A 41,891-nucleotide genomic window follows, 5' to 3' on the forward strand; every position below is an offset into this window, starting at 1 on the left:
CGAAGGTTCGACTGTCATCGGCCAGGTAATCATCAGCCCGGGTGCCAGTGTGTGGACCAACGCCGTCTTGCGGGGCGACAACGAATCCATCTTCGTCGGCGCGAACAGCAATGTGCAAGAGGGCGCCGTTCTTCATGTCGACCCGGGCTTTCCGTTAGTCGTCGAGGAGAACGTCAGCATCGGACATCAGGCGATGCTGCATGGTTGCAAGATCGGAGCCGGCAGCCTCATCGGAATTCAAGCCGTGGTGCTGAACGGTGCCGTGATCGGGAAAAACTCCCTCGTCGGTGCCGGCGCGCTTGTCACCGAGGGCAAGGTGTTTCCGGACAACGTGTTGATCATCGGCTCACCCGCGAAGGTGGCGAGGGAACTAAACGCACGCGAAGTCGCCAACCTGGCGGCGAATGCAGCCACCTATGCAGCAAAGGGCAAGGAATACAAGCACGCGCTCAACCGGATCGGGTAGTTCCTGTTCAGTGATGCGCAGCTAGCCGCGCGCCCCTTGAAAACACCCTTAAGAATCGGCTTCAGACCGAATCCAGGAGACACAGATGAGACCATCAACGACGATTGCCTATGCGCCGGGAAACCGGTCTTCCGGCGACACCCAACAGGTCGATCAATCTCGCGCCACCGCGCAGGCAGCGCTTTCTGCCGGTGGCATTGCGGCAAGGCTTGATCGCCTGCCGCCCACCCGGGCCGTCTGGATGATGGTCGTCATGCTCAGCCTGGGATACTTCTTCGAGATCTACGACCTGATGTACACCGGCTACATTGCGCCGGGACTCATCAAGAGCGGCGTCCTATCCCAGACGACCCATGGAATATTCGGAACGACGGGTGTCGCAAGTTTTATTGCCGCGCTGTTTAGTGGACTGTTCATCGGGACACTCGTTTGCGGATTCCTTGCCGACCGGTTCGGACGACGAGCCATCTTTACCTATGCGCTGCTGGCCTACGTCGCCGCGAATACGGTCATGGCGTTCCAGGACGACGCGCTCGGCCTCAATATCTGGCGCTTCATCGCCGGTCTTGGCCTGGGCGTCGAACTGATCACTATCGGCACGTACATTTCCGAACTCGTCCCGAAGCATATTCGGGGGCGTGCCTTCGCAACGGGCCAGGCCATCGGCTTTTCCGCCGTTCCCCTTGTTGCTTTTCTCTCCTACCTCCTCGTTCCACAGTCGTTTCTTGGCCTTGACGGATGGCGTTGGGTCGTCCTGCTGGGCGCACACGGCGGCATCCTTGTGTGGTGGGTCCGGCTACGGTTGCCGGAGAGTCCCCGTTGGCTTGCACAAAAAGGACGGCTGGAAGAAGCGGATGCGATCCTGAGAAAACTGGAAGCACAAGTCGAGCGTGAGTATGGCCGCCCGCTTCCGCCACCGTCGGAACCTGATCCCGTCGCACCACGGACAACGTTCCGCGACATGTGGACCAAGCCTTTCGGCAAGCGCACCGTCATGCTGGTGATATTTCATGTCTGTCAAACGATCGGATACTACGGTTTCGCGAGCTGGGTCCCTACCTTGCTGATCAAACAGGGAATTACCGTCACGCACAGCCTGATGTATTCGAGCATTATCGCAATCGCCGCACCCGTCGGACCGTTGCTCGGTCTGCTGATCGCGGACCGGTTCGAACGCAAGACGGTAATTGTCGTGATGAGCCTGATCAACATTGTCTGCGGGCTCCTGTTCAGCCAGTTTCGCGACACCATCTTCCTCGTCGCGATGGGCGTCTGTCTGACGTTGGCGGGAAATATCATCTCCTTTACCTATCACGCGTATCAAACCGAGCTTTTCCCGACAAGCATTCGCGCGCGAGCCGTAGGCTTCGTCTACTCGTGGAGCCGCCTTTCTGCAATATTTTCCGCCTTCATCATTGCAGACATCCTGAAGCACTTTGGCACAAGCGGCGTATTTGCCTTCATTGCCGGGGCCATGACGGTCGTCATGCTCTGCATAGGAATCATGGGGCCACGTACTCGAAACGTAGGACTCGAGCAGCTTTCTCGTTGAACAGAGATTCAATCCAACAAATCAAATCAAGTGCAATAAACAATCAGGACGAGAGGAGACGAATATGAAAAAGGTATTGGCTGCCGGCTTGGCAAGCTCGACGCTCTTGAGCGTGGCAGCATATGCTCAAAGCACGGTCACGCTCTACGGCGTCATCGATGAGGGGATCAACTACACCAGCAATGTCGCCACGTCCAGTGGCGGCAAGCGACTCTTCAATCTATCAAGCGGTGTGCTGCAGGGCAGCCGATGGGGCATCAAGGGCACCGAGGACCTCGGGAGTGGTCTCAAGGCGATCTTTACGCTAGAAAGCGGCTTCGACGTCAATAATGGCCGCCTCGGTCAAGGTGGACTGCTCTTCGGACGCCAGGCCTACGTCGGCCTCGCCGACAGCAAGCTGGGAACGGTAACGCTTGGCCGGCAATACGATTCGGTCGTCGACTACGCATCGCCGATGGCCATCAGTCACCAATGGGCCGGCTATATCGGCGCCCACCCTGGCGACATCGACAACTTCAACAACGGTCAGCGAACCAATAACGCAGTCAAGTACACCAGCCCGAATATCGGGGGCGTCACGTTCGGTGGGCTGTACAGCTTTGGCGGCGTCGCCGGCAATGTCACGCAGAACCAGGTGTGGTCGGTGGGCGTTGGATATGCCGGCGGTCCGCTTACGCTCGGAGTCGGTTACCTGAATGTACGGAATGCCAACGTCGGATTCTTCGGAGACAGTTCGGCAACCCCCTTGACTGCCGCGACAGCAAACGCAACTACACCCGTGATCAGCGGATTCATGTCGGCACACACCTATCAGGTCGCAGGAGCGGGCGCCGCCTATACGATCGGGGCCGCAACCGTCGGTGCGACGTATTCGTACACGCGATTTGCCGGGCTGGGCGACACGATCTCGTCGGGCCCGAATCCGAACCACTACTCGGGGTCGACCAACTTCAACAACGTGGAAGTGAACTTCCGCTATCAGCTCGGCCCAGCGCTGCTGCTTGGCGTTGCCTACGACTACACCAAGGGTGGAAGCACCGCCACGTCGACGGGCTCGAATCCCGGCGCCACCTACCATCAGGGCTCGATCGGCGCGGACTATTTCCTCTCCAAGCGAACGGACGTCTATTTCATCGGGGTCTTTCAGAAAGCGTCGGGCACCGACTCCACCAACAAGCCGGCAGTGGCTTCGATCAACGGCCTGACCGCGTCCAGCAGCAGTCATCAGGCTGCGCTGCGCATCGGCATTCGCCACAAATTCTGACTGCGCGCAGAGACCGGCCAGGCGTATTACCGCAAATCCACCGCGGTGAAGGCATAGGTTGTTCCGGGTCATGGCAGGCCGCCGCGAGGCGGCCTGCCATGACCCGGCAGACAAGCAGTCAGCGCTCGCCCGCCGCCGATTGTCGGAACGACGCACCATACGCGCTGTCCGGCAGGCGATCGCGCCCGCCCAGACGCGAACGGAACGTACCGCTCGGCGGCGTCGTTCGATAAAGGCCTCGCTTCTTCAATGCCGGCACGATCCACTCGGCAAAATCATCCAGCGTGCCCGGGCTCACCAGCGGATTGAGCATGTAACCGCTCGTCGTCGACTCGCGCGCATGTTCCGCGATCTGGTCCGCGACTTCGTCCGGCGAGCCGACGAGAATCAGGTCGGTGCCGCGCGTGACGCTCGCGAACTTGCGTCGCACGTCGCCGGCCGTCAGCGGTCGGCCGCTGCCGTCGGGCCGCATCACGTAAGACGTCAGCCCGTCGGTTTGCGTCGTCAGCGGCTCGTCGTCCGCATAGCGGTCGATGTCGATGCCGGTGTCGCCCGCATAGCTGACGAGCTGCGCCTGCTGGTGATAGTGCTGCTGCAGCGCATGGTACTTCTCCTTCGCGTCGCTCGACGAGCGCGCCGTCACGATCCGCAGCACCGTCAGCGCCTTCACGTCGTCCGCCGCGCGGCCGTTTTCGACTGCCAGCCGCCGAATTTCGTCGAGGCCGGCGCGGATCTCGTGCGGGTTCGACTTCGCGACGAACACCACTTCGGCGTGCTTGGCGGCGAATTCGCGTCCGCGTCCGGACCAGCCGGCTTGAATCAGCACGGGCGAGCGTTGCGGCGACGGTGCGCAGACGTGCGGGCCATGGACACGATAGTGCGTCCCCTCGTGCGCGATCGGCCGCACGCGATCGCCGCGCGCGTAGCGTGGCTCGTGCTTGTCGGCGACAACCGCGTCGTCCGCCCAGCTCCCTTCCCACAGCTTGTACACGACGTCGAGAAACTCCTCCGCGCGTGCATAGCGTTCATCGTGGCCGATCATCCGGTCAAGGCCGAAATTGCGTGCCGCACTCGTCAGGTAGGACGTCACGATGTTCCAGCCGATCCGCCCGTTGCTCAGGTGATCGAGCGTGCTGAAGCGCCGCGCAAGTGCGAACGGATGTTCGTAGGTCGTGCTCGCCGTCACGCCGAACGCGAGCCGCTCGGTCTGCGCGACGAGCGCGGGGATCAGCATCATCGGATCGTTCGCGGGCGACTCCACCGCCCACTGCAGCGCCGCGTCGGCCGAGCCGCCGTAGACATCGTACAGGCCGAGCACGTCCGCAAAGAACAGCATGTCGAGGTCGGCCTGTTCGGCCTTGCGCGCGAGGTCCGACCAGTACGCGAGCGTATTGGCGCGCAGCCGCTCGTCGGCTGGATGGGTCCAGAGGCTCGGCGCGCCGCCGCAACCGACGCTGGCTTGTTCATACAGGGAAAACAACAGGGGGCGAGGATCAGCCATCGTCATGCTCGATGAGAAACAGAAAAATCAGTTGGGTGCGGCCCACACGCCCGACGACGTGTTACGTGCCCGCGCCGCCAGTACACGGTCGTCCGGCTCGCGCGTCAGGTAGCGATTGAGGCGTCTCTCGAGACGGGCGGCGGGAATCGTCAGCATCGCGACCAGCACGACATAGACGATGGCCGCGCCGGCCAGCGGCTCGTAGACACGCAACGTTTCGAAGCGCAATGCGTTGGCCGTCCCCATCACGTCGAACACGGTGACGGTCGACGCGAGAACGGTCGATTTCATCAGCAGGATCGCTTCGCCGGTGAGCGCGGGCAGCGCGAGCCGCCACGCACGCGGACCGACAATGCGACGCAGCACACCGGCCCGCGTCATCCCGTACGCATGGCCTGCCTCGATCTCGCCGGCCGGCACGCCGGCGATCGCGCCGCGCAGGATCGTCGCGACATAGGCGCTCTCGTTCACGCTCAACGCGACGACGGCGTACCAGAACGCGTCCCGCAGCAGTGGCGACGCCCAGCTGTCGCGCATCCATTCGCGCGGAACGATCTGGCCGAATCCGTAATACAGCAGATACAGCTGCACCAGCAGCGGCGTACCGCGAATCACCATGATCCAGCCGCGCGCGGACCAGCGGCATGACGCATGACGCGAACTTGCCGCGAGCGCGAGTGGAATGCCGATCAGCACGCTGGCGATGCCGGACAGCAGCATCAGCGCCAGGGTCGTCGGCACCGCGGCGAGCAGCTTCGGCATCACCGTGTCGAGCAGGAACGGCAGTGAGAAGTTCATGTGGCGGCACGCCTCGTGCCACGATTCGCATGCCGTTCGAGCACGGCGAAAATGCCCGTCGACGTGACGCTCAGCAGCAGGAACAGCGCGGCCGTGACCAGATAGAAGAAGACGTAGTGCCGCGTCGCGCCGGCGGCGAGCTGGCTCGCCTTCAACAGATCCGTAAACGAGCCGAGCACGCTGATGAACGACGCGTCCTTGGTCGCGTTCAGCCACACGTTGCCGACACCGGGCAGCGCGAGCCGAGCCGCGACCGGGAGCCGGATGCGTGTCAGCGTTTGCCACGGGTTCATTCCGTACGCGTGCGCGGCTTCGATCTGCCCGACCGGTACGTTGACCAGCGCCGCGCGGAAGATGTCGGTCAGATAGGCCCCCTGGATGAAGCCGAGCGACAACGCGGCCACGACGAACGGATCGAATGCGAATCCGTCGGAGACCAGGCCGCTGCGGCGCAGGACCGCCTCGACCGCGGGTGCGACCGCATAAAACGCGAGCAGCAGGCACAACAGTTCCGGCAGCGCGCGCACGAGCGTCGTGTAAAGCCGGACCAGCCACACGAGCGGCGTGTGCCGAGACAGCTTGCCGAGCGCGCCGGCGACACCCAGCAGCGTGCCGGCACAGAACGACGCAGCCGCGACGCCAAGCGTCAGCGCGAACGCGCTCGCGAAGATGCGGCCGTAACCGCCGTCGCCGAAAGCGAGCAACGCCAGCACCGAATCATCCGCGGCCATCGGCTCAACGGCCCTTCTCGATCGTGCCCTTCAGGTTCGGATAGCGCGCGGTGATCGCATCCCACGTGCCGTCGTGCTGCAATTGCGCGATCGCGCTCGACAGCCGGCCGCGCAATGCATCGCCTTGCCGCACGCCCGCGCCGATGCCGAGACCCAGCACGGGGTTGTCCGCGCAGGTGGCCTTCACCTCGAAATCCTTCCCGTCGCGCGACGACAGGAAGGCCGTGAACAGGCCCTTCGCTTCCTGCACGTAGTCGACCCGTCCGGAGACCAGATCCGCGAGCGCGTTGTCGAACTTGTCGAAGGCCTTGATCTGCGCGTCCTGCTTGAAGCGCGCATCGAGGAAGGCCGAGAAGTTGGTCCCGGCCTCGACGCCGATCACGCGGCCCTTGAAGCTCGCGGGCACCGCGCAATCGACGCGACGCCTATCGCTTTTCGCGCCGACGAATACCGTCGGCGATTCGTAATACGCGCGGCTGAAATCGATCGCCTTCTGACGTTCGCCGGTAATCGTCATCGACGACCAGATCACGTCGATCTTGCGGTTCTGCAGCGCCGGGATCAGTCCGTCCCACGCAATGTCGGTAAGTTCGCAGCGCACGTTCAGCTTGCCGCACGCCGCATCGAGCACATCGATTTCCCATCCTTTCCATTTGCCGGTTGAATCCTTCGAGAAGAACGGCGGATACGATTCGGCGTCGATGCCGACGCGCAGCGTCGGTTGGGCCGCATGGGCGGCAGGCGCGAGACCGAGCATGAACAGCGCTGCCGCCATGCGGCGGACCGGAGAACGCATCAAACGATTCATTTGGCAGGTTTCTGAAATAACGTCGGAATGACCGGCGCAGCCGGCAGCAGGAGGCGAGACTGTAATGCGCGCCGACGCATGTACCAAATGGTTATTTTTTCGATGATTATCTGAACTCGCGATATAGCGCCCATGTGCGTGCCGGAACCATTCGATCGCATACCTCGCCGTCGAGACCGCCACCCCCAACCGACGAACTCGCCGCAACGCCGCTTCGTCCGACGAGGTCGAAACGCTCCGGCTGATCTAGGGCACGGCAGATGCAGGCGCCCGGCATGATGCCGCGCCTGACGTCGGTGGCGAACGCATGCCTCAAGCCGGGCGGCACGTCCGGATTCTCGGTGCACGGCAGTTCCGCACGCGCACCCTGCCCCGCGATCGGAGCATGGAACCCGCGCGGCACGGTTTGCCGGCCACGTTATCTCTTGACCCGGCCCGCCGCGCGCCCGAAACGGAGCGCTCCGCTGTCTTGCGTCAGGCCGTCCTCATCAACTCTTTCTCGGCATACGGGCTGGCTCGCTTCACACTCGCCAACGCCGGCTTGCCCAAAATGAGGTCGGCTGCTTTCTCGCCAATCATGATGCAGACGGAATTCAGGTTGCCCGAAATGATGTTCGGCATGACAGAAGCGTCGGCCACACGCAGCCCTTCGATGCCGTGAACGCGCAGATGAGGATCAACGACTGAATCGCCGTCGGTGCCGATGCGGCAAGTGCCGGAGGGATGCAGGGCAGCGTGAGCATCCTGCTGGACGAACTTTCTCAGTTCGCCGCGACTCAGCGCTTGCCCGCCCGGAGTAATCCGCTGCGCGATGTACTTGCTCATCGCGGGCTGGCCCATGATGTCGATGGCTTTCTCGCAGCCGTCGACCACCGCTTCGAGATCGTACGGGTCGCTGAAGTATTCCGGGTACACCTGCGGAACGTCCGTCGGATCGTTGCTCGTCAGCTTGACGTAGCCACGCGATCGCGGTCGAATCTGGCCGAGGTTGACGGTGCAGCCGTTACCACCCGGCACGCTGTCGACGCCCTCTTCGATACCGGCGCCCACAACCATGAAATATTGAATATCTGGCGTCAACGCTTCCTTGTCGCCCCACCAGAAAGCACCACCTTCAATCAAATTCGACGCGGCCGGTCCGTTCTTGAACAGCAGGTAATCCAGGCCGGCAAGTGCTTTCCAGTGCGGCTTCTTGTACTTGTCATAGCTATGCGGCCCGTTTAACTGGTAGACGAGCGAAATTTCGATGTGGTCCTGAAGGTTCTGGCCCACCCCGGGAAGGTGTTGCTCGACAGCAATCCCGTGCTTTTTCAGTTCCGCGGACGGCCCTATCCCGGAGAGCATCAACAGCTTCGGGGTGTTGAGCGCCCCCGCCGAGACGATCACCTCGCGATTGGCCCGCATTTGCTCGACTCGTCCGTTGCGCACGCATTCGACGCCGACGGCACGACCGCTCTCGATGAGAATGCGCGTGACGCGCACGCCAGTATGCAACTCCAAATTGGGCCGATTCAGTACCGGATGGATATATGCAACAGCAGCGCTGCTGCGCCGCCCGTCGCGCGCGGTGATTTGGTAGAGACCACAACCGGCGGGATGACCGCTGTTGAAGTCCTCGTTGTATGGCAAGCCGGATTGCTGGCAGGCCTTGAGCCACGCCTTGGTCAGCGGATGAATGTGCGCAATGTCGGACACGCCGAGCGGACCACCGACGCCATGGACCTCGTTACAGAAGCGCTCGTTGTCTTCCGAGCGCTTGAAGTACGGCAGAACGTCATCGTAACCCCATCCGATCGCGCCGGCGTCGCGCCATTGGTCGTAGTCCGACGGAACACCGCGGATGTAAATCATCGCGTTCACGGAACTGCCGCCACCCAGCACGCTAGCCTGGACCATCGTCGGCGTTTCGGTACGCGCTTGCTCCGCAGTCGGGTGCCAGGGGATGCGCTTGAGGAGTGGGCCTTGCGCCGTCTTGTAGTAGGCGCCAGGGATATGAATGTATGGACTGCGGTCCCGCGGTCCTTCCTCGAGGAGCGCGACGCTCACGCTTTTCTCTTCACTGAGGCGCGATGCAATAACGCACCCGGTCGAGCCCCCGCCGACAACGATATAGTCGACCGAATTTCTGTCTCGATTAGTCATTTCTCTACACTCGCTCAAGTAACTTGCCGCACTCTCTGCGCCGGTGCGGATGTCCATCGAGCTCGCACTGACCACGCGCAGAAGTCCATCGATGTCGCCGCCCCTTCCCGCCTTCACGAATCCGCCATGGCGTGGCTCGACCGACTCTCGACGTCGATTGCACCTCGCACAATGCAGTTGAAGTGGAAAGCCAGGCTTGTGAGTTCGTTTCTCGGAAGACGTAGTATCGAAGACCGGTTCGGCAACCCGTCTCCCGGATTTCCGGTGACCCAGCGAAATATCTTCAAGCAACGAGCAGGTTCCCGCAACTTCGCTTCGCCATCATTTATGACGCAAAGTGGCGCGATAAATCGCGTCGCATTGACGCTGCCGAATCACGTCTGAAGCGACAGCACCCACGCCGCGCCAACCCGCTCGCCAACTTCGCGCATTGGATGAGAACGTCGAACTTGTAGATGGATGCCGACAGCTGAGAGCCCGTAGGGGTAAACGTTGGCTATCCCGCAGTTGACACCGGAAATTGGCACACGGAAGATTTTACTTATACGTATAAGTCATCGTTCTGGTGACATGAGACCGTAGCGGCTCTTCTCTGGCGGCGGCAGGATTTCATGACCGACAATCCGGCCACTTGTGACATCGGAAGTTCATAAGGATGCTTAAGCAATGACAACCACAACCTCCCGGGAACTGGGAACCCAAGGAATCTCGAGCCCCACGGCCGGCAACGATTCCAATGGCGAATTGACATTGCGGCGTGCGCTCAGCGTCACGGACCTTGTCGTCTACGGTATGGTCTACATGCTGCCAATCGCGCCGTTCGCTCTATATGGCGTGATTGCGAATGCGAGCGGCGGCATGGTGCCGCTCGTTTATGTTCTAAGTGTCCTGGCGATGGTCTTCACTGCGCGCAGCTATCAGGTGCTCAGCAAGGAGTTCCCGGTCGCGGGGTCCGCATACACCTACGCACTGAACGGCCTGGGAGAATTCGCCGGCTTCTTCGCGGGCTGGATGGTCTTCCTGGACTACATCATCATCCCCGGACTGCTGGCGGTCGTCAGTGGCGCAGCGATGAATAGCCTGTTCCCCGGGATTCCGCGGTGGATCTGGATTATCGGGTTCGTCGGCATGGGGACGGCACTCAATCTTGTCGGCGTTTCCGTCACAGCGAAGGTGAACAAGATCTTCTTGTACGCAATGATGGTGGTCCTCGCCATCTTCGTGGTTGTCGGGATTTGGGCCCTGTCTCACGGCAAGGGACACGGAACGCTGACGATGGTGTCGTTCTTCGATGCCCGCACGTTCACGTGGGCCGGCATCGGCACGGGCATCCTGCTCGGCTCGACGAACTTCCTCGGCTTCGATGCGATTACGACGCTCGGCGAGGAAGTGCGGCATGACCAGCGCCATCTTCTCGGCTTTGCCGGCATGGCGACCCTGGCAATCATCGCAGTCCTCTTCGTTGCACAGACCTGGATCGCGGCCGATCTCGCGCCGGGCGCACATATACTGTCTCCCGACAGCGCGTTCTATGACATCTCGCGCTACGCCGGTGGCAACTGGTTGTTCGGCCTGACGTCCATCAGCACGGCTCTTGCGTTCGGGGTGCCTTGCACGATTGTCTGTCAGATGGGCGTGACGCGAATTATCTATGCGATGGGTCGCGACCGACAACTGCCCCATGCATTCGCTCGACTGAGCAAGAAGAACCGTCAACCATGGGTTGCAAATATTTTCGTGGCGGCAGTCACGCTCGTGCTCGCACTCGAGTTTCAAGACCGATTGGATGACATCGCCCTCTTTCAGAATTTCGGAGCGCTCACGGCGTTCATCCTCGTCAACATCTCGCTGATCGGATACTTCTGGTTCAAGAAGCGCTCGGGCAAGGTGTTCCAACACCTGATCCTGCCCATCATCGCCCTGGCAATCATCTTTGCCCTGATGTCGGCCATGCGTGTTTTGACGCTCAAGATGGGCGCCTGCTGGCTGGTCCTCGGCCTCGTCTACTACGTGGTGATGCGATTCGTTCTGGGTCGCAACGCGGCAATCAAGGTGTGACACATCCCGATCCGACGTGATCGCGAATCGTCGCGTCGTCCAGTCCCTGGTCGGCGCGCCCCTCGAACTCGACTCAGTGGAGTACCGCACTTTCCGACAAGGAAAGGACGGCACTCCACTGACGCACGTGGTAAGCAGACGGATATCTGTGCAATCGAAAAGCAGATTCACGCAACCAGCGCCAAGCGAATCTCGACTCGCGCCGGCTTTTTTTGGCCTACGGCCTGCTTCTCGCCGCTGGGCTCCATGGACGCCGCTAGCGAGGCTCAGGCGAGGTACGGAGATCGGACGATCGCAGCGTTGTCGACTTGATTCGGCGCACGATGCTGTTCGCGTTGCAAGCAGCCGTGTCAAAACAAGATTGATTCACGTCTCGACGTCAGGCAATAGATGACGCGAGACAGTTCCTCCCTTTACTGAACCGGACTCTTGAACATGACCGCGCAACATCAAGCGAACGCCTTGATTCTTCATACCACTGTCGCCAGGTTTTCCAACCTGGTCACTGACCTCGACACGATGACTGCACTCGGATTCGATGGCATCGAACTGGGCGCAAACAAGCTGGAGGCCTACCTCGCCGCGGGCTACAGCACTCGAGACTTGAACGCCCTGCTCAAGGACGTGTACGTTCCCGGGATGGGATTCCTGATCGACATCGAGCGGCAAGGCGAACAAGCATCCGCGATGTTCAAGCGTGCCGAAGAGCTATTCGAACTTGCGACGTTCGCTGGCGCACGAGGCGTCCAGGTGCTGACCGGACCGGTCGACGTGCAGGCTGTCATCGAATGGACGCAGTACGGGAAGACAGACCGTTATACGGGCGTTCTAGGCCTGCCTCACAGGGATCAAATCAACGTCACCGCGAAGAATCTTGCGCAACTGGCCGACATGGCCGCGGAGCGTGGCTTGGTCCTGTATCTCGAGACGCTGTCGTGGGCTCCCGTCAGCGGCATCGACAAGTCGATTCAACTGATCGACGCTGCCGGGCGCGCGAACGTGAAGATCGTGATTGACTACTGGCACTGTTATACGTCCGGCGTGACCCCCGACGAGATTGCAAAGCTGGACGCACGTCTCATCTACGGTGTACACGTATGTGATTCGCTGACGTTCAGCGGCGGAATCCCGAACGAAATCGTGCTACGCGACGTACCGACCGGAGAAGGCGTGCTCGACTTGCAGCAATGGACCGATGCAGTCAAGGCGACCGGTTACCTGGGATGGTGGAGCTGCGAACTGTTCTGCAAGAAGCAGCAGCAGCAAAATGCGGCACACGTAGCAGCTCAGCTCAGGAATACGATGGCGCGCCTGGTCATGTAACCCGGTGCTCCGCGTGGCGCCCCATCCGGCGCCATCCAACGTAGCATCGCTGACCGTATAGCCGCGGGGCGACATCGTTGTACAATTTCCTCATGCTATCTCAGCCCTGCTCGCCCGCGTATGAAGCGTACCGTATCAATGAAAGATGTTGCGATTGCCGCGGGGGTGTCACAGCCCGCTGTTTCATACGCGTACAACAAGCCCTCGGAGATATCCGGCTCTCAGCGCGAACATATTCTCAAGGTCGCGAAGGATTTGGGCTATCCCGGCCCGAACGTCCGAGGCCGCAGCCTGCGCTCAGGACGAGTCGGCGCCATTGGCTTGATGATCATGGATGCGCTCCCCTATGCATTCGCGGACCCGTCGACCATCGGCGTATTGAAAGGCATTGGCGAGTTCGGCGAGTTGTCGAGCGTGGCTTTGTCCCTCTTCCCACTGCAAAAGGATATTGCTGGCGGCAGCGGGGATGCCAGGAGCATGAGCCTCGCCCTTAGAGGTCTCGTGGATGGCCTGATCGTTCACTGCCTGCCCGACGACTATCCCGGAATAGACATCGCTCTCAAGCAAGGCATTCCGATGGTGGTGGTCGATGCGCCCGTCATCGAAGGCGTTCCATTCGTCGGCATCGACGACTTTGGCGCCGGCAAGCTTCAAATGCAGCATCTTCTTGATTTGGGGCATCGCCGTATTGGAATCATTGCCGAACGATTAAGACCTGATGGCCACAAGGGGCTCGTCTCCAGACGCCGGATCCAGGCGTCCACGGAACACGTGGTATCGGAGCGCCTCTCCGGACATCTGGCGGCCGCACAGGCTGCCGCACTTTCGTTCGACGATCTGGTCGTCGTCGAAGCCGGCGGGTTCGACTATGGCGACGGATATTGGGCTGCCGAGCGGCTGCTCGAGAAGAAAGGCATCACCGCAGTTGCCGCGACGTCCGACGTGATGGCTCTCTCGATGCTGGCGATCGCCAGGGAGCGGGGAATATCGGTGCCCAAACAGCTGTCGGTAGTCGGTTTCGATGATATCCCCGAAGCCGTGGGGGCGGGCCTGACGACTATCAGGCAATCGCTTGTCGAGAAAGGGCGCGTTGCAGCCCAAATGCTTCACGAACTTCTGAACGCGGACGGTGCCGGGCCCGCCGAAGCAAAGAAAGTGATTCTGCCGACAGAACTGATCGTTCGCACAAGCACGGGGACGTGCAAGGCCTAGCTCGAATCGCGCGAGCGCATCGCAACCATGGACCAGGGCTGTCGGCACGACAGTTCGCGCGAGACAGCCCCGTCACTTTCCCGCACCGGATCCATCCGTTATGCGACGTCACATCAACCCTCGCCGCCCCAGATGACGTTTTGGTCGCTGGCATTCAAATAGTCTCGTATCTCGACAGGAATCGAGTGGTCTAACGGCAGCAATGCCGTCGCGTCGCGCAGGTGTCTTTTCCGAATCGGCCCGCGGTCGACATAGCTGACCGCGAGCTTGGTTGAAAACGGCTGCCGAAAGGACGACGAAGCCACCCCGGTCAACAATCCATACAGATACCGTATCGGCCGCCGATGCTGAGGTGTGAGCACCGAGAACGTCATCTCGTTCTTCTGGCGGCCCTCGAAGTCGATCATGAATATCCGGTCGCCGAGCAGGAAGCAAAACCCGTGATAGGTAAAGGAGTACCCCACACCACGTTCGCTGCCCTGGAGAGGGAACCGCTCTACCGTGACGTACTCGACGATCGAGTCGCGCTCGTACAGGCACGTAACCGACCTGAGGATCTTCCCTTTGTAGATCGATGAGGTGTGGTATCGATAGTAGACGCCGAGGAAGTCGCGCAGGGCTGCCGTGGAGGATTTGATCAGCGGCAGGAATTCGATGAGGCGCGGCGCCGAGCGAAGATCGAACGGCAAGTCGTGCTCGAGCCCCTCGTAGAACGCACGGAAATCGCCAGGTTTCCTGAATAGGTCTGACGGCTCCATCATGAAGAACTTCGATATCTTGATCAGTACCTTTTGCGAGGGGACGTGATGACCTGCCAGGTACTTGTTGAACTGCTGGCGGTTGATGTTGAGCCTACGGCAGAACCCCGCTACCGAATCAAAGGTAGACACCAGGACCGCCAGGTTTGCGGACAAGTTCGCGCAATCGGTTTCGCGGTTCATATTCAGGTATTTCGTCATGTGCGTTTGCGTAGCAATCTACCCGTCAGATCGGGCAAGCGAGCCGCGGCGTTGACCTCACGCTCCCGCGGCAGAGCATCACTGTGCGTCACGTTTTCATCATTTGCGAAATAGAACCCTCCATCGGCGCTGATGTATCTTTCGGTACTACCCGTATTGTTTAGCGTCTTTGCAACGGACGCGCCCAAACGGAGCGCCTATCGTCGGCCACCATGCGCATGACAAGCCAACCCGATACAGATTCGCGAAGCGACTACCTCGAAACCGTTTCGGAACTGTGCGTTCTCGCACGCTCCTTCGCGAAAGAAGCCGCTGACCGCCGGTTTGACGTAGTACAGAAAGCGGACAGGTCCCCCGTCACGGATTTCGACAAGACGCTGGAGCGCGCGCTCCGCTCACGCATTCGAGACCGGCACCCCGACGACGCCATCGTCGGCGAGGAATACGGTGCGAGTATCGGGTCGTCAACCTCGCGGCGACGCTGGATACTGGATCCCTTGGACGGTACACGCGCATTCGTGACAGGTAGCCCACTATGGGGAACATTGATCGGCGTGCTGCACGATGGCATACCGTGGATTGGCGCGGTCGAGTTGCCGATGCTCGGCGATCGCATCATTGCAGCCACCGATTCGCTTCACAGCCCGAGCGGTTCCGCCCGACCACGCGTAGAGTCGCTATGCGTCGCTCGTCTCTGCACGACCACGCCCGACAAGTTCACGGCTCGCCAAAGCGAATCATATAAGGCGCTCGTTCGCTCGGTTTCGGTTCATCGGTACGGCGGCGACTGCTTCAACTATGTCGCACTCGCACGCGGGCAATGCGATCTCGTGGTGGAAGCCGGGCTTGCGCCACACGACTATCTGCCGATCGTTCCCGTCATCGAAAGCGCGGGTGGCCGCATCACGGATTGGCACGGGCGAGATCTCACCGAGTCATCCGACGGTACGGTCCTGGCCGCTTCTGGCGACGCCCTGCACTTCGACGCACTTCGTCTGCTTGCCTGACCCCACGCTGATCTGCATCCGTTTCATCGAATGATGTTCGACCCCGCACGGTACTGCCGTGCGGGGCTGCGGCGCTGCATTCATTCGAAGCGCCAACGCCAGGCATCTTTACAGATGCTGCTCCGATTGACGCAGTTCAGCGTACTCATCCTGACGCTCGTCCGTGATGTAAGCCGGAATCGGGAAATCCCACCAGCCCGGAACCCACGGGCCTGCCGCGTCGCGATCGGTCGGGATTTCGATGAGGCACGGCTCGTTGCATTCGAGGGCCTGCCTGAGAATCGGCTCGAGGGCATCGTTGCTGTCGACGCGCCACGATTTGAGACCGAACGCTTCGCCCACAGCCTTGAAATCCGGCGAGTACGGCCGACCATCCGGGTAGTTGAACTCAGTGCCGATATGACGGCTGGTTTGCTTGCGCTGCCCGCCCCGAATCGACATGTAACCCGCGTTGTTCTGGATGATGAAAACGACCGGCAGGTTGTTGGTTACACAGATGGCGATTTCTTGCGAGGTCATCAGGAAGTCGCCGTCTCCGAGAATACAGACGACCGGACTCTCCGGTTTGGCCAGCTTCGCACCGATTGCCGCCGGCACTGCCCAACCCATCGACGAGAAGCCGCCCGACGTCAGGTGGGTACGCGGCTCATACACCGGGAACGTCTGCTTCACCGCGCCCTGCGTGTTGCCCGAGCCGACGACGACAATCGTGTCCCGCGGGAAGATCTTGCGGAGCGCGCCCAGCGGGCGTTGCGAGGTGAACGGGAAACGGTCCGAATCGCGCCGCGTGGACAGCTTGGCCTCCCAATCTGCCTTATGCCCATTGACTTCGGCCAGGTATTCCGAGCGCTCGACCTGGTCCGCCTTCAGCGCTTCGACGATATGCGCCAGCGCATGCCTGGCGTCCGACACGATACCCACTGCCACCGGATAGTTCTTGCCGATTTCGTGCGGGTCGATGTCGATATGGATCAGGCGACCCGGCGGAATGGAAAATGTCACGCCCTTTGCATAGCTCGACGACGACCAGTCCGTGAAGCGGCAGCCGACAGCGATGATGACGTCGGCCGTCGACGCAACCGTGTTGCCGCACATCGTGCCGGTCTGGCCGACGCTCCCTGCGAAAAGATCGTGATCTTCCGGGAAGCCACCCTTGCCATTCCAGGTCGTCACGACGGGAATCTTCCACTTTTCTGCAAGCGCGAGCACGTCGGCCGAAGCCTCGCCCGTAATCACGCCGCCGCCGATCACCATGACGGGCCGCTTTGCCGAGCGCAGCACTTCTGCGGCCTTTGCAATGGCCTCGGGGTCCGGGAACACCTTGCCGACCGGAACGCGTTCTTCCAGGCTATGGAGTTGCACTTCAGCTGCTTCCGCTTGCGTGTCCATCGGGATTTCGACGTGGACCGGGCCTGGTCGGCCGGTGACCATCGAACTGAACGCACGATGCATGATGAACGGCAGCTCTTCAACGCGTTGCGCGACCCAGTGGCGCTTCGAAACGGCTTCCGCGATCTTCGGGAAGTCGTTGTCGGTGTAGCGTTCGAGCTCCTGCAGCAGACCGTGGCCCCGCATGTGGGTCGGCGGCCCACCGGTGATGAGCATCACGCTGGTCGAATCGGTGAAGGCCGTCGCCATACCGATCACGGTATTGCTCGCGCCGGCACCAATCGAGGTGACCGCGGCCATCGGCTTGCCCGAAACACGATAGTAGCCATCCGCGAGGTGAACGGCACTCTGCTCGTGGAAAACCTGAATGAAGCGGATCTCCGAGTCCTTCTCCAGGAATGCGTCCGTCAGCGTCCAGATGCCGTGTCCGGGGATACCGGCGACATAGTCGACCCCATAATTCTTTAACGTCTGTGCGACGATTTGACTGCCAGTAAGCTTTGCCATCGTTAGTCCTGCAAAGTTAATGAAACAACATCACGCTCATCGATACGGAACGCGACGTGCTGGTGCGACGTGCCGGTGGTCAGCAAGTCATGGAAATTACTTGGCGCCGCGCACGGCCCATTGAAGCCCCTGCTTCGTCAGGCGACGCACGTTCGGGTCGGAGAGGTTGCCGGTATCGTGGCCGATGGAGTGGTAGAAGACCCGACCATCGCCCCAGTTCTTCACCCAGGCCACGGGGCTCTTGTTGCCCTTGAGCCAGGGGAACGGGTTGCCGTCGAAGGTCGTTTCGGCAAGGACGTGATTGTTCGGGTCGACCTGCATGTAGTACTGCTCCGACCGCACTTCGAAATCCTCGACATTCTTCGAGACGGGATGCTCGCGGTCGATGAAGTTCACCCTATACGGATGCGGAAATCCTTCGCCCGCCGGGTGCTCCACAAACGACCCGCCCAGCACCATGTGATAGCGCAAGCTCGCACGAAACGCGGCGCCGGCACCGTGCCATGCCGCCAGTCCGGTGCCGCTTTCAATCGCTTCGAGCAGGTGATTCTCCTGCGAGGCCGTCAGCGTTTCGGTCGTGACGGCGTTGTTCCAGCCGATCACGATCAGGTCGTAGCCCTTCAGGTCGCGATCGAGCGTAAAGATGTCGGTCGACTCCTCCACTTTCCAATCGAGCTCCTTGAGCAGTTCTCGTGTCCACGCAGCCACCTCGTAGGGGTAATGACCGGGCCAACCGCCGAAGAGATGAAGAACGCGACTCATGCTCAAGCTCCTGTGTGAGGGAATAACTTATACGTATAAGTCGCAATCCTGTTTTATCGAATACTCGTTGTCAAGGGTGGGTAAACCCATGCCTTTCAGGGGGTACGCCAGGCTTACGCGTAACGCCTGCTCGGGTGCGTCACCATTTTTGGGCGTGGGAAGAACGACTTGGCGGTCGCGACCGATGGCGGAAAGCAATGTGACGCAGGCGCAAGGCGCGGCACAACGACTGTCCCGGCCGAGTGCGTGCGACCGGAAAACCGCGTCACCATGCTGCGTCAGTTCGCGTCACAGCGACCGGGAGTGCGAAATTGCCTCGGGTAAGACGCCGTCCGAGAATCCGTCCATCAATTCACTTGATGGTTGTGTTCCAGGAGATTCGTCGTGATTCAGCACCTTAAGAAAAGCAAGCCTGTTGCCGCTCAGGAAGAAATCGCGAAGCAGGTGCGCGATACTGTAGAACGCATTATTGCGGACGTGGCCGCCAATGGCGACATTGCTGTCCGCGAATACTCGAAGCGTTTCGATAAATGGGATCCGGCGTCGTTCCGGCTGAGCGATGAAGAAATTCAGGCCTGTGTGGCCAGCCTGTCCGCGCGCGAAATCGACGACATCAAGTTCGCGCAAGCCCAGGTTCGCCGCTTCGCCGAAGTTCAAAAGTCGGCACTGAAGGACGTCGAAGTCGAAACGCTGCCCGGCGTCATCCTGGGTCACAGGAACATTCCCGTGAACTCGGTCGGCTGCTATATTCCGGGCGGTAAGTACCCGCTGCTCGCGTCTGCACACATGAGCGTGCTGACCGCCAAGGTTGCAGGGGTCAAGCGTGTCGTCGCTGTTGCCCCCCCCTTCGACGGAAAGCCCCATCCCGCCATCATCACGGCGATGCATCTGGCCGGCGCGGACGAAATTTACTGCCTCGGTGGCGTACAAGCAGTTGCAGCGCTCGCGCTCGGCACCGAGCAGTTCGCACCGGTCGACATGATTGTCGGACCGGGTAACGCATACGTCGCGGAAGCGAAGCGTCAGCTCTTCGGCAAGATTGGCATCGACCTGATTGCCGGGCCGACCGAAACACTGGTTATCGCCGACGAAACGTCGGACGTGGAAATTGTTGCCGCGGACATTCTCGGCCAGGCAGAACACGGCGTGAATTCCCCGACGGTCTTCCTGACCAACTCCAAGGAACTCGCAGAAGGCCTGCCGGCCGAGATCGAACGCCAACTCGCCGTCCTCCCCACAGCGGCGGTTGCATCTGTCGCGTGGCGAGACTACGGCGAAATCATCCTGTGCGACACGGTCGACGAACTCGTTGAAGAAGCCGACCGCATCGCATCAGAGCATGTCCAGGTAATGACGCGCGACCCGCTGTACTTCCTGCAGCACATGACCAACTACGGCGCACTCTTCCTTGGCGATCGCACGAACGTGTCGTACGGCGACAAGGTCATCGGCACGAATCACACGCTTCCTACGATGAAATCCGCTCGCTATACGGGGGGCCTGTGGGTCGGCAAGTTCATCAAGACCTGCACATACCAACGTGTGCTCACGGACGAGGCGTCGGCCTTGGTCGGCGAATACTGTTCGCGTCTCTGCGCGATGGAAGGCTTCGCCGGACACAAGGAGCAAGCCGACATCCGCATCCGCCGATTCGGGAAGAAGCCGGCATAACCGAGGCTACGACGCACGGTAGACCCCATGGTGTGGGCGCCCGAGAGGGCGCCCATTTTCAATTCCGTCGATGCATCGGAATTCATGCGCGTGCCACGCGAGCCCTGCCTCCCTGCCCCCATCCGGGTTCGCCGCGCGCCGACGCAGATAGAGCGTCAATGTGCGCCGAATATTCCCTGCTTGCGAAGTTGAGTGAACTTTTATAGCTGCAAATACTACATCGCATACCTATCCAAAAAAATTCATGAGGAGACACATGGATTCGCATATCGCATTCACTTTGCCCCCCTTTCCAGCGCGTCGACTGAACCTCTTGCCCCGCCGATTTCGATAGCGTGCTCGGAATCGACGCTGCGTTGATTTCGACACACCCCCGGCGAACTCGACTCATCCATTGAAGATCTCGTCGCCGCGCAATTTATTGAACACGAAGGCCTGGAAGATGAAAAAAGCTTGTGCTTCGGCATTCTTGACGCTGCTTGCTTCGACGGCGGCCCATGCGCAGAGCAGCGTTACTCTCTACGGTATCCTGGATACCGGGTTGAATTTCACTTCGAATGCGAACGGACATCGGGCGCTCGCGATGGTCAGCGGCGACCCGGCCGAAACGAGTTTCGGCATCAAGGGCACGGAAGATCTCGGTCGTGGTCTATCCGCAATCTTTGTCCTCGAGAATGGCACGAACCTAAACACCGGCGCTCTGGCCGAGAGCGGACGGCTGTTCAAGCGCCAAGCCTTCGTCGGCCTTGCTTCCTCCACGATGGGGACAGTCACCCTCGGCCGCCAGTACGACGCGACGATCGACATGTGGAGCCCGTTTACGGCAGCGGGCAATACGATCGGCGATTTGGCGGCGCATCCCTTCGATAACGACAACGCGGACTACGACTACCGGCTGAACAACTCGGTGAAATACGTGTCGCCAACCATCGCGGGATTTCAGGCGGAAGGCGTCTTCGGGTTCAGCAATTCGCCGGGGTTCGCAAACAACCAGGCATATAGCGTTGGTATTTCCTATGCCGCTGGCCCGCTGTCGGCCGCCGTGGCTTATCTCCACCAGTCGAACAGCAACGCAAGCGATACCGGTGCAATTGCCGAGGGTGTTTTCTCCGCGGAGCGTCAGGAGAATATCGCGGCCGGTGTCAGGTGGATGTTCTCGGGCGGGTCGAATGTCGCCCTTGCTTACTCGCACGTGAGCGTCAACAACCCGACGGCCAATGCCTACGTCGGTGACATCGGCCCACAGTATTGGACGTCGTGGCGCTTCGATAACTTCGAAGTCAACGGTCAATATTTCCTTGACCCCGCACTCTCAATCGTAGGCGCTTACACGTTCACTCGCGGCCGCCTCTCGAGCACCGCAGAGGCCTCCACGATTATCTGGCACCAGGTATCGATGATGTTGAACTACGCATTGAGCAAGCGGACATCGGTGTATCTCCAGGGAGCCTACATGAATGCCCACGGAAAAACCGGAACCGGACTCGATTCTGCTTACATCATTGGCTCTGCCGGAACGTCGTCGACAGGAAACCAGTCGGTATTTCGGCTGGGCATGACGCATCACTTCTGACACCTGACGCCCAGGAACGAAACCACGAACACTCAAAAAACACTGAAAAGTCGCGGCTCGTGGAGGATTTCCGCGGAACCCGGCGGACCACCCAGTTCCCGCAAACCCTTGTCAGACGCGGCGTAGGCAGAATTCAGCGGATCTGGGTGCATCACCCGGACAATCATCACAAATCCTTTAACTTTCCGTGAGGACTTCGACACCGGCCGCTGCCTACTCTGTGCGCATGTTTTCAGGACCTGCTTCCAGGAGCCCATCATGCCCACCCGCAGACATTTGCTGTTCGCCGGCGCCACCGGCCTCGCCGCGCTCGCGGCGCTGTCGTCGGCCGGCCGCCGCGCGCTGGTCGGCCGTGCTTTCGCCGCGCCGCCCGCCGCCCCCGGGTCGGCCGCCACACCGATGGCCACCCCGTTCGAAATCACCCGCACCAACGCCGAATGGCGCCGCCGCCTCACGCCCGCGCAATACACGGTGCTGCGCGACGCCGGCACCGAGCCGCCGTACAGCAGCCCGTTGAATGACGAGCACCGCCGCGGCACGTTCGCGTGCGCCGGCTGCGACCTCGCGCTGTTCTCGTCGAGCACCAAGTTCGACAGCCACACCGGCTGGCCGAGCTTCTGGAAGCCGCTCGACCACGCGGTCGCGACCGAGGCCGATGCGTCGTACGGAATGGCACGCACCGAAGTGCACTGCCGCCGCTGCGGCGGCCATCTCGGCCACGTGTTCGACGACGGCCCGCCGCCCACCGGCCTGCGCTACTGCATGAACGGGCTCGCGCTCGCCTTCCATCCGGCCGCCGCCTGACGGGCCGCCGCCTTCCTGAACGACCGGAGACTGCCCCATGCTGCTCATCGTCCTCGCCTATCTCGGCGGCGTGCTCACGATCCTGAGCCCGTGCATCCTGCCCGTGCTGCCATTCGTGTTTGCGCGCGCCGACCAGCCGTTCGTGCGTACCGGCCTGCCGCTGCTGATCGGCATGGCGCTCACGTTCGCCGTCGTCGCAACGCTTGCCGCCGTCGGCGGCGGCTGGGTCGCGCAGGCCAACCAGGCCGGCCGCTGGCTCGCCATCGTGCTGCTTGCGGTATTCGGCCTGACGCTGCTGCTGCCGCGCTTCGCCGAACACCTGACGCGCCCGCTCGTCGCGGCCGGCAACCGGCTCACCGGGTTCGCGCAGCGCGACGGCCGCCCGGCGGGCCCCGCATCGTCGCTCCTGCTCGGCGTCGCGACCGGTCTGCTGTGGGCGCCGTGCGCGGGCCCGATCCTCGGCCTCGTGCTGACCGGTGCCGCGCTGCGCGGCGCAAGCGTCGGCACGACGCTGCTGCTGGTCGCGTATGCGGCCGGCGCGGCGACGTCGCTCGGTGTCGCGCTCGTGATCGGCGGCAAGGTGTTCGCCGCGATGAAGCGCTCGCTTGGCGCCGGCGAATGGGTCCGGCGCGGGATCGGCGCGGCGCTGCTGGCCGGTGTCGCCGCGATCGCGCTCGGCCTCGATACGGGTGCGCTCGCGCAACTGTCGACCGTCACGACGGGCGGACTCGAGACGAAGCTCGTCGACCGGCTCGGCGGGCGCTCGAATGGCGCGCCGACGGCAATTTCCGCGACGGGCAATGCCGCCAGCGGCAACGGCGACGCGGCAGGCGCCGCGATGATGGCCGCGACGACCGATGCCGCACCGGCAGCCGGCAGCGCAATGATGCGCGCCGCCGACAGGACGCCCGCGACGCAGGCGCAGGCCGCGCTGCCCGTCGAAGGCACGCTCCCGTCGCTCGACGGCGCGGTGCAGTGGCTGAACTCGCCGCCGCTGACCGCGGCCGGCCTGCGCGGCAAGGTGGTGCTCGTCGATTTCTGGACGTATTCGTGCATCAACTGCCTGCGCACGCTGCCGTACACGACCGCATGGGCGCACAAATACGCGAAGTACGGGCTCGTCGTGATCGGCGTGCACGCACCGGAGTTCGCGTTCGAGCGCGACATCGGCAACGTGAAGAAGGCCGTGCACGACCTCGGCATCGACTACCCGGTCGCGATCGACAACGGCTATGCGATCTGGCGCGCGTTCGGCAACGAATACTGGCCCGCGCACTACTTCGTCGACGCGCAGGGGCGGATCCGCCACCACCACTTCGGCGAAGGCGAGTACGCGCAGTCGGAACGCGCGATCCAGTCGCTGCTCGCCGAAGCCGGCCACCCGGAAGCGCTGAACGTGCCGCTCGGCCTCACCGGCGCGCCCGCGAAGGGCGCGCTCGCGGCGGCCGACAGCGCGGACGTCCGCTCGCCGGAAACCTATGTCGGCTATGCGCGCGCGGAAGACTTCACGTCGCCGGGCGGCGTCGTGCGCGACGCGGCGCACCGCTACGACGCGCCCGCGCAGCCCGGCCTGAACGACTGGGGCCTCGCCGGCACGTGGCAGGTCGGCGCCGAGCGCGCGACGCTCGCCGCGCCCGCCGGCAGGATCGTCTACCGCTTCCATGCGCGCGACCTGCACCTCGTGCTCGGCCCGGGCGCGAACGGCAAGCCGGTGCGCTTTCGCGTGACGCTCGACGGCGCGGCACCGGGCGCGGCACACGGCGCCGACGTCGATGCACAGGGCTACGGCACCGTCACCGGCCAACGCCTGTACCAGCTGGTCCGGCAGCCGGGCGCGATCGCCGACCGCACGTTCTCGATCGAGTTTCTCGATCCCGGCGTCGATGCGTATGCGTTCACGTTTGGTTGAGCGCGGACGCAGTTGCGGACGCAGCCCGACCAGCTTATCCCGTCCCGCATTTCGAAGGAGCAAATCATGACCCCGACATCCACTCCCGATCCCGCACCGCGGCGACGGGCGGCCATGCTGCGCCGGATCGGCGCGCTCGCCGTCGCGGCCGCCGCCGTGTTCGGCTACCAGCGCGTCGTCAGTTCCGCGGAACCGATGCGCACCGTGCCCGCGCCGACGCTCGACGAAACCCCGGGCGCGTCCCACGAGGAAGCAGCCGTGCTCGCCGGCGGCTGCTTCTGGGGCGTGCAAGGCGTGTTCGAGCACGTGAAGGGCGTGAAGCAGGTCACGGCCGGCTATGCTGGCGGCGCATCCGAAACCGCGCATTACGCGATGGTCGGCACCGGGCTGACCGGCCATGCGGAATCGGTGCGCATCGTCTACGACCCGACGCAGATCACCTACGGCCGGCTGCTGCAGGTGTTCTTCTCGGTCGCGCACGATCCGACCGAACTCGACCGTCAGGGCCCCGACGAAGGTTCGCAATACCGGTCCGCGATCTTCCCGACCACCGCGCAGCAGCGAGCGGTCGCAACCGCGTACATCGCGCAGCTCGGCACCGCACACACGTTCCCGGCGCCCGTCGTCACGCGCGTCGAGGCGTACAAGGGCTTCTATCCGGCCGAGGCGTATCACCAGAACTACCTCGAGCTGCATCCCGACGCGCCGTACATCGCGTTCAACGACCTGCCGAAGGTCGCCGGGCTGAAGCAGCGCTTCCCCGCGCTGTACCGCGCCGACGCGGTGCTGTGGCGCGACGCCCGCCAGTGACGGACCGCCGGCCGTGCGGCGGGTACGCGGCCGGCCCGCGCCACCGGCCGCGTTTGCGCTGCATCAACGAAACGCATGCCGGCCCGACCGGGCAAACCCGCAATGCATCAGCTTCGCGGGCCAACTTCGCGTAGACTTCTCCAGATCAGCTCCCCGCCGCGACCCGCGGCGCCCGGAACGCTTCAGCCCGCCAGGAGGCGTCACGCATGCGCGCAGTGCCTTTGCCTGACAGCAGTGCTCTCGAAGAACCGTCCACCGGCTCGGTCGTGCGCGACCTGCGCCGCGTGCCCATCCATCCCGATCACTGGTATCCGCTCGCGTGGTCGCGCGAGCTCAAGCGCGGCCAGACGCTCGGCGTGCGCTTCGCCGGCGATCCGATCGTGCTCGTGCGCACCGAATCCGGCGCCGTGTATGCGCTCGAAGATCGTTGCGCGCACCGCCAGGTGCCGCTGCATGCGGGCGTCGTGACCGGCGAAACGCTGCGCTGCTGCTATCACGGCTGGACCTACGCGTGCGACAGCGGCCGCTGCGTCGACGTGCCCTACCTCGGCCGCGAGCGCCTGCCCAACGGCGTGCGCGCGTATCCGTGCCGCGAAGCGCACGGTCTGGTCTTCGTGTTCCCCGGCGACGCGACGCTCGCCGACGAACGCCCGTTCCCCGCGCTCGAATCAGCGGACGACCGCGCATTCAAGACGCGCCGCTTCGGCCGCGAGGTCAAGTGCCACTACTCGTTCATGCACGAGAACCTGATGGACATGAACCATCAGTTCCTGCATCGCAAGCAGATGGGGCAGATGCGCGCGCGCAGCATCGGCCGGCGGCGCGGCGACGACTGGGTCGAGGTCGACTACACGTTCGCGCGGATGGAAGGCAAGCAGCCGGTCGGCGAGGCGCTCGTGTTCGGTTCGAGCAAGAAGCCCGGCGACCAGGCCGACAAGAGCGTGATGACGGTGCGCACCGGCTACCCGTACCAGACGCTGCAGATCCGCTCGAGCGAAGGCACGCTCGTGATGGACCTGTGGATCGTCTACGTGCCGCTCGACGCGCAGCAGCGCACCAACCGCACGTTCGGACTGCTGTCGATCCACAAGCCCGGCATTCCGTTCGCGCTCGATCTCGCGTGGCCGCTGCTCGTCTGGTTCACCGAGCGGATCTTCCGCGAGGATCGCTGGATCGTCGAGCGCGAGCAGGAAGCGCACGACCGGCAAGGCGCCGACTGGAATCACGAGGTGTTCCCGGTCATCAACGAACTGCGCGACCTGCTGCGCCAGTGCGGCGCGCGCACCGTGATCCCGATCCGCGAAGCGAACGCGGGCGACGCGCGCTGACCGCCGCGGCGCGCGCCCGCTTTCGCCCGCTTCGCGCTCGCTCAGCCGGTGCGCTCGACCGGATGCGGCTCGCGCAGCCGGTTCGCGATCCGTGCGGCCTCGTAGTAGCCGGCCGCGGGCGGGCGCTTCAGGTAGCGGCCCGCGCCGCGCACCGCACGCAGTTCGCCGTCGGCCCATGCGAGCGCGCCGCGCGTGAGCGTGTGCGTCGCGACGCCCTGCACCGTCATCCCCTCGAACACGTTGAAATCGACCTGCTGGTGATGGGTCTTCACCGAGATCGTCTTCGTCGCGGCCGGATCCCAGACGACCAGGTCCGCGTCGGCGCCGACCTGCACGGCGCCCTTGCGCGGATACAGGTTGAAGATCTGCGCGGCGTTCGTCGACGTGATCCGCACGAACTCGTTCGGCGTGATGCGGCCGTGATTCACGCCGTGATGCCACAGCACCGACATGCGGTCCTCGACGCCGCCGCAGCCGTTCGGGATCTTCGTGAAATCCTCGCGGCCCATCGCCTTCTGCGACGCGCAGAACACGCAGTGATCGGTCGCGGTCGTATGCAGCTGCCCGGCCTGCAGCCCGCGCCACAGCGCCTCGCGATGCTCGGCCGAGCGGAACGGCGGGCTCATCACGTGCGCGGCCGCACGCGTCCAGTCCGGGTCGCGATACACCGCCTCGTCGATCACCAGGTGGCCCGGCAGCACCTCGCCGAACACGCGCAGCCCCTCGCTGCGCGCGCGCGTGATCGCATCGACCGCGTCCTTTGCCGACACGTGCACGATATACACGGGCACGCCGAGCACCTGCGCGATCCGGATCGCGCGGTTCGCGGCCTCGCCCTCGACCTCGGGCGGCCGCGACAGCGGATGCGCCTCCGGCCCCGTCATCCCGCGTGCGAGCAGCGCCTGTTGCAGCCGGAACACGAGCTCGCCGTTCTCCGCGTGCACGGTCGGCAGCGCGCCGAGTTCGAGCGAACGCGAGAAGCTGTTCACGAGCACTTCATCGTCGGCCATGATCGCGTTCTTGTACGCCATGAAGTGCTTGAAGCTCGACACGCCGTGCTCGCGCACGAGCGTGCCCATGTCGCGGTGCACCGATTCGTCCCACCAGGTAACGGCCACGTGAAACCCGTAGTCGGCCGCCGCCTTCTCGGCCCAGCCGCGCCATTCGTGGAACGCGTCCATCAGCGGCTGCTTCGGGCTCGGGATCACGAAGTCGATGATGCTCGTCGTGCCGCCCGACAGCCCCGCGGCGGTGCCCGAATAGAAATCGTCGCTCGCCGTCGTGCCCATGAACGGCAGTTCCATGTGCGTATGCGGATCGATGCCGCCCGGCATCACGTACTGGTCGTGCGCGTCGACCACCGCCGCGCCGGCCGGCGCGTCGATCGTCTCCGCGATCTGCAGGATCGTGCCGCCGTCCTGCGGGTCGGCACACAGTACGTCCGCGCGATAGGTGCGGTCCGCATCGACCACGGTGCCGCCGCGAATCAGGATTGCCATGTCGTTGCCTCCTCGTTGACTGTCGGATGCCGCATGCGTTCGCGCATCACGCGCTCGCGACCTGCGCGCGCTGTGCTGCGCGCCACTTCATCCAGGTGCCGTACACGCCGGACGCCAGCACGAGGCCGACGAACCACGCATACGTGTAAAGCGTGTTGAAGAATACCGGTACGTTCGGAAACGACGCCGGGAATGCGGTGTGCAGGAAGCCCGGCAGGTTCGGCAGCACGCCGATCGCGAGCGCAACCAGTGCGGCCGGGTTCCAGCCGCGCGCATAGCTGAAGTCGCCGCGCTCGTCGAACAGTGCGTGTGTATCGAGCCGCGTGCCGCGAATCAGGAAGTAATCGACCATCATGATGCCCGCGACCGGCCCGAGCAGCGCCGAATAGCCGACGAGCCAGGTGAAGATATAGCCGTCCGTCGTCGCGAGGATCTTCCACGGCATCATCACGATCGCGATCGTCGCGGTGATCATCCCGCCGGTGCGATACGAGATCACCTTCGGCCACAGGCTCGAGAAATCATAGGCAGGGCCGACGAGGTTCGCCGCGAGGTTGCAGCACATCGTGTCGAGCGTGAGGATCACGAGCGCGATGCCGACGCCGATGCCGGTCATCCGGCTCGTCAGGTCGATCGGATCCCAGATCGCGTTGCCGTAGATCACGACGGTCGCCGACGTCACGACGACCGACACCACCGACAGCAGCGCCATCGGCAGCGGCAGCCCGATCGACTGCCCGATCACCTGGTCGCGCTGCGAATGCGCGAAGCGCGTGAAGTCGGGAATGTTCAGCGCAAGCGTTGCCCAGAAGCCGACCATCGCGGTCAGGCCTGGCCAGAACGTCGCCCAGAAGAGTCCCGCCTTCCTGCCGCCCGCGACGAACTGCGACGGCGCCGACAGCATCGAGCCGAAGCCGCCCGCCTGCGACGTCGCCCACCACACGAGCGCGATGCACATCACGACCTTGATCGGCGCCGACCAGCTCTCGAGCCAGCGGATCGAATCGGTGCCGTGCAGGATGAAGTACAGCTGCAGCGCCCAGAACGCGAGGAAGCACGCGAGCTGCCCGAACGAGATGCCGACGAGCGGCAGCGCAGCGCCGTGCAATGCGTTGCCGGTCAGGATGTTCAGCAGCGTGTAGATCGCGCTGCCGCCGAGCCAGGTCTGGATGCCGTACCAGCCGCACGCGACGATCGCGCGCAACAGCGCGGGCAGCTTCGCGCCCTGCGTGCCGAACGACGCGCGCACGAGCACCGCGTACGGAATCCCGTGCTTCGCGCCCGCATGGCCGATCAGCAGCATCGGCGCGAGCACGATCAGGTTGCCGAGCAACACCGTCAGCACGGCCTGCCACGGCGACATGCCTTCCTGGATCAGCCCGGCCGCGAGCATGTACGACGCGATGTTCATCACCATCCCGACCCACAGCGCCGCGAAGTGGTACCACTTCCATGTGCGCTGCGCCGCGGTCGTCGGCGCGAGGTCGTCGTTGTACAGGCTGCCGGCCGGCGCCACGGCGCTGTCGGGATCGGCGGGAATCGCTGCTGGTTTCATCGGAACGCGCTCCACGTAAACGTCAGCGCCGGCATCGTGCGATGCCGGCCGCCGAACAGAACAAAAGCGGCGGGGACGGCCCGTACCGCGCCGCCGGCCGCCGGTCAGGCCGCCTTCGCGTGCTTCGCGGGTTCCGCCGGGCTTGCACCCGCGTCGGCGCGCGCCGGGTTGTTCGGATGCGTGGTCCAGTTCGCGTAGTCGCCCGCGTCGACCCGCTCCATCGTGATGCATTGCTCGACCGGACACACATGCATGCAAAGATTGCACCCGACGCACTCCGCATCCACCACCTCGAAATGCCGCACGCCGTCCTTCTCGGCGGTGATCGCCTGGTGCGACGTGTCCTCGCACGCGATATGGCACAGCCCGCACTGGATGCAGCGGTCCTGGTCGATGCGCGCCTTGATGTCGTACTTCAGGTTCAGGTATTTCCAGTCAGTGACGTTCGGCACCGCGCGGCCGCGCACGTCGTCGAGCGTCGCGTAGCCCTTCTCGTCCATCCAGTTCGACAGCCCGTCGGCGAGATCCGACACGATCCGGAAGCCGTAATGCATCGCGGCGGTGCACACCTGCACGCTGCCGGCGCCGAGCACCATGAACTCGGCCGCGTCGCGCCACGACGAAATGCCACCGATGCCGGAAATCGGCAGGTTCGGCGTTTCCGGGTCACGTGCGATCTCCGCGACCATGTTCAACGCGATCGGCTTGACCGCCGGGCCGCAGTAGCCGCCGTGCGTGCCCTTGCCGTCGACGGTCGGCATCGGCGCCATCTGGTCGAGGTCCACCGCGACGATCGAGTTGATCGTGTTGATCAGCGACACGCCGTCCGCGCCGCCCTTGTAGGCGGCACGCGAGCCCGTCCGGATGTCGCTGATGTTCGGCGTGAGCTTCACGAGGCATGGCAGCTTCGACCCTTCCTTGACCCAGCGCGTGACCATCTCGACGTATTCCGGCACCTGGCCGACGGCCGCGCCCATCCCGCGCTCGCTCATCCCGTGCGGGCAGCCGAAGTTCAGCTCGACCGCATCGGCGCCCGTATCCTCGACGAGCGGCAGGATCCATTTCCAGTCGCGCTCGTTGCACGGCACCATCAGCGACACGATGAGCGCCCGGTCGGGCCAGTCGCGCTTCACCTGCGCGATCTCTCTCAGGTTCACGTCGAGCGGTCGATCGGTGATCAGCTCGATGTTGTTCAGCCCGGCGATCCGCTGGCCGTTCCATTGCACCGCGCCGTAGCGCGAGCTGACGTTGACGACGTGCGGATCGAGCCCGAGCGTCTTCCACACGACGCCGCCCCAGCCCGCCTCGAATGCGCGGTTGACGTTGTATGCCTTGTCGGTCGGCGGCGCGGACGCGAGCCAGAAGGGATTCGGCGAAGTGATGCCTGCGATGGTGCAGCGAAGGTCGGCCATGTTCGGCTCCGTGAAAATGGGGCGTTTATCGTGATCCGCGCGGCGTGCGTGACGCTCGCGATGCCGTTGCGTATGCCGCGTTCACGCGGCCTTGGCATCGCGCTGCGCGAGCGCCGCGGCGATCGCCGCGGCCGCGCGCTTGCCGTCCTGCACGGCCTGCACCGTGAGATCGATGCCGCCGGTTGCCGCGCAATCGCCGCCGGCCCACACGTCGGGCCACGCGGTGCGTCCGTCCGCATCGACCGCGATGCGCGTACCGTCCGCCGTCAGCAGCGCGGCCGCGACACCGTCCGGCACCAGCGTCTGGCCGATCGCCTTCAGCACCACGTCCGCGTCGACGGTGAAGCGCTCGCCCGACGCGGCCTCGAATTCGACGCCCGTCACGTGCCCGTCCGCGCCCGCGATGCGCACCGGCTTCGCATGCGTGACGAGCGTGACGCCGCTCTTTTGCGCGAACTCGCGTTCGGCCCAGGTCGCGCTCATCGTGTCCACGCCGCGCCGGTACACCATCGTCACGCGCACCGCGCCGAGCTTGCGGCTCTGCACGGCCGCGTCGATCGCCGTGTTGCCGCCGCCGATCACGACCACGCGCCGCCCGACCGGCACGTTCTCCAGCTCGTCGGCCTGCCGCACCTGCTCGATGAAGTCGACCGCGTTCATCACGCCTGCCAGTTGCTCGCCGTCGATCTCGAGCGTGCGCACGCCGCCCAGGCCCATCGCGAGAAACACCGCGTCGTGCCGCTCGCGCAGCGCGTCGAGCGTCACGTCGCGGCCGAGCGCGACGCCCGTCTCCAGCGCGATGCCGCCGACCGACAGCAGCCACTCGACCTCGCGCTGCGCGAAATCGTCGACGGTCTTGTAGGCAGCGATCCCGTATTCGTTCAAGCCGCCCGCCTTCGGTCGCGCATCGAACAGCGTGACGCGATGCCCGGCCACCGCGAGCCGGTGCGCGCACGCAAGCCCGGCCGGCCCTGCACCGACCACCGCGACATGCCGCCCCGTATCGGGCGCACGCGTGAAGCGCACCGCGCCGGTCGCCATCGCCCAGTCGGTCGCGTGCCGCTGCAGCGCGCCGATCGCGACCGGCTGCGCATCCTGATGATTGCGCACGCACGCGCCTTCGCACAGGATCTCGGTCGGACACACGCGTGCGCACATCCCGCCGAGCGGGTTCGCGGACAGGATATCGGTCGCCGCGCCCTTCAGGTTGCCGTTGCCGATCTTGCGGATGAAGCTCGGTATGTCGATCTGCGTCGGGCAGGCCTGCACGCACGGCGCGTCGTAGCAGTAGTGGCAGCGGCTGGCGGCGGCCGCGGCGGCAGTCGGATCGAGCAGCGGCGCGATATCGGCGAATTCGCACGAGAGTTGCGTGGACGACAGGCGATGCGCGGCGATATCGCCGGTTGGCTGGGTGGTCATACGCGTTCCTTCGACTGGGTGGAGACAAAGCCGTCCCCGCCGGCTGCGAATGCACAGTCGGGGCGGTCATGCTTTGGCGTGCCATGGTCAGGCGGTGAACCGCCTGGCGGCTGCGCTACATTCGATCCGTCATGAAACCGGCTCGCAGGCACGCGACAGCATCGCGTGCAGCAGCACGTTCGCGCCGGCCTCGATCCACGCAGGCGTCGCGTCCTCGATCTCGTTGTGGCTGATGCCGTCGACGCAGGGCACGAACACCATCGACGTCGGCGCGACCTGCGCCAGGTAGCACGCGTCGTGTCCCGCACCCGACACGATGTCGCGATGCGAATAGCCGAAGCGGTCGGCCGCGCCGCGCACGGCGGCCACGCAAGCCGGATCGAACGCGACGGGTTTGTAGTAGAAAATCTGCTCGAGTGCGGTGTCGAGCCCGATCTCGCCCGCGATGCGCGCGACGCCGTCGCGCAGCGCGGCGTCCATCTCCGCGAGCACGGCGTCGTCCGGATGCCGGAAATCGACGGTGAAGAACACGCGGCCCGGAATCACGTTGCGCGAGTTCGGGTGGACCTGCATCATCCCGACCGTCGCACAGCCGAACGGCGCGTGATTGAGGCCGATCCGGTTCACGAGATCGACGACGCGCGACGCGCCGAGCAACGCGTCGCGGCGGCGCGGCATCGGCGTCGGCCCCGCATGCGCTTCCTGGCCGGTGAACGTGATCTCGTACCAGCGCTGCCCCTGCGCATCCGTCACGACACCGATCGTCTTGCACTCCGCCTCGAGTATCGGCCCCTGCTCGATATGCAGCTCGAACGCCGCGTGCAGCTTGCGGCCGCCGCACGGCACGGCGCCCGCATAGCCGATGCGCGCCAGCTCCTCGCCGATCGTCTTGCCGTCGACGTCCTTGCGCGACAGCCCGTACTCGAGCGGAAAGACGCCCGCGAACACGCCCGACGCGACCATCGCGGGCGCGAAGCGCGAGCCTTCCTCGTTGGTCCAGATCACGACTTCGACCGGATGCTCGGTCTCGATGCCGTGATCGTTGAGACTGCGAATCACCTCGAGGCCGCCGAGCACGCCGTAGATGCCGTCGAAGCGGCCGCCCGTCGGCTGCGAATCCGCATGCGAGCCGGTGACGACCGGCGCCGCGTCGGCCACGCGGCCCGCGCGGCGCATGAACACGTTGCCCATCGTATCGACCGTCACCGTGCAACCGGCCGCCTTCGCCCAGCTAACGATCAGGTCGCGGCCGGCCTTGTCGAGATCGGTCAGCGCGAGGCGGCAGACACCGCCCTTCGGCGTGGCGCCGATCTTCGCGACCTCCATCAGGCTGTCCCACAACCGCCTGCCGTCGACCTTGATCGACGTGTCGAATGCTGCCCGCTTCACTGTTTCCGATACCGCGTCCATACGTATCGCTCCTGTGGGGTCGGTCATGTCGTCATCCCGGTCGCTGCCGGTGCACGCATTGCTGCAGTCGGGGCAAACCCGCACCCGCAAGGTGCAGATGCGCATCGTTCGCGCGATTCGTCCGATCGATCGGCGGAGTACCGGCACCGCGCTCCGCCGCTCGTTGAATCCTGTCCGATTGGACAGGTTTTAGACGATCAAAATGCGCAGCGCAATGTCTTTCTTGCGTGACTCGGTCGAGCGAGAAACGTGCCACCGCATCGCAGCATCTCGCATGCGCGGATGTGCGCACGCACGTGCGCTCGACGCGAACCAGCGGCTAGAATGAAGCCCAACGCGGCATGCATGCCGCGCGAGGGCAACGATGAGACATGACGAAGCGGCCGCCGAAGCCGGCGGCCACGACGAAACGGGCACGCCTTTGCGGCGACGCAAGGCGCACATCCGCGAGTCCAACGAGGCGCATCTGCTGGCCTGTGCGGAAGCCGTGTTCGCGGAGCGCGGGCTCGACGGCGCGAGCACCGCGATGATCGCCGAACGTGCGGGCCTGCCGAAAGCGAACCTGCATTACTACTTCCCGACGAAGCTTGCGCTGTACCGCCGTGTGCTCGACGACCTGTTCGAAGACTGGCACCGCGCGGCCGGATCGTTCGAGGCCGGCGACGATCCGGTCGAAGCGATCGGCAGCTACGTGCGCGCGAAAATGGATCTGTCGCGACGGCGCCCGCTCGGCTCGAAAGTGTGGGCCAACGAGATCATCCACGGCGCCACGCACATGCAGGACATCCTGTCGGAACGCGTGAAGCCGTGGTTCGACACACGCGTGAAGGTGATCGAAGGCTGGATCGCGCGCGGACTGCTCGCACCGATCGATGCGCATGCATTGATGTACCTGATCTGGGCGACCACGCAGCACTATGCGGATTTCGACGCGCAGATCCGCGCGCTGAGCGGCAAGCGTGCGTTCACGCAGAAGGCCTTCGCCGAGAAGACCGAGCAGGTCGTGCAGCTCGTGATCCGCGCATGCGGTGCGGTGTCGCCGAACGCGAACGTATAGCGCGTAGCGCGATCGCGCATTCCCGGGAAAGCAAAACGGGCGACGGGCACGATGCCCGTCGCCCGCGTCGCGAGACGGCGTACGTGCCGTCCCGTGCGTGATGCGCGAATGCGTTCGCGTTACGCGACGCGCTCGATCGCGATCGCCGTCGCCTCGCCGCCGCCGATGCACAGCGATGCGATGCCGCGCTTCAGCCCATACGCCTCGAGCGCGGCCAGCAGCGTCACCATCACGCGCGCGCCCGACGCGCCGATCGGATGGCCGAGCGCACACGCGCCGCCGTGCACGTTGACCTTGTCGTGCGGCAGGTCGAGATCGCGCATCGCGGCCATCGCGACGACCGCGAAGGCTTCGTTGATCTCGAACAGGTCGACGTCGCGCAGGTTCCAGCCGGTTTTCTCCGACAGCTTGCGGATCGCGCCGATCGGTGCCGTCGCGAACAGGCCCGGCTTGTTCGCGTAGCTCGCGTGCCCGATGATCACGGCCTTCGGCGCGAGGCCGAGCCGCTCCGCTTCCGAGCGCCGCATCATCACGAGCGCGGCCGCGCCGTCGGAGATCGACGACGAATTGGCCGCCGTCACCGTGCCGCCTTCGCGGAATGCCGGCTTGAGCGTCGGAATCTTGTCGAGCTTCGCGTTGCCCGGTTGCTCGTCGATCGACACGACGGCTTCCGTCTTGCCGGCCTTCACGGTCACCGGCGCGATCTCCGACGTGAAGCGCCCGTCCGCGATCGCGCGTTGCGCACGCGTCAGCGATGCGATCGCGAACGCGTCCTGTTCCTCGCGCGTGAATTGATAGGCCTGCGCGCAGTCCTCCGCGAACGTGCCCATCAGCCGGCCCTTGTCGTATGCATCCTCGAGCCCGTCGAGGAACATGTGGTCGAGCACCTGGCCGTGACCCATGCGCATCCCCGCGCGCGCCTTCGGCAGCAGGTACGGCGCATTCGTCATGCTCTCCATCCCGCCCGCGACGGCCACGTCCGCCGACCCGGCCAGCAGCAGATCGTGCGCGAACATCGCGGCCTTCATCCCGGAGCCGCACATCTTGTTGACCGTGGTCGCACCCGCGCCCAGCGGCAATCCGGCCTTCAACGCGGCCTGCCGCGCCGGTGCCTGCCCCTGGCCGGCCGGCAGCACGCAGCCGAACACGATTTCATCGATGCGCTCGGCGGGCACGTTCGCACGCTCGAGCGCCGCGCGGATCGCCACCGCGCCGAGCTCGCTCGCGCTGGCCGCGGCCAGGTCGCCCTGAAAACCACCCATCGGCGTGCGCGCCGCGCCGACGATTACGATCGGATCCTGTGTCGTCATGATCGAGTTCCTCCAGTTCCAGTGTCAGCGCGGTGCCATGCGCAGCGCGCCATCGAGACGAATGACTTCGCCGTTCAGCATCGTATTCTCGGCAATGTGGCGCACCAGCGCCGCGAATTCATCGGGGCGGCCGAGCCGCGGCGGGAACGGCACGCTCTTGCCGAGCGCGTCCTGCACGTCCTGCGGCATGCCGGCCATCATCGGCGTCGCGAAGATGCCCGGCGCGATCGTCACCACGCGAATGCCGAACCGCGCGAGTTCGCGCGCGATCGGCAGCGTCATGCCCACCACGCCGCTCTTCGATGCCGCATAGGCCGCCTGCCCGATCTGTCCGTCGAACGCCGCCACCGACGCGGTGTTGACGATCACGCCGCGCTCGCCTTCCGCGTTGGCGTCCTGCTTCGACATCGCGTCGGCCGCCAGCCGGATCATGTTGAACGTGCCTACCAGGTTGATCGACACCGCGCGCGCGAAGCGATCGAGCGAATGCGGGCCTTCGCGGCCGACGACCTTCTCGCCCGGCGCGACGCCCGCGCAGTTCACGAGCGCATCGATGCGGCCGAACGCGTCGCGCGCGGCGGCAACGGCCGCCTGACCGTCGGCTTCGCTCGTCACGTCGGTCTTCACGAAGCGTGCGGACGTGCCGAGTTCATGCGCGAGGCTCACGCCGGCGTTTTCATTGACGTCCAGCAGCATGGCGTTGCCGCCTTCGGCGACCACCATGCGCGCCACCGCCGCGCCGAGGCCCGAACCGGCGCCCGTAATCAGAAAAACGCGATCCTTGATATTCATTCGCACTCCGTATTCGGTATTCAGGATTGAGCGGTCTTGTCGGCTTCCATCTTGCGCAGCACGAAGCGCTGGATCTTGCCGCTCGGGGTTTTCGGCAGCGCGTCGACGAAGTCGATCGCGCGGGGATAGGCGTGGGCCGACAGTCGCCGCTTCACGTGCTGGCTCAGTTCGTCGGCCAGCGCCGGCGTGCCCTCAAAACCTTTCGACAGCACGACGAACGCCTTGACGATCTCCGTGCGCTCCGGGTCCGGCACGCCGATCACCGCGGCCTCGCTCACGGCCGGATGCTCGATCAGCGCGCTTTCCACGTCGAACGGGCCGATCCGGTAGCCGGACGACGTGATCACGTCGTCCGCGCGGCCGATGAAGCTCACGGTGCCGTCCGGCTCGAGCTCGACGTTGTCGCCGGTCCGGTAGTAGCCGCCCGCGATCGCCGGCGTGTCCTGCTGCCAGTACCCGTGGAACCACAGCAGCGGCGAGCGCGCGATGTCGATCGCGAGGTTGCCGGGCTCGCCCGGGCCGAGTTCGCGACCGGCTTCGTCGAGCACCGCGACGCGGTAGCCGGGCATCGCGAAACCGGCCGAACCGGCATGAACGACGTGCGTGAGTCCGTGATGGTTGTTCACGACCATCCCGAGTTCCGTCTGCCCGTAGTGATCGTGGATCGGCGCGCCGAGCGCTGCGTGAAACCAGCGCACGACTTCCGGATTCAGCGGTTCGCCCGCGCTGCTGACGACCCGCAACTGCCCCTTCAGCCGCGCCGCCGCTTCGGTGCCGGCCGCCATCAGCATCCGGTACGCGGTCGGCGAACCGGCGAGGCTCGTGATGCCGAACCGTTCGATCACGTCGTAGGTGCTGTCGACCGTGAAGCCGCCCTCGTACAGCGTCGTTGCATGGCCGAGCAGCAGCGGGCCCGTGATCGCGTAATAGAGACCGTATGCCCAGCCCGGATCGGCGATGTTCCAGAAGCGGTCGCCGTCGCGCAGGTCCACCGCGTCGCGCATGTATGCGCCGAACGCGAGCAGTGCGCGCAGCGGCACCGGCACCCCCTTCGGCAAGCCCGTCGTGCCCGACGTCGACATCATCATGAACAGGTCGGTGCCCTTGCGCGGCACCGCCTCGAAGGTGTCGGACTGCGCGTCGAGCGCCGCGCGGAAATCGACGTCGCGGGCCGGCAGCGCGTCGCCCGGCTCGCGCACCGTCGCGACCCGCGGGCAATCCGCGATCTCGTCGAGCTTCGCGCGATTCGCGATGTTGGTGACGACCAGCCGCGCATCGCTCATGCGCAGCCGGTGCTCGATCGCCTTCGGTCCGAACGCGGTGAAAAGCGGCTGATAGACGGCGCCCGCGCGCCACGTGCCGAGGATCGTCGCGACGAGTTCGGGCGTGCGCGGCAGCAGGCCGGCCACCACGTCGCCCGGCTTCACGCCCTGCTCGACCAGCAGGTTCGCGACACGCGCCGACAGCGCCTGCATCTGCGCGAACGTAAAGCTGCGGTGCCGTCCGCCGGCGTCGATCCAGTCGAGCGCGATCGCGTTCTCGTCCGCCGCCGCATGCCGGTCGCAGCATTCGACGCAGGCGTTCAGGCCCTGCTCCAGGTCGCCGTGCAGACAGGCAGCGGCGGTCTCGATACGGAAGCCGGCCACGGCGTCGGCGTAGGCCGGCACCACCCGGGCAGTTGCTCCATCACGCATGCGTGTCTCCTGTTCGTTATGACCGCCGGCGAACCGGGGGTATATCGATGATGGTAGACAGCCGTCACATTGCAATCAATGACAAACAGAATCTAGAATCGTGATCGCTTTTGCCATATCTGGGGGGCATGAAAAATGGGGCCGCAGATGATCTCGCCGGATTTCGTCGAGGATGCGCTCGAGAGCCTGCGCCGGCAGCGGATTCCGGCCGGGCCCGTGCTGCGCGCCGCCGGCCTGTCGGCCGCCGTGCGCGAGCCCGTCACGCCGCAACAGTACGGCCGGCTGTGGCTGGCGATCGCCAGCGCGATCGACGACGAATTTTTCGGGCTCGCGGCCCGCCCGATGCGGCGCGGCAGCTTCACGCTGCTGTGCCACGCCGTGCTGCACGCGGGCACGCTCGAGAAGGCGCTGCGGCGCGCGCTGCAGTTCCTGCGCGTGGTGCTTGACGAACCGCACGGCGAGCTCGTGGTCGCCGACGGCCAGGCGCAGATCGTCCTCGCGCCGTCCGGCGCGCCCTATTCGGCATTCGCTTACCGGACCTTCTGGCTGATCCTGCTCGGCGTCGCCTGCTGGCTGATCGGCCGGCGCATTCCGCTGCAGCGCATCGATTTCGCGTGCCCGAGCCCCGATCAGCGCAGCGACTACCACCAGTTCTTCGGGGTACCGGTACATTTCGACCGCCCCGACAGCCGGCTCGCATTCAACGCCGCGTATCTCGCGCTGCCGACGATCCGCTCCGCGCAGGCGCTGAAGACCTTCCTGCGCGGCGCGCCCGGCAACCTGCTGGTCCGCTACCGGCACGACACCGGCTGGGTCGCAAAAACGCGCGCCCACCTGAAAGCGCAGCCGGCCGCCGAGTGGCCGGACTTCGACACGCTGGCCGTGCGCCTCGGCACCACGCCCGCGACGCTGCGGCGACGCTTGCGCAGCGAGGGACAGAGCTTCGCGTCGATCAAGGACGAACTGCGCGGCGCGCTGGCCCAGTCGCTGCTGCGCGGACACACGCTCAGCGTCGCGGAGATCGCGGCGGAACTCGGCTTCACCGAGCCCAGTGCGTTTCATCGCGCGTTCCGGAAATGGACGGGCACGAGCCCGGGCGCGTTTCGGCGCGACGTCAATGCGGCGCAGCCGGAGCATTGATGCGCGACGCGGCCCGGGCACGCTGCGGGATCAGCACGACATGCCGTCGATGCTGGCGGCCACACCCTGCAGCGGACGCGAAAACGGCTTGCAGCCCTCGTCGTGGGCGAGCGACGTCGACGACAGCCCGACGATCCACGGGATGTCGGCCCCGCCAAGCCGGCTCGCCGGCTTCCCGGTATAGCGCTCGGTCGCCATGAACGGCGCCTGCGCGACGATGCCGATGAAATACGACTTGACCGCGATCGCATTGAAGTGCTGGTAGATGCCGCCGTCCTGCCGGAAGAACGAATCGACGTCGTATTCGCCGTGACACGCGAGGAAGTCGTCGACCAGGTTGGTCGCCGTCCACGGCACGAGCACGCACAACAGCAGCAGGATGAAGTTCGTCTAGCCGGTTTGTGTTCGATCGCTTCAGTGCCCGACCGCGACTCACTGCGCGGCTATCGATACTCGTCACCGGCACAACGTTGCGCATGGGCCGATCCGATCACATACTGATCGGCTCGTGCGAACCGGACCGCTGCGATGGTGACTGTCGATCAGGGTGCCGCTTCAGTGCTGGGGATCGTCGGATCTGCCGTGTCCCTGCTGGCAGCGATTCCGTACGCGCTCGCGATTTACCAGCGCACCGTTCGTCCGCATATGTTCACCTGGCTCATCTGGTCGATCGTCACGGCGATCGCGGCCGCCGGCCAGTTCGTTGCGAGCGCCGGACCGTCCGCGTGGTGCACGGCGGCGATTGCGCTCACGTGCTTCCTGACTTTCGTCGCGAGCCTGTTTCGAGGCGAATGCGGCTGGACCCGCATCGACTGGTTTTTCCTGTGCGCGGCGCTATCGGCGATTCCGCTCTGGATGCTGACCGACGACCCGACGATGTCGATCTGTCTGGTCACGCTGATCGAGCTTGCCGGCCTCGGCCCGACCGTGCGCAAGACGCTCCGCGATCCGTGGAGCGAGAGCCTTGCGTATTTCGCGTTGTGCGTGCTCAAGTACGCGCTGGCGCTGCTGGCGTTGAGCACGTGGAATGTCGCGGTCGCGTTCTATCCTTCGGTCAACATCCTCGCGTCGATCGGCATCTGCTTGCTGATGATGGTGCGGCGTCAGGCGCTGTCGAGACCGGAGTAGCCTCTGTCGCGTAGCTGCGGCGCCCGAATGTGCCAGCCGCCGCCCGCTTGCCGATCATGCGCGGAATCCCGATCCTTCGAACCGATGCGAGGCCCCGATATGAATGCAGTTCGTGCAGTCATCGAACCCTATGAAGCCGCACTTCGAGCAGCGATGCTGGCCAACGACGTCGACGCGCTCGACGCGTTGCTGGATGACGATCTGATCTTCACCATTCCAAGCGGACAGGTGATTTCGAAGCACGATGATCTGTCCGCGCATCGTGCGAAGCTGCTGCGTCTGGAAGCGCTCGATCGCCAGGAGACGCAGGCGAATGCGATAAGCGAGATGATCCTCACCACGACCAAGGCAGTGCTTGCCGGTCATTTCGGCGGCGTCGCGTTCAACGGTACATTCGCCTATACGCGCCTGTGGCGCCGATCAGGGAGCACCTGGCGTGTCGTTGCCGGACATGCATCGCAGATCGGTTGAGTCCGCGACGGCCACGCCCCCCGCCTCGCGGCCATCGCGCGTTTCCGGCGCCACAAATGCAAAAACCCCCGCCTTTCGGGCGGGGGTTTCTGGCTTAGGGAGCCTGACGATTACCTACTTTCACACGGGAATCCGCACTATCATCGGCGTGGAGTCGTTTCACGGTCCTGTTCGGGATGGGAAGGGGTGGGACCGACTCGCTATGGTCATCAGGCAAAGAGGGTTGTCGCGCTGCTTCGCAACGCGACCAATCTTGGAAGAAGCAGTAATTTAGGTTGTGTGTATCACACACGAGAATCCAACTTGTCGCCTCGATCTCGCTCAGTGCTTGCGCACGGCGCCGATCTACAAGGCAGACTTGTTATAGGATCAAGCCTTACGGGCAATTAGTATCAGTTAGCTGAACGCATTACTGCGCTTACACACCTGA

The 41,891-nt window shown here is 64.3% G+C and carries 34 protein-coding genes and 1 rRNA gene (1 of these 35 cut by a window edge); 17 read left to right on the top strand and 18 right to left on the bottom strand.

The features are described from left to right. The 3 genes from DIE21_RS14765 to DIE21_RS14775 form a co-directional block, all read left to right on the top strand. Positions 1 to 466: the 3' portion of a gamma carbonic anhydrase family protein gene (locus DIE21_RS14765; protein ID WP_124498386.1), read on the top strand. Its footprint begins 59 nt before the window's first position; the window shows 466 of its 525 coding nt (coding positions 60–525); its start codon lies off the left edge, out of view; the stop codon is at positions 464 to 466. Between the two features lie 85 nt (positions 467 to 551). Continuing rightward, positions 552 to 2,018, top strand: a complete 1,467-nt coding sequence (locus DIE21_RS14770; RefSeq protein WP_124498387.1) for an MFS transporter — start codon at positions 552 to 554, stop codon at positions 2,016 to 2,018. A 64-nt stretch (positions 2,019 to 2,082) separates the two neighbouring features. Then, positions 2,083 to 3,282, top strand: a complete 1,200-nt coding sequence (locus tag DIE21_RS14775) for a porin (protein ID WP_124498388.1) — start codon at positions 2,083 to 2,085, stop codon at positions 3,280 to 3,282. 118 nt (positions 3,283 to 3,400) lie between these two features. Here DIE21_RS14775 and DIE21_RS14780 read toward each other — a convergent pair whose 3' ends face one another. The 5 genes from DIE21_RS14780 to DIE21_RS14805 form a co-directional block, all read right to left on the bottom strand. After that, entirely contained in the window at positions 3,401 to 4,783 is a 1,383-nt protein-coding gene (locus DIE21_RS14780) for an LLM class flavin-dependent oxidoreductase (protein WP_124498389.1), read from the bottom strand. 27 nt (positions 4,784 to 4,810) lie between these two features. Further along, positions 4,811 to 5,581 carry an ABC transporter permease gene (locus DIE21_RS14785; RefSeq protein ID WP_124498390.1) on the bottom strand — a complete coding sequence of 257 codons (771 nt, stop codon included), beginning with the start codon at positions 5,579 to 5,581 and terminating at the stop codon, positions 4,811 to 4,813. Continuing rightward, on the bottom strand, positions 5,578 to 6,312 hold the full coding sequence (locus DIE21_RS14790; protein ID WP_124498391.1) for an ABC transporter permease: 735 nt from the start codon (positions 6,310 to 6,312) through the stop codon (positions 5,578 to 5,580). The genes DIE21_RS14785 and DIE21_RS14790 overlap by 4 nt, the downstream gene beginning before the upstream one ends. Positions 6,313 to 6,316: 4 nt before the next feature. Next, the gene (locus tag DIE21_RS14795) at positions 6,317 to 7,120 is read right to left on the bottom strand and encodes a transporter substrate-binding domain-containing protein (protein WP_124498392.1); all 804 of its coding nucleotides are present in this window, start codon (positions 7,118 to 7,120) and stop codon (positions 6,317 to 6,319) included. Positions 7,121 to 7,594: 474 nt separating this feature from the next. Then, on the bottom strand, positions 7,595 to 9,319 hold the full coding sequence (locus tag DIE21_RS14805; protein WP_260432495.1) for a GMC family oxidoreductase: 1,725 nt from the start codon (positions 9,317 to 9,319) through the stop codon (positions 7,595 to 7,597). A gap of 609 nt (positions 9,320 to 9,928) precedes the next feature. Between DIE21_RS14805 and DIE21_RS14810 the strand changes: the two genes are divergently transcribed. From DIE21_RS14810 to DIE21_RS14820, 3 genes are all read left to right on the top strand, one after another. Further along, positions 9,929 to 11,320 (top strand): APC family permease, encoded by a 1,392-nt coding sequence (locus tag DIE21_RS14810; RefSeq protein WP_124498393.1) that lies wholly within the window; start codon positions 9,929 to 9,931, stop codon positions 11,318 to 11,320. Positions 11,321 to 11,755: 435 nt separating this feature from the next. Further along, entirely contained in the window at positions 11,756 to 12,643 is an 888-nt protein-coding gene (locus DIE21_RS14815) for a sugar phosphate isomerase/epimerase (RefSeq protein WP_124498394.1), read from the top strand. 120 nt (positions 12,644 to 12,763) lie between these two features. Continuing rightward, on the top strand, positions 12,764 to 13,855 hold the full coding sequence (locus DIE21_RS14820) for a LacI family DNA-binding transcriptional regulator (protein WP_124498395.1): 1,092 nt from the start codon (positions 12,764 to 12,766) through the stop codon (positions 13,853 to 13,855). Between the two features lie 113 nt (positions 13,856 to 13,968). Here the strand turns inward: DIE21_RS14820 and DIE21_RS14825 are convergent, their stop codons facing one another. After that, complete coding sequence (locus DIE21_RS14825) at positions 13,969 to 14,814, bottom strand: helix-turn-helix transcriptional regulator (protein WP_260432496.1); 846 nt, start codon at positions 14,812 to 14,814, stop codon at positions 13,969 to 13,971. A gap of 218 nt (positions 14,815 to 15,032) precedes the next feature. Between DIE21_RS14825 and DIE21_RS14830 the strand changes: the two genes are divergently transcribed. After that, positions 15,033 to 15,821 (top strand): inositol monophosphatase family protein, encoded by a 789-nt coding sequence (locus DIE21_RS14830; protein ID WP_260432497.1) that lies wholly within the window; start codon positions 15,033 to 15,035, stop codon positions 15,819 to 15,821. Between the two features lie 108 nt (positions 15,822 to 15,929). On the opposite strand, the gene DIE21_RS14835 is transcribed toward DIE21_RS14830, so the two are convergent. Together DIE21_RS14835 and DIE21_RS14840 are read right to left on the bottom strand one after the other, a co-directional pair. Then, positions 15,930 to 17,717, bottom strand: a complete 1,788-nt coding sequence (locus tag DIE21_RS14835) for a thiamine pyrophosphate-binding protein (protein WP_124498397.1) — start codon at positions 17,715 to 17,717, stop codon at positions 15,930 to 15,932. Positions 17,718 to 17,813: 96 nt separating this feature from the next. Next, positions 17,814 to 18,479, bottom strand: a complete 666-nt coding sequence (locus tag DIE21_RS14840) for a ThuA domain-containing protein (RefSeq protein ID WP_124498398.1) — start codon at positions 18,477 to 18,479, stop codon at positions 17,814 to 17,816. Positions 18,480 to 18,863: 384 nt separating this feature from the next. Here DIE21_RS14840 and hisD point away from each other — a divergent pair, with 384 nt between their 5' ends. The 6 genes from hisD to DIE21_RS14870 all read left to right on the top strand — a co-directional run bounded on the left by hisD (position 18,864) and on the right by DIE21_RS14870 (position 26,574). Continuing rightward, positions 18,864 to 20,150 (top strand): histidinol dehydrogenase, encoded by a 1,287-nt coding sequence (hisD, locus tag DIE21_RS14845; RefSeq protein ID WP_124498399.1) that lies wholly within the window; start codon positions 18,864 to 18,866, stop codon positions 20,148 to 20,150. Positions 20,151 to 20,592: 442 nt separating this feature from the next. Next, positions 20,593 to 21,723 carry a porin gene (locus DIE21_RS14850; protein ID WP_124498437.1) on the top strand — a complete coding sequence of 377 codons (1,131 nt, stop codon included), beginning with the start codon at positions 20,593 to 20,595 and terminating at the stop codon, positions 21,721 to 21,723. A gap of 258 nt (positions 21,724 to 21,981) precedes the next feature. Further along, positions 21,982 to 22,527, top strand: coding sequence for a peptide-methionine (R)-S-oxide reductase MsrB (gene msrB, locus DIE21_RS14855; RefSeq protein WP_124498400.1), 546 nt, complete (start codon positions 21,982 to 21,984; stop codon positions 22,525 to 22,527). 37 nt (positions 22,528 to 22,564) lie between these two features. After that, on the top strand, positions 22,565 to 24,436 hold the full coding sequence (locus DIE21_RS14860; protein ID WP_124498401.1) for a cytochrome c biogenesis protein DipZ: 1,872 nt from the start codon (positions 22,565 to 22,567) through the stop codon (positions 24,434 to 24,436). Positions 24,437 to 24,502: 66 nt separating this feature from the next. Then, positions 24,503 to 25,246 carry a peptide-methionine (S)-S-oxide reductase MsrA gene (msrA, locus tag DIE21_RS14865; protein WP_124498402.1) on the top strand — a complete coding sequence of 248 codons (744 nt, stop codon included), beginning with the start codon at positions 24,503 to 24,505 and terminating at the stop codon, positions 25,244 to 25,246. A gap of 206 nt (positions 25,247 to 25,452) precedes the next feature. Beyond that, on the top strand, positions 25,453 to 26,574 hold the full coding sequence (locus DIE21_RS14870) for an aromatic ring-hydroxylating dioxygenase subunit alpha (protein WP_124498403.1): 1,122 nt from the start codon (positions 25,453 to 25,455) through the stop codon (positions 26,572 to 26,574). Positions 26,575 to 26,615: 41 nt separating this feature from the next. On the opposite strand, the gene hydA is transcribed toward DIE21_RS14870, so the two are convergent. From hydA to DIE21_RS14895, 5 genes are all read right to left on the bottom strand, one after another. Further along, on the bottom strand, positions 26,616 to 28,073 hold the full coding sequence (gene hydA / locus DIE21_RS14875; RefSeq protein ID WP_124498404.1) for a dihydropyrimidinase: 1,458 nt from the start codon (positions 28,071 to 28,073) through the stop codon (positions 26,616 to 26,618). A 46-nt stretch (positions 28,074 to 28,119) separates the two neighbouring features. Further along, on the bottom strand, positions 28,120 to 29,628 hold the full coding sequence (locus tag DIE21_RS14880; protein ID WP_124498405.1) for an NCS1 family nucleobase:cation symporter-1: 1,509 nt from the start codon (positions 29,626 to 29,628) through the stop codon (positions 28,120 to 28,122). Positions 29,629 to 29,732: 104 nt separating this feature from the next. Continuing rightward, positions 29,733 to 31,040 carry an NAD-dependent dihydropyrimidine dehydrogenase subunit PreA gene (gene preA, locus DIE21_RS14885; protein ID WP_124498406.1) on the bottom strand — a complete coding sequence of 436 codons (1,308 nt, stop codon included), beginning with the start codon at positions 31,038 to 31,040 and terminating at the stop codon, positions 29,733 to 29,735. Positions 31,041 to 31,121: 81 nt separating this feature from the next. Beyond that, positions 31,122 to 32,459 carry an NAD(P)-dependent oxidoreductase gene (locus DIE21_RS14890; RefSeq protein WP_124498407.1) on the bottom strand — a complete coding sequence of 446 codons (1,338 nt, stop codon included), beginning with the start codon at positions 32,457 to 32,459 and terminating at the stop codon, positions 31,122 to 31,124. Between the two features lie 129 nt (positions 32,460 to 32,588). Continuing rightward, the gene (locus DIE21_RS14895; RefSeq protein WP_124498408.1) at positions 32,589 to 33,869 is read right to left on the bottom strand and encodes a Zn-dependent hydrolase; all 1,281 of its coding nucleotides are present in this window, start codon (positions 33,867 to 33,869) and stop codon (positions 32,589 to 32,591) included. A gap of 364 nt (positions 33,870 to 34,233) precedes the next feature. Between DIE21_RS14895 and DIE21_RS14905 the strand changes: the two genes are divergently transcribed. Continuing rightward, complete coding sequence (locus DIE21_RS14905; protein WP_124498409.1) at positions 34,234 to 34,926, top strand: TetR/AcrR family transcriptional regulator; 693 nt, start codon at positions 34,234 to 34,236, stop codon at positions 34,924 to 34,926. Positions 34,927 to 35,045: 119 nt separating this feature from the next. On the opposite strand, the gene DIE21_RS14910 is transcribed toward DIE21_RS14905, so the two are convergent. Genes DIE21_RS14910 through DIE21_RS14920 form a run of 3 tightly spaced genes read right to left on the bottom strand, consistent with a single transcriptional unit; the run spans position 35,046 to position 38,722 of the window. Beyond that, positions 35,046 to 36,236 carry an acetyl-CoA C-acetyltransferase gene (locus DIE21_RS14910; protein WP_124498410.1) on the bottom strand — a complete coding sequence of 397 codons (1,191 nt, stop codon included), beginning with the start codon at positions 36,234 to 36,236 and terminating at the stop codon, positions 35,046 to 35,048. A gap of 24 nt (positions 36,237 to 36,260) precedes the next feature. After that, entirely contained in the window at positions 36,261 to 37,028 is a 768-nt protein-coding gene (locus DIE21_RS14915) for a 3-hydroxyacyl-CoA dehydrogenase (RefSeq protein ID WP_124498411.1), read from the bottom strand. A 20-nt stretch (positions 37,029 to 37,048) separates the two neighbouring features. Further along, the gene (locus tag DIE21_RS14920; protein ID WP_124498412.1) at positions 37,049 to 38,722 is read right to left on the bottom strand and encodes an acyl-CoA synthetase; all 1,674 of its coding nucleotides are present in this window, start codon (positions 38,720 to 38,722) and stop codon (positions 37,049 to 37,051) included. A 135-nt stretch (positions 38,723 to 38,857) separates the two neighbouring features. On the opposite strand from DIE21_RS14920, the gene DIE21_RS14930 reads away from it, so the two are divergent. Beyond that, positions 38,858 to 39,862 (top strand): AraC family transcriptional regulator, encoded by a 1,005-nt coding sequence (locus DIE21_RS14930; RefSeq protein ID WP_124498413.1) that lies wholly within the window; start codon positions 38,858 to 38,860, stop codon positions 39,860 to 39,862. A 30-nt stretch (positions 39,863 to 39,892) separates the two neighbouring features. On the opposite strand, the gene DIE21_RS14935 is transcribed toward DIE21_RS14930, so the two are convergent. Next, entirely contained in the window at positions 39,893 to 40,243 is a 351-nt protein-coding gene (locus DIE21_RS14935) for a cytosine permease (RefSeq protein ID WP_124498414.1), read from the bottom strand. Between the two features lie 147 nt (positions 40,244 to 40,390). Between DIE21_RS14935 and DIE21_RS14940 the strand changes: the two genes are divergently transcribed. Together DIE21_RS14940 and DIE21_RS14945 are read left to right on the top strand one after the other, a co-directional pair. Next, positions 40,391 to 40,990 carry a hypothetical protein gene (locus DIE21_RS14940; protein ID WP_124498415.1) on the top strand — a complete coding sequence of 200 codons (600 nt, stop codon included), beginning with the start codon at positions 40,391 to 40,393 and terminating at the stop codon, positions 40,988 to 40,990. Positions 40,991 to 41,089: 99 nt separating this feature from the next. After that, positions 41,090 to 41,461 (top strand): nuclear transport factor 2 family protein, encoded by a 372-nt coding sequence (locus DIE21_RS14945; protein ID WP_124498416.1) that lies wholly within the window; start codon positions 41,090 to 41,092, stop codon positions 41,459 to 41,461. Positions 41,462 to 41,562: 101 nt separating this feature from the next. Here DIE21_RS14945 and rrf read toward each other — a convergent pair. Then, positions 41,563 to 41,675, bottom strand: a 5S ribosomal RNA gene (rrf, locus tag DIE21_RS14950). Positions 41,676 to 41,891: the final 216 nt, after the last annotated feature.

It is taken from the genome of Burkholderia sp. Bp9140 (assembly GCF_003853425.1).
Classification (GTDB): Bacteria; Pseudomonadota; Gammaproteobacteria; order Burkholderiales; family Burkholderiaceae; genus Burkholderia.

Coding starts and splice junctions, on each gene's coding strand:
- DIE21_RS14770 (WP_124498387.1), top strand. CDS start 552: ATGAGACCATCAACGACGATTGCCTATGCGCCGGGAAACCGGTCTTCC.
- DIE21_RS14775 (WP_124498388.1), top strand. CDS start 2,083: ATGAAAAAGGTATTGGCTGCCGGCTTGGCAAGCTCGACGCTCTTGAGC.
- DIE21_RS14780 (WP_124498389.1), bottom strand. CDS start 4,783: ATGGCTGATCCTCGCCCCCTGTTGTTTTCCCTGTATGAACAAGCCAGC.
- DIE21_RS14785 (WP_124498390.1), bottom strand. CDS start 5,581: ATGAACTTCTCACTGCCGTTCCTGCTCGACACGGTGATGCCGAAGCTG.
- DIE21_RS14790 (WP_124498391.1), bottom strand. CDS start 6,312: ATGGCCGCGGATGATTCGGTGCTGGCGTTGCTCGCTTTCGGCGACGGC.
- DIE21_RS14795 (WP_124498392.1), bottom strand. CDS start 7,120: ATGAATCGTTTGATGCGTTCTCCGGTCCGCCGCATGGCGGCAGCGCTG.
- DIE21_RS14805 (WP_260432495.1), bottom strand. CDS start 9,319: ATGGACATCCGCACCGGCGCAGAGAGTGCGGCAAGTTACTTGAGCGAG.
- DIE21_RS14810 (WP_124498393.1), top strand. CDS start 9,929: ATGACAACCACAACCTCCCGGGAACTGGGAACCCAAGGAATCTCGAGC.
- DIE21_RS14815 (WP_124498394.1), top strand. CDS start 11,756: ATGACCGCGCAACATCAAGCGAACGCCTTGATTCTTCATACCACTGTC.
- DIE21_RS14820 (WP_124498395.1), top strand. CDS start 12,764: ATGAAGCGTACCGTATCAATGAAAGATGTTGCGATTGCCGCGGGGGTG.
- DIE21_RS14825 (WP_260432496.1), bottom strand. CDS start 14,814: ATGACGAAATACCTGAATATGAACCGCGAAACCGATTGCGCGAACTTG.
- DIE21_RS14830 (WP_260432497.1), top strand. CDS start 15,033: ATGACAAGCCAACCCGATACAGATTCGCGAAGCGACTACCTCGAAACC.
- DIE21_RS14835 (WP_124498397.1), bottom strand. CDS start 17,717: ATGGCAAAGCTTACTGGCAGTCAAATCGTCGCACAGACGTTAAAGAAT.
- DIE21_RS14840 (WP_124498398.1), bottom strand. CDS start 18,479: ATGAGTCGCGTTCTTCATCTCTTCGGCGGTTGGCCCGGTCATTACCCC.
- DIE21_RS14850 (WP_124498437.1), top strand. CDS start 20,593: ATGAAAAAAGCTTGTGCTTCGGCATTCTTGACGCTGCTTGCTTCGACG.
- msrB (WP_124498400.1), top strand. CDS start 21,982: ATGCCCACCCGCAGACATTTGCTGTTCGCCGGCGCCACCGGCCTCGCC.
- DIE21_RS14860 (WP_124498401.1), top strand. CDS start 22,565: ATGCTGCTCATCGTCCTCGCCTATCTCGGCGGCGTGCTCACGATCCTG.
- msrA (WP_124498402.1), top strand. CDS start 24,503: ATGACCCCGACATCCACTCCCGATCCCGCACCGCGGCGACGGGCGGCC.
- DIE21_RS14870 (WP_124498403.1), top strand. CDS start 25,453: ATGCGCGCAGTGCCTTTGCCTGACAGCAGTGCTCTCGAAGAACCGTCC.
- hydA (WP_124498404.1), bottom strand. CDS start 28,073: ATGGCAATCCTGATTCGCGGCGGCACCGTGGTCGATGCGGACCGCACC.
- DIE21_RS14880 (WP_124498405.1), bottom strand. CDS start 29,628: ATGAAACCAGCAGCGATTCCCGCCGATCCCGACAGCGCCGTGGCGCCG.
- preA (WP_124498406.1), bottom strand. CDS start 31,040: ATGGCCGACCTTCGCTGCACCATCGCAGGCATCACTTCGCCGAATCCC.
- DIE21_RS14890 (WP_124498407.1), bottom strand. CDS start 32,459: ATGACCACCCAGCCAACCGGCGATATCGCCGCGCATCGCCTGTCGTCC.
- DIE21_RS14895 (WP_124498408.1), bottom strand. CDS start 33,869: ATGGACGCGGTATCGGAAACAGTGAAGCGGGCAGCATTCGACACGTCG.
- DIE21_RS14905 (WP_124498409.1), top strand. CDS start 34,234: ATGAGACATGACGAAGCGGCCGCCGAAGCCGGCGGCCACGACGAAACG.
- DIE21_RS14910 (WP_124498410.1), bottom strand. CDS start 36,236: ATGACGACACAGGATCCGATCGTAATCGTCGGCGCGGCGCGCACGCCG.
- DIE21_RS14915 (WP_124498411.1), bottom strand. CDS start 37,028: ATGAATATCAAGGATCGCGTTTTTCTGATTACGGGCGCCGGTTCGGGC.
- DIE21_RS14920 (WP_124498412.1), bottom strand. CDS start 38,722: ATGCGTGATGGAGCAACTGCCCGGGTGGTGCCGGCCTACGCCGACGCC.
- DIE21_RS14930 (WP_124498413.1), top strand. CDS start 38,858: ATGGGGCCGCAGATGATCTCGCCGGATTTCGTCGAGGATGCGCTCGAG.
- DIE21_RS14940 (WP_124498415.1), top strand. CDS start 40,391: ATGGTGACTGTCGATCAGGGTGCCGCTTCAGTGCTGGGGATCGTCGGA.
- DIE21_RS14945 (WP_124498416.1), top strand. CDS start 41,090: ATGAATGCAGTTCGTGCAGTCATCGAACCCTATGAAGCCGCACTTCGA.